Here is a 56,335-nt window from a genome sequence, read left to right as displayed (position 1 = left end):
CGCGGGCGGCGCACGAGCGCGCGGGCGATCGCAAGACGCTGCCGCTGGCCGCCGGACAGGTTGGCGCCGCGCTCGCCGAGCGGGGCGTCGAGGCCGCCGGGCAGGTCGGCGACGACCTCGTCGAGCCGGGCGAGGCGCAGGGCCTCCCAGACGGCGGCGTCGTCGTACGGGCCGTCGCCGTTCTCGGCGAGCGTAACGTTGCCGCGCACGGTGTCCTCGAAGACGAACGTGGACTGGGCGACGAGCGCGACGTTCCCGGGCACCTGCCCGGCGGCGAGGTCGCGCACGTCGACGCCGTCGAGCAGCACGCGGCCGCGCGTGGGGTCGGACAGGCGGGCGAGCAGCGAGACGAGCGTCGTCTTGCCGGCGCCGGTCGAGCCCACGACCGCGACGGTGGTGCCGGGGGCGACCTCGACGACGACGTCGTCGAGGAGCGTGACGACGCCGTGCCCGGCGGCCGGCACGTCGAGCCCGACGCCCTCGAAGCGCACGGCCAGGCCGCCCTCCGCGGACGGGAGGGTCGCGCTGCCGGGCTCGAGCGCCTCGCGCCGGTCGACGACGGCGGCGATGCGGTCGTAGCCGACGAGGCCGCGCGGCAGCTCACCCAGCACCCAGCCGAAGGAGCGCACCGGGATGGACATGATGGTCAGCAGGTACGCGGCGGTGACGACGTCGCCCGCGGCGACCGCGCCCGTGGTGGCCCGCCACGTGCCCACGCCGAGCACGAGGAGCGTGCCGAGGTTCGGCAGCAGGTCGATGACGGGGTCGAAGACCGCGCGCACCGCGCCGACGCGCGTGGCGGCGGCGCGGAGCTCGTCGGTGCGCTCGGCGAAGCGCTCCTCCTCGCGGTCCGCGGTGCCGAGCGCCTTGACGAGCAGGGCCGCCTCGAACGACTCGTGCGCGACGTCGGACACCTCGCCGCGCAGGCGCTGCGCCGTCATCACGGCCGGGGCCATGTGCCGCTGGAAGACGACGTTGACCAGCACGGCCAGCGGGATGATCACGAGCGCCGCGAGCGCCAGCAGCGGGTCGACAGCGAGGAGCATCACGGTGGCGACGAGGATCATGACGACGACGCCGAGCGCGAACGGCAGGGGGTTGAACACGCCGGTGGCGGCCTCGACGTCGGCGCCGGCGTGCGCGAGCAGCTGCCCGGCGGGGTGCGCGCGGTGCCAGGACAGCGGCAGGCGCAGGTAGGCGTCGGCGAGCTTGCGGCGGTGCGCGGCGCCGACGTCGACGTAGCCCCAGCCGGCCCACACGCGGCGGCACCACACGCCGACGGTGAGCGTGACCGCCACGCCCACGAGCACCAGGCCGGCGAGCCAGATGCGCCCGCGGGCGGTCTCGTCGCCGGCGATGGCGGGCACGACGACGGCGTCGGTAGCCCAGCCGACCGCGCGGGACACCGCGACGGTCGCGGCGCCGAAGAGCGCGGAGCCGAGCACGGCGAGGACGTAGATGCGCGGCGAGGACCTCATGCCCCGCCAGACGAGCTGGGCGGACCTGCGCGTGCGCGAGCCGGTCAGGCCGATGGGCGTGCCCACGCCTCAGCGCACCTCGAGCCCGGCGCCGCGCATGGCGTCCTTGACCTGCCCGACCGTGAGCTGGCCGAAGTGGAACACCGACGCGGCGAGCACGGCGTCGGCGCCCGCGCGGGCCGCCTCGACGAAGTCGTCGGGCTTGCCGGCGCCGCCCGAGGCGATGAGCGGCACGTGCACGCGCGAGCGGACCTCGCGCAGCATCTCCAGGTCGAACCCGTCCTTGGTGCCGTCGGCGTCCATCGAGTTGAGCAGGATCTCGCCGGCCCCCAGCGCGGCGGCCCGCTCGGCCCACGCGACGGCGTCGATGCCCGTGCCGCGGCGGCCGCCGTGCGTCGTGACCTCGAAGCCCGACTCGGTGCGCGTGTCCCCGGTGACACGGCGCGCGTCGACGGACAGCACGAGCACCTGGGAGCCGAAGCGGTCGGCGATCTCGGCGACCAGCTCCGGGCGGGCGATCGCGGCCGTGTTGACGCCCACCTTGTCGGCGCCGGCCCGCAGCAGCCGGTCGACGTCGTCGGTGCTGCGGACGCCGCCGCCCACGGTGAGGGGCACGAACACCTGCTCGGCCGTGCGGCGCACCACGTCGACCATGGTCTCGCGCCCGCCCGACGACGCCGAGACGTCCAGGAAGGTCAGCTCGTCGCAGCCCTCGGCGTCGTACCGGGCGGCGAGCTCGACCGGGTCGCCGGCGTCGCGCAGGCCCTGGAAGTTGACGCCCTTGACGACGCGTCCGGCGTCGACGTCGAGGCACGGGATGACGCGGACGGAGACCGTCACGATGCTCCTTCTCGGGGCTGGTCGGAGGGCGCCTCGGCGGGCGCCTCCGTGACCTGGTAGTGGGCGTCGAGGATGTCGACGACGTAGACCAGGGTCTGGTCGGCGAGGGGGTTCGAGGTCCCACCGTAGCCGAGCGACGGGGGCACCACGAGCAAGACCTGCGACCCGACGGTCTGCTCCAGCAGGCCCTCGTCCCAGCCGTCGATGACCTGGCCGATGCCGATCATCAGCGACTGCACGGCCTCGGGGCCGTCGGGGGTGTCCCACGTGGTGTCGAACACGCCGCCGTCGTCCCAGCGCACCCCGGTGAAGCGGACGGTGACGACCTCGCCGACCTCGACCTGCGGGCCTGTGCCACGCACGAGCGGCTGCACCACCAGGTCGGTCGGCGGGGCGGTGTCCGCGGGGACGTCGACCGTCGGGGCGCCGTCGTCGGCCAGCGTCACGCGGGGCAGGCCGTCGCGCCGGTCGACGGGCGTGCCCGACGCGCGCGTGGGCAGCACGTCGACGACCAGGACGAGGGGCATCCCGCCGTCCTCCTCCAGGAACAGCAGGCGGGCGCCCACCCGCGAGCCCTGGAGCGCCTCGTGCAGGTTCGCGCCGAGCGACGTCACGCTCATCGTGTGCCACGCGGGCGCGTCGGTGAAGGTCGACTGCACCACCGAGCCGTCCCGGCCGTCCTGCGCGTAGAGGTTCAGCAGCACCGGGCCGCCCTCGACGAGCGGCTCGCCCGTGCCCGGCCACACGGTGCGCGTGCCGGGCTGGGTGATCGCCAGCGGCTGCTCGTACGTGAGCACCGGCTCCTGGCCCGCCTCGCCCGTGACCTCGACGGGGGCCTGCGAGACCTGCGGCTGCGCGGCGGCCCCGACGGTGTCGCACCCCGTCAGGAGCAGCGCGAGCACGGCGAGCAGCGAGACCAGGGTGGAGCGTGACACGGCGTCGATGGTGTCACATGCTCTCGATGAGCCTGTCCACCCTCTCGTCGACCGAGCGGAACGGGTCCTTGCACAGCACGGTGCGCTGCGCCTGGTCGTTGAGCTTCAGGTGCACCCAGTCGACCGTGTAGTCGCGGCGGGCGTCCTGCGCGGCGCGCACGAAGTCGCCGCGCAGCTTGGCGCGCGTCGTGGGCGGCGGCACCGCCGTCGACTCGAGGATCTCCAGGTCGGTGGTGACCCGCTCGACCATGCCGCGCGCCGCGAGCAGGTTGTACAGCCCTTCCGTGCGCGAGATGTCGTGGTAGGCCAGGTCGAGCCGGGCGATGCGCGGGTCGTCGAGCGACAGGTCGTGCTTGGCCTGGTACCGCTCGATGAGCCGCAGCTTGATGACCCAGTCGAGCTCGCGCTCGACGGCGCTCAGGTTCCCGGTCTCCAGGGCGTGCAGGCCCCGCTCCCACAGGTCGAGCACGGCCTTCGTCGTCGGCGAGGGGTCCCCCTCGCCCACGCCATGCGCGTCGACGTGCTCGCGCACCCGGCGGAAGTACTCCGACTGGATGTCGACGGCGCTCATCGTGCGCCCGTCCGCGAGCTGCACGGGGTGGCGTCCGGTGCGGTCGTGGCTGATCTCGCGGATCGCCCGGATCGGGTTCTCCAGCGTGAGGTCGCGCATGATGACGCCCGCCTCGACGAGGCGCAGCACCAGGTCGGTGGACCCGACCTTGAGCATCGTCGTCGGCTCCGCCATCGACGAGTCGCCGACGATGACGTGCAGGCGGCGGTAGAACTCGGCGTCGGCGTGCGGCTCGTCGCGCGTGTTGATGATGGGCCGGCTGCGCGTCGTCGCCGACGAGACGGCCTCCCAGATGTGGTCGGCCCGCTGCGAGAGGCAGTAGACAGAGCCGCGCGGGGTCGCGAGCACCTTGCCGGCGCCCACGAGCACCTGCCGCGTGATGAGGAACGGCACCAGGATGTCGCTCAGCCGGGCGAAGTCGCCCTGCCGGCGCACCAGGTAGTTCTCGTGGCAGCCGTAGGAGTTGCCCGCGGAGTCGGTGTTGTTCTTGAACAGGTGCACCTTGCCGGGCAGGCCCTCGTGCTCCAGGCGCTGCTGCGCGTCCGCGACGAGCCCCTCGAGGATCCGCTCGCCGCCCTTGTCGTACGTGACGAGCTGGCGGACGTCGTCGCACTCCGCGGTCGCGTACTCGGGGTGCGAGCCGACGTCGAGGTAGAGCCGCGACCCGTTGCGCAGGAACACGTTGGACGACCGGCCCCACGCGACGACCTTGCGGAACAGGTAGCGGGCCACCTCGTCGGCGGACAGGCCGCGCCCGTCCGGGGCCGCGCACGTGACGCCGTACTCGGTCTCGAGGCCGAAGATCCTCCGGTCCATCAGGCCTCCACCTCCCGGACTGCCGCGAGCGCCGCGCCCTGGAGCCGGCGGAACGCCCGGCGCGGGCGCGCCCGGTCGAGCACGGCGACCTCGAGCTGCGCCCCGTCGATGTCCCGCTCCGCGCCCTCGGCCAGCAGCTGCCCGTCGGTGCCGACGGCGCCCAGCGTCGTCGTGGCGAGCGCGAGCGCCTCCGCGAGGGTCAGGCCCTCGCGCCACCCGTCGCCCAGCCGCTTGCCGAGCTGCTCGGCCTGCCCGCCCATGACGACGTGGCCGCGCTCGTCGGCCACCGACCCGTCGTAGGACAGGCGGTAGACCTGGTCGGCGTCGGGCGTGGCGCCCACCTCCGCGACCACGAGCTCGACCTCGAGCGGCTTCGACTCCGTGGTGAACACGGTGCCGAGCGTCTGCGCGTACGCGTTCGCCAGGCCGCGGGCCGTCACGTCGGCCCGGTCGTAGGAGTAGCCGCGCAGGTCGGCGTAGCGCACCCCGGCGACGCGCAGGTTCTCGAACTCGTTGTACTTGCCCACCGCGGCGAACGCGATGCGGTCGTAGATCTCCGAGATCTTGTGCAGCGCCCGGGACGGGTTCTCGGTGGCGAAGAGGATGCCGTCGTCGTACTGGAGCACGACGACGGAGCGGCCGCGCGCGATGCCCTTGCGCGCGAAGTCCGCCCGGTCCTTCATGAGCTGCTCGGGCGAGACGTAGAAGGGCATGGTCATGCGAGTCGCCTCCCCTCGGTGCGGGCCGTGACGAGAGCGCCCACGACGGCGGCGAGCTCGTCCTCCGCCACGCGCTGGTAGCCCAGGGCGGTCACCGTCGCGACGACGGGCCAGATGCGCCGCACGGGGTCGGGGCCGCCGGTCGCGGAGTCGTCGTCGGCGGCGTCGTAGAGCGCCTCGACGGCCACCCGCACGGCCTGCGCCTCGTCCATGCCGGGCGTCCAGAGCTTCTTGAGCGCGCCCCGCGCGAAGATCGAGCCGGATCCCGTGCCGTGGTGCTCGTGCTCCTCGTACCGGCCGCCCGTGGCGTCGTAGCTGAAGATGCGCCCCGTGCCGCGGTCCAGGTCGTAGCCCGCGAAGAGCGGCACGACGACGAACCCCTGGATGGCGAGCGGCAGGTTCGCGCGCAGCAGCGTCGCCAGGCGGTTCGCCTTGCCGTCGAGGCTGAGCAGCGAGCCCTCGATCTTCTCGTAGTGCTCGAGCTCGAGCTGGAACAGCTTGGCCAGGTCCACGCCGATGCCGGCCGCGCCCGAGATGCCGATCGCCGAGTAGTCGTCGGCCGGGAACACCTTCTCGATCTCCCGGCTGGCGATCATCGTGCCCGCCGTGGCCCGCCGGTCGCCTGCCATGACGACGCCGCCCTCGAACGTCAGCGCGACGATCGTCGTGGCGTGCGGGGCGAGCGCGGCGCCGCCCGCAGCGTCCACGCGCCCGGGCAGCAGCTCGGGCGCGTGGTCCTTCAGGAAGTCCAGGAACGACGACGACCCGGGGCGCAGGAAGGCATCCCCGAGCCGGCCCGCGTCGCTCACTGGCCGCCCTTCTGGACGAACCCGCGGACGAACTGCTCGGCGTTCGTCTCCAGCACGTCGTCGATCTCGTCGAGCAGGGCGTCGACCTCGGCGTCACGGTCCTGGGCCGCGGGCGCGGCCGGGGCCGGGACGTCGGCGTCGTCGTCGGGCGTGCGGTCCTCGTGCTGCGGGGTGATGCGTTCCTGGCCTGCCATGACAACCTCCTGGAGCGAACCTGCCGCTACCTTATGCCGCCCGCGCCGGTCCGTGGGGCGCGGGCGACGGGCGTTTCATTCCCCGCGTAGGCCCGCGAGCAGCGCGCCGACGTCGTCGCTCGCGTCGAGCAGGGCGCCGATGTGGGCGCGCGTGCCGCGCAGCGGGTCGAGCATCGGCACGCGCTGGAGGGCGGCCGCGCCGGGCACGTCGAAGATCACCGAGTCCCAGCTCGCGGCCGACACCTGGTCCGGGTAGCGGGCCATGACCTCGCCGCGGAAGTACGCGCGCGTGTCGGTGGGCGCGTGGTGGACGGCGTCGGCGACGGCGTCCTCGTCGACGAGCCGCTCGACCGCACCGCTCGCCACGAGCCGGTGGTACACCGACCGCTCCGGGCGCACGTCGGACCACTGCAGGTCCAGGGCGCCGAGGCGGGGGTGGTCCCACGCGAGCCCGTCGCGACGGCGCAGGCCCTCGAGCAGGCGCCGCTTGGCGATCCACTCGACCTCGCGCGCGCAGCCCTCCGGGTCCGTGCCGAGCCGCGCGACGAGCGAGCGCCAGCGGTCGAGCACCGCGTACGTCTCGCCGTCGGCCTCGCGCGCCGGGCCGAGGAGCTCGAGCGCCCGCCCGACGACGGTGGCGTACGCCTCCTGGACCTCGAGGGCCGACATGGTGCGCCCGTCGACGAGCTCGAGCTTGGCGACCAGGTCGATGTCGCGCGAGACGCGCCGCACGTCGGCGACCGGGTCGGCAAGGCGCAGCCCGGCGAGCTCCGCGCGGGCGGAGAACCCGCGCTCGGCGAGGTCGTCGAGGTGCTCGAGCACCCACAGCACCAGCGACGTCGTGCCGAGCTTGAGGTACGTGGCCACCTCGAAGAGGTTCGCGTCGCCGATGATCAGGTGCAGGCGCCGCCAGCGGGCACGGTCGGCGTGCGGCTCGTCGCGCGTGTTGACGATGGGGCGGCGCAGCGTCGTCTCGAGGCCGACCTCCGCCTCCATGTAGTCCGCGCGCTGCGCCATCTGGAAGCCGGGGCGGTCGCCCGACGGCCCGAGCCCGACGCGGCCCGAGCCGGTGAACACCTGCCGCGTCACGAGGAACGCCGTCAGCAGCTCGGTGATGACCGTGAAGGGCACCGCGCGGTCCACGAGGTAGTTCTCGTGGGTGCCGTAGCTCGCGCCCTTGCCGTCGACGTTGTTCTTGTAGAGCACCAGGTCGCCGCCGCCGGGCTGGCTCGACGCCGCCCGGCTCGCCGCGAGCATGACCCGCTCCCCGCGACGTCCCACAGCACGGCGTCGCGCGGGCCGGTGACCTCGGGCGAGGAGTACTCCGGGTGCGCGTGGTCGACGTAGAGCCGGGCGCCGTTGGTCAGGATGCAGTTCGCGGCGCTCGGGTCGTCGGCCTCGTCGAGGTCGTTGCGGGCGACGTCGTGCAGCGCCGGGCCAGCCGGCGCGAGCTGCGCCGGGTCGTCCGTGAGCATCGACGGGTGCGCCGCCGACCGCCGCACGTGGAACCCGCGCGCGTCCGCGAGCGGGTCCTCGTCGTCGTAGTCCCACCGTGCGGCCGGGCGGGCACCCGCCCGCGCCACGAGGGCGCGGTACGTGGTGACCACCTGGCTGGAGAGCAGCATCGGGTTCGCGGCGGGCCGCCCGGGGGCGAGCACGCCGTACTCGGTCTCGATGCCCATCACGCGACGCACGCTCACAGGTCCTGCACCTTGCTCATAGGTACTGCCCGGTGCTCGTGACCTGCTCGATCGTGCGCGGTGCCCCCTGCTCGCCCTTCTTCTGGACGATCGAGCGGATGAACACGATCCGCTCGCCCTTCTTGCCGCTGATGCGGGCCCAGTCGTCGGGGTTGGTGGTGTTGGGCAGGTCCTCGTTCTCCTTGAACTCGTCCACGCACGCGGTGAGCAGGTGGTCCACCCGGATGCCCCGCTGGCCCGTGGCCAGGAAGTCCTTGATGGCCGTCTTCTTCGCGCGGTCGACGACGTTCTGGATCATCGCGCCCGAGTTGAAGTCCTTGAAGTAGAGGATCTCCTTGTCGCCCGAGGCGTAGGTCACCTCGAGGAACTGGTTCTCCTCGTCCTCGGCGTACATGCGCTCGACCACCGAGCGGATCATCGCCTCGACGGCCTCCGCCTTGTCCTGCCCGTGCTCGGCCAGGTCGTCGGGGTGGATGGGCAGGTCGGGCGTGAGGTACTTGCCGAAGATCTCCTGGGCGCCCTCGGCGTCGGGCCGCTCGATCTTGATCTTCACGTCCAGGCGCCCGGGGCGCAGGATCGCCGGGTCGATCATGTCCTCGCGGTTCGAGGCGCCGATGACGATGACGTTGTCGAGGCGCTCGACGCCGTCGATCTCGGCGAGGAGCTGCGGCACGATCGTCGTCTCGACGTCGGACGACAGGCCCGTGCCGCGCGTGCGGAAGAGCGACTCCATCTCGTCGAAGAACACGACGACGGGCATGCCCTGGGAAGCCTTCTCGCGGGCGCGGGCGAAGATCAGGCGGATGTGCCGCTCCGTCTCGCCGACGTACTTGTTGAGCAGCTCGGGGCCCTTGACGTTGAGGAAGAACGACTTCGCGCCCTCGCTGCCGTCGGGGTCGACCATGGTCGCGAGCGACGCCGCGACGGCCTTGGCGATGAGCGTCTTGCCGCAGCCGGGCGGGCCGTAGAGCAGCACGCCCTTGGGCGGGCGCAGCCCGTGCTCGCGGAACAGGTCGGGGTGCGCGAAGGGCAGCTCGACGGCGTCGCGGATGGCCTCGATCTGCCTGCCCAGGCCGCCGATGTCCTCGTAGCTGATGTCCGGGACCTCCTCGAGGACGAGCTCCTCGACCTCGGACTTGGGCACCACCTCGAACACGAAGCCGGCCCGCACGTCCACGGTGAGCGAGTCGCCCACCCGCAGCGCGCGGTCGCGCACCGGCCCGGCCAGGCGCACCACGCGCTCCTCGTCCGCACGCCCGACGACGAGCACGCGCTCCTCGTCGAGGACCTCCTTGACCGTGACCAGCTCGCCGACGCGCTCGAAGCCGCCCGCCTCGACGACGGTCATGGCCTCGTTGAGCTTGACCTCCTGGCCGGGCTGGAGGCGCGAGACGTCGAGCGACGGGCTGGCCCCGACGTGCATCTTGCGCCCGGCCGACGAGATGTCGACGGAGCCGTCCTCGTGCGCGGCGAGGAACGTCGCGTACGTCCCGGGGGGCTTGGCGAGCTCGTCGATCTGGGAGCGGAGCTCCACGATCTGGTCGCGGGCGGCGCGCAGCGCCTCGGCGAGCCGCTCGTTCTTGGCTGCGAGCAGCGCGAGCTGTGCGTTCTGGCCAGGGTTCTCGGTCATGCGGGTCCCCTCCCGTGCAACCCGGAGGACCAGCCCCCCGGGAACAGCACCCTACGCGGGAACGCGTGGAGGATGCGCGTGGATTCCACGCGTTTCTCAGGAGGCGTCGGCGGGACCCTCGGCAGGCTGGTCGGCGGGCTCGAAGCCCCGCACGATCTTGCGGAGCTTCTTGTCCGAGACGGGGCGTCCGCCCAGGTCCTCCTCGGTCCACCCGGCCTCGTCCGTCGTCGGGTACGAGCCCTTGGCCGGGCGGCGCTTGCGCTCCGGGGGCACGACGCCGTCCGCCAGCCGGCGCGACGTGAGCAGGAAGCCGGTGTGCCCGATCATGCGGTGCTGCGGGCGCACCGCGAGACCCTCGAGGTGCCAGCCGCGCACCATCGACTCCCACGCGACGGGCTCGGCGAACCGGCCGTCGGTCCGCAGGTCCTCGGCGAGGCGCGACAGCTGCGTCGCCGTGGCCACGTAGGCGAGGAACACGCCGCCGGGCGCGAGCACGGTCGCGGCGGCGTCGAGGTTCTCCCACGGGGCGAGCATGTCGAGCACCACGCGGTCCACGCTGCCGGGGGCCGCGATCTTGACGACGACGTCGGCGAAGTCGCCCGAGTGCAGGTGCCACGCGGGGTGCTCGCCGCCGAAGAACGTCTCCACGTTCCCCTTGGCGATCGCCGCGAAGTCGTCGCGGCGCTCGATCGAGTGGAGCGTGCCGCCGTCGCCGACGGCGCGCAGCAGGGACATGGTCAGCGCGCCCGAGCCCACGCCGGCCTCGACCACCACGGCGCCCGGGTAGATGTCCGCCATCTGCACGATCTGCCCGGCGTCCTTCGGGTAGACGACGGCGGCGCCGCGCGGCATGGACAGCACGTAGTCGCTCAGCAGGGGGCGCAGGGCGAGGTACTCCACCTCGGCGGTGTTGGTGACCACCCAGCCCTCGGGCCTGCCGATGAGGTCCTCGTGCTTGAAGTAGCCCTTGTGGGTGTGGAACGTGCCACCCGGCTTGAGCTCGATGGTGTGCATGCGGCCGCGCGGGTCGGTCAGCTGCACCTTGTCGCCGATGCGGAACGGGCCTCGGCGGAGATCAGCGCCGGTGGGAGTGGTGGTCACGGCCGACGAGCCTACCCGGCGGGGCGGCGGGACGTTCAGGAGGGGCGCAGCGCCGCGGCCACGCGGGCGACGTCGAGCACCCCGGTCGCGCGGCCGCGCTCGACGACGGGCACGATGCGCGCCCCGGCCGACGTCGCGGCGAGGTGCTCGAGCAGCGCGGCGCCGCCCAGGCCGGCGTCGACGGCGGACCCCGGCGGGAACGGCACGACGACGGCGTCGACGGGCGTCGCCCCCGCGGCGGCGGGCGGCACCGTGGCGGCGGCCGCGGGGTCGACCCAGCCGAGCGGCGCCCCGGCGGCGTCGACGACGACGAGCGCGGCGTCGGGGACGCCCGTGACGGCGCGGGCCGCGTCGGCGACGCTCGTGCCGCTGGCGACGGGGACCGCGCGGCCCGCGAGCGCCCGGACGCTGAGCGTCTCGACGACCTCGCGCCGTCGGGCGTTGCGGATGGCGTCGCCGGCGCCCTGCCAGAGGAACGCGCCGACGATCGCAGCCCAGACGACGGTGGAGATGGTGGGCTGGGCGCCCCGCAGGCCCGGCAGGACGAGCGCCCAGGCGAGCACGCCGACGGCGACGACCCGGCCGATCCACCCGGCCGCGACGGTGCCGCGGCGGCGCGAGCCGGTGCCCTTCCACACGAGCGCCTCAAGGATCTGCCCGCCGTCCAGGGGCAGCCCGGGGAGCAGGTTGAAGAGGCCGACGAACACGTTCGAGAAGAAGGCCGCGTAGAGCAGCAGCGCGGGCACGGTCGCCGTGGGGATCGCCTGGAACCCGAGCCAGAACGCGCCCGCGAGCACCAGGTTGGTGACCGGCCCGACGACGGCGACGAGCGCCCCGTCGAGCGGGTGCTTCTGCGTGCCCGTGTACGCGGTGTGGCCGCCCCACAGGGTCATGGCCAGCTCGGTGACCCGGTGGCCGCGCGACCGGGCGACGAACGCGTGCGCGGCCTCGTGGCAGAAGACGCTGACGAAGAGCAGCAGCACGAACGAGAACGCGACGAGCATCACCCCGCCGTTCGCGAGGCCGGGCGCGAAGCCGCGCACGGTCGGGGCGAACAGGATCGTGAGCACGACCGCCGCCACGAACCAGGACGGGGTCACGATCACGGGTGCGCCGGCGAGCTTGCCGATCACCCAGCCGCGGGAGCGGGGCTGCGAGGAGGTCACCGGCGCAGCGTAACGGCGCGCGCTGGGGACAGCCTCGGCGGGGGTGTCGGTGCGCACGCCTAGGGTGGCGCCATGACGACGACGACCCCGGCGGTGCCGGTCGCGGACCCGCCCCGGTCCCCTGCGCTGTCCCCGTCGCGCGCGAACGACTTCATGCAGTGCCCGCTGCTGTTCCGGTTCCGGACGATCGACCGGCTGCCGGAGCCCCCGTCGTCGGCGGCGGCGCGCGGCACGCTGGTGCACTCGGTGCTGGAACGGCTCTACGACGCCCCCCGCGGCGAGCGCACGCCGCAGGCGGCGCTCTCGCTGCTGCCGGGCGAGTGGCAGCGGCTCCTGGACTCGGAGCCGCGCTACCAGGAGCTCGTCACGGACGACGGCTGGTTCGACGGCGCGGGCCGCCTGCTGAGCACGTACTTCACGCTCGAGGACCCGAACCGGCTGCAGCCGGAGGCGCGCGAGCTGCGCGTCGAGCACCGCCTCGCGGAGGGCCCGCTGCTGCGCGGGATCGTCGACCGGCTCGACGTCGCACCCGACGGCGCGCTGCGCGTCGTCGACTACAAGACCGGTCGGTCGCCGCGCCCCGGGTACGAGGGGAACGCGCTGTTCCAGATGCGGTTCTACGGGCTCGTGCTGTGGCGCGAGCGGGGCGTGCTGCCCAAGATGCTCCAGCTCGTCTACCTGGGCGACGGCCAGGTGCTGCGCGCGGAGCCGCGCGAGCGCGAGCTGGAGCTGACGGAGCAGAAGGTGCGCTCGCTGTGGGCGGCCATCGAGAAGGCCGGGCGGGCGGGCGACTTCCGGCCCCGGAGGTCCGCGCTGTGCGGCTGGTGCGCCCACCAGGCGGTGTGCCCGGAGTTCGAGGGCACGGCGCCGGACCTCGACCCCGCGCTGGCGGCGGAGCGGCTGGGCCTGAGCTGACCGGCCGCGCCGGCCGGTTCGTCAGTGCAGGTCGACGACGCGCCCCGCGCCGATCTGCGCGATCGTGCGCAGCGACACCTGCTCCAGCGAGCGCGCGCGGCTGAGGCCGGGCTGCGGCAGCACGGGCACCACGGCCTCGACGCCCAGCGTCCGCGCTCCCGAGGCCAGCGCGGACGCGATGCCCGTGGGCGAGTCCTCGATGGCGACGCACTCCGCGATCGGCACGCCCAGCCGCTCGGCGGCCGTCAGGTACGCCTCGGGGTGCGGCTTGCCGTGGACGACGTCGTCGCCGGCGACGACGACGCGCAGCGCACCGTCCGTCTGGGCCACGACCTCGGCCGCGAACCGCCGGTACGACATCGTGACGAGCGCGCACGGCACCCCGGCGGCGGCGAGCGCCGCGAGCAGCTCGCGGGCGCCGGGCCGCCAGGGGACGTGCCTCTGGACGGACGCGACGACGCGGTCGAGCAGGTACTCGACGATCTCCTCCTCGCCCCGGCGCACGCCGGCACCCTGGAGGATGCGCGCGGAGGCGACGAGGGAGTTGCCGACGAGCTGGAGCGCCTGCTCGTGCGACCAGGTGCCGCCGTGCTCGGCGACGAGCTCGTGCTCGGCGGCGATCCAGTACGGCTCCGTGTCGACGAGGGTGCCGTCCATGTCCCACAGGACGGCGGCGGGAAGGGTGTCGGACAGGGTCACGGGCAGGCTCCAGCGAGGCGACGCTTCGGGGACGGGAGCGAGCGTAACGCCCTAGGGTGAGTCAATGACCTCGACCTCCCCCACCGGGCGTCACTCCGCCCGCAACACGGTGCTCATCGCCGCCTTCGAGGGCTGGAACGACGCGGGCAGCGCCGCGACGAGCGCTCTGGAGCACCTGGGCGAGGTGTGGGACGCGCACAAGGTCGGCGAGCTCGACCCCGAGGAGTACCACGACTTCCAGGTGAACCGGCCGATGATCGGCCCCGGCCCGGACGGCACCCGTGAGATCACCTGGCCGACGACGTCGGTGTGGGTGGCGCAGCTGCCGCACCGCAAGGTGGTGCTGGTGCACGGCATCGAGCCGTCGATGCGGTGGCGGCGCTACTGCACGGAGCTGCTGGACCTCGCCGCGGAGCACGAGGTCCGCACGGTGGTGACGCTCGGCGCGCTGCTCGCGGACGTCCCGCACACGCGCCCCATCCCGCTGACCGCGACGAGCGACTCGGAGGGCCTGCGCGCCGTGCTGCCCGATGTGGAGCCGAACACGTACGAGGGGCCGACGGGCATCGTGGGCGTGCTCCAGCACGAGGCGTCCGCGCGCGGGCTCCAGTCGGTGTCGCTGTGGGCGGCGGTGCCGCACTACGTGGCGAACCCCCCGTCGCCCAAGGCGACGCTCGCGATCCTCACGCGCATCGAGGAGCTGCTGGGCGAGTCGATCCCGCTGGGCGAGCTGCCGGACGACGCGACGGCGTGGCAGCACGGCGTCGACGAGCTCGCGGGCGAGGACGCGGAGATCGCCGAGTACGTCAAGCAGCTCGAGGAGGCCAAGGACACCGCCGACCTGCCGGAGGCGTCCGGGGAGGCCATCGCCCGGGAGTTCGAGCGCTGGCTCAAGCGCCGCGACTCGGGCAAGGACCAGTAGGCGGCTACAGCTCGACGCCCAGCAGGGCGTCCACGGCGGCGACGACGACGTCCGCGTCCCCGCCGGGGTGCGCCGCCCAGCGGTCGACCGCGGCGAGCGCGCGCGGCGCGTCGAGGTCGGCGGCCAGGGCTGCCCGGACCTCGTCGAGCACCTCCGAGGCCGGCTCTCCGTCGTCCGACGGGGTGAGGATCGCCGCGGTCCACCGGTCGAGACGGCGCTGGGCGGTGCCCAGCTCCGCGTCGGTCCACTCCCACTCCTCGCGGTAGTGGTGGGCCAGCAGGGCGAGACGGATCGTCATCGGGTCGGTCCCGGCGGCGAGCAGGCGGGAGACGAACACCAGGTTGCCGCGCGACTTGCTCATCTTGTGGCCCTCGTACGCGAGCAGCCCGGCGTGGACGTGGACGCGCGCGGACCCGCCGCCGAGGAGGCGGGCGTGCGACGTCGACATCTCGTGGTGCGGGAAGAGCAGGTCCGCTCCCCCGCCCTGCACGTCGAACGGCAGGCCGAGCCCGTCGCGGGCGATGACCGCGCACTCGATGTGCCAGCCGGGGCGGCCCGGGCCGAGCCCGCCGCCGTCCCACGAGGGCTCGCCGGGCTGCTCGCCGCGCCACAGGGCGGGGTCGAGCGGGTGACGCTTGCCGGGGCGGTCGGGGTCGCCGCCGCGCTCGGCGAAGAGGCCGCGCATCGTCGCGGCGTCGAACCCGGCGACGGTCCCGAAGGCGGCGTCCGCGGACAGGTCCGCGTACACGTCCCGGTCCACCCGGTAGGCGGCCCCGGCGTCGAGCAGCGCCGTGACGGCCTCGACGACGGCGGGGATCGACTCCACCGCGCCCGTCCAGGTCGCGGGCGGCAGCATGCGCAGCGCCGTCATGTCCGTGCGGTACAGCTCGGTCTGCTCGAGCGCGAGGTCACGCCAGTCGACACCCGTGGCGGTCGCGCGCTCCAGCAGCGGGTCGTCGACGTCGGTGACGTTCGACGTGTAGACGACGGTCTTGCCCGCGTCGAGCCACGCCCGCTGGAGCAGGTCGAACGCCAGGTAGGTGTTGGCGTGGCCCAGGTGCGTGGCGTCGTACGGCGTGATGCCGCAGGCGTACAGGGTCGCCGCGGCGCCCGGTGCCGCCTCGACGAGGGCGCGCGTCGTCGAGTCGTGCACGAGCACCGGGGCCGCTGCCCCGGCCCGGGGCAGCGTCGGGACGTCCGGCGCGGTCCAGGCGCGCATCAGGCGAAGTACCCGGACAGCGGGGTGAGCACGCCCACGACCAGCAGGATCACGACGACGACGGCCAGGATCAGGCGGTAGACCACGAACCCGCGGTAGGAGTGCGTCGAGATCAGCTTGAGGAAGCCGATGATGACGACGTAGCCGACCGCGAACGCGATGATCGTGGCGATGAGCGTCTCGAGCCCGCCGGGCGCGTTGGGCGGCGGGTTGTCGCCGAGCGAGCGGAAGAGCTGGAAGAACCCGGAGCCCATGACGGCCGGGATCGCCAGCAGGAACGCGTAGTCCGCGGCCGCCTTGCGGGTGAAGCCCATGAGGAGGCCCGCCGTGATCGTGCCGCCCGAGCGCGAGACGCCCGGCACCAGCGCGAGCGACTGCGCGAGGCCGTAGGCGATCGCCCGCCGGGGCGTGAGCTCCTGCAGCGTGCGGCGCCGCTCGCCGATCTTGTCGGCCCAGCCGAGCAGCAGGCCGAACACGGCGAGCATGGTGGCCGTGATCCAGAGGTTGCGGAAGGACGTCTCGATCCAGTCCTGCAGCAGCAGGCCGAGGAACACGATCGGGATCGACCCCAGGACGATGTACCAGGCCATCCGCGCGTTCTGGCGGTGCGCGCCGAAGCGGGCGGCGCGGTCGGGGCCGTCGTCGCCGCGCAGCGCCTTCCACCAGTCGACGAGGATGTCGCGGATGGTGCGCCGGTAGTACAGGACGACGGCGGTCTCCGTGCCGATCTGGGTGATGGCGGTGAACGCCGCCCCAGGGTCGCCGGAGCCGATCAGGCTGCCGACGATGCGCAGGTGCGCGCTCGAGGAGATCGGCAGAAACTCGGTCAGGCCCTGCACCAGGCCAAGGACGATGGCTTCCCACGCACTCACGAGCGACGACCTTATCCGCTGTCACGCGGGGCGGATAACCTGCGCGGGTGATGGAGCGTCATGTCGGTGCGTCAGGTCTGCGTGCGTCCGTCGTCGGCCTGGGCACGATGACGTGGGGCCGTGACACCTCCCCTGACGACGCCTCCGAGCAGGTGCGCGACTTCCTGGACGCGGGCGGGACGCTCGTCGACACCGCCGCGACCTACGCCGGCGGCGACGCCGAGCGCGTGCTGGGCGCGCTGCTCGACGGCACCGTGCCGCGCGACGAGGTCGTGCTGTGCACCATGGGCGGTCGCGACGCGTCGCGCCGCGGCCTCCTCGCCGACCTCGACGGCTCGCTCGAGCGGCTGCGCACCGACCACGTCGACGTGTTCCTCGTGGCCCGCCCCGACCCCGCGACGCCGCTCGAGGAGACGGTCTCCGCGCTCCGGCTCGCGGTCACGAGCGGTCGCGCCCGCTACGTCGGCCTGTCCAACCACCCCGGCTGGGCGTCCGCGCGCGCCGCGTCGCTGCTCGACGACGTCGGGCTCACGGCGCTGGAGGTCGAGTACTCGCTGCTGGAACGCGGCGTCGAGCGGGAGGTGCAGCCCGCGGCGTCCGCGCTCGGGATGGGGCTGCTCGCGTGGTCGCCGCTCGGCCGCGGCGTGCTCACCGGCAAGTACCGGCGCACGGTGCCCGCGGACTCGCGCGCGGCGTCGCCGCACCTGGCGACGTTCGTCGACCCGTACCTGACGGACCGCTGCGCGACCGTCGTCGACGCGGTCGCGGTCGCCGCCCAGGGCCTGGGCCGCACGCCCGCCGAGATCGCGCTCGCGTGGGTGCTCGCGCGCGAGGGCGTCGCGTCGGCGATCGTGGGCGCACGCACGCCCGGCCAGCTCCGTCAGGCGCTCGCCGCGGCGGACCTCACGCTGCCCGACGAGGTGCACGCGGCGCTCGACGACGTGTCGTCGATCGAGCCCGGCTACCCGGCCCGCTGGTAACGGGTCCGGCCGGCCCGCGGGGCGGGGTCAGGAGCGGGAGTCCTCGAGCTCGCTGTCGAGCTCGTCGTCGTCCAGCTCCTCGTCGTCCTCGTCCTCGTCGTCGGGCTCGTCGTCCGACTCGTCGTCGTCCTCGTCGTCCTCGTCGTCGTCGTCCTCCTCGAGGACGAACGGGAGGACCTCACCGTGGACCTGCGCGAGGGCGTCCTCGTAGACGTCGAAGGCGTCGGCGACGACGTCGTACGCGTCGTCGACGCGCGGGTCGTCGTCGCTCCGCCGCGACACGATCGCGTCGAAGTGGGCCTCCAGGGCCGCGATCAGGCGGTCCAGCGCAGCACGCGGGTCAGCGGTCATGGTCCGACGCTACCGCTCGCGGGGCAGAATGGGCAGGCGAAGGCAGCCGACGACGCTCTTGGACGGTGAGATGAAGAAGACAACGGGGCACAGCCACTACGAGTACCGCGTGCTGACGATCGACCGCGCGACCAGCGTCCCCGACGCACGCCGGATGCTCACCGAGGAGGCCGAGTACGGCCGCTGGGAGCTGGCCCGCACGCGGCTGTACGTCGGTGGCCACCGCAAGGTGTGGCTGCGCCGCAAGGTGATGAAGGTCGAGGCGACCTTCTGAGGGACGAGGGGCCCGGGAACCCGGGCCCCTCGTCGATCCTCAGCAGGTCGCGAGCAGCCGGTCCAGGACGCGCGTGCCGAACCGGAGCGAGTCGACCGGCACGCGCTCGTCGACGCCGTGGAACATGCTCACGAAGTCGAGGTCGGCGGGCAGCCGCAGCGGTGCGAAGCCGTAGCCCGTGATGCCCAGGCGGGACAGCGACTTGTTGTCCGTGCCGCCCGAGAGCGTGTACGGCAGCACCACCGAGCCCGGGTCCTCCGCCGTGACGGCGTCGACCATCGCGTCGACGAGCGAGCCCGCGAAGGGCACCTCGAGGGCGACGTCCTGGTGGATGGGCTCGATGCGCACGTCCGGGCCGGCGAGCTCGCGCAGCGTGGCCAGGCCCTCGTCCTCGTAGCCGGGCAGCAGCCGCACGTCGACGGCCGCCCACGCCTGACCCGGGATGACGTTGGCCTTGTACCCTGCCGAGAGCTGGGTGGGGTTGGCCGTGTGCCGCACCGTCGCGCCGACGAACGGGGCGGCCGGGCCGAGCGCCCGCACGAGGGTGTCGACCGCGGCGGGGTCCTCGGCGTCGAACGGCAGGCCCGTCAGGTCGGCGACGCCGCGCAGGAGCTTCTCCACCGTCGGCGTGAGCGTGTACGGCCACGCGTACCGGCCGATGCGGGCGACGGCCTCCGCGAGCGCCGTGACGGCGTTGTCGTGGTTGACGGCCGAGCCGTGCCCGGCGCGCCCGTCGGCCACGAGCCGCAGCCAGGCGAGGCCCTTCTCCGCCGTCTGGAGCAGGTAGGCGCGCTTCCCGCCCACCTCGACGGAGAAGCCGCCCACCTCGCTGATGGCCTCGGTGGCGCCCTCGAACAACTCGGGGCGGTGGTTCACGGCCCACTGGGCGCCGTGCACCCCGCCGGCCTCCTCGTCGGCGAACATCGCGACGACGACGTCGCGGGCGGGCTTGCGGCCCTCGCGGACGTACTGCCGCACGACGGACAGGATCATCGCGTCCATGTCCTTCATGTCGACGGCGCCGCGGCCCCACAGGAGGCCGTCGATCTCCTCGCCGCCGAACGGGTCGACGCTCCAGTCGGCCGCCTGGGCGGGGACGACGTCGGTGTGCCCGTGCAGCACCAGTGCGGGCCGCGACGGGTCGGCGCCCTCCAGGCGCGTGACCACCGAGGTGCGCCCGGGCCGCGACTCGAACACCTCGACGTCGAGCCCGACGTCGGTGAGGAGCCCGGCCACGTGCTCGGCGGCGGCCCGCTCCCCCGGCCCGGAGTCGTCGCCGAAGTTCGACGTGTCGATGCGCAGGAGGTCCTGGCAGATGCGTGCGACCTCGTCGGACGCGGTGATGGGTGCGGTCATGCGGAAAGCCCCCGTCGCTCGAGCAGTGCGGTGATGTCCGAGTCGCGGCCCCGCAGCTCGCGGAAGGACTGCAACGGGTCCTGCGACCCGCCGCGCGCCAGGAGCGTGCGGCGGAACGCCTCGCCGTTCTCCCGCGTGAGGCCGCCGTGCTCTTCGTACCAGCGCACGGTGTCGGCGTCGAGCACCTCCGAAAAGATGTACGAGTAGTACGCGGCCGAGTACCCCGAGCCGAAGATGTGGTTGTAGTACGTGGTGCGGTAGCGCGGCGGCACGGGCGCGAAGTCCACGCCCGCGGCGGCCAGGGCGGCCTCCTCGAAGGGGACGACGTCGTCGACGGACGTCGGCACCTGCTCGGGCGCGAGACGGTGCCACGCCTGGTCGAGCAGCGCGGCGGCCAGGTACTCGGTGGTGGCGAACCCCTCGCCGAGCTGGCGGCTGGCGAGCATGGTGTCCACCCAGGTGCGCGGCATGGGCTCGCCCGTCTCGTGGTGCACGGCGTAGGACTCCAGGATCTCCGGCTCCCACGCCCACATCTCGTTGACCTGGCTGGGGTACTCGACGAAGTCGCGCGGCACCTCGGTGCCGGACTGCGACGGGTAGCGCACGTCCGAGAGCAGGCCGTGCAGGGCGTGGCCGAACTCGTGGAAGAGCGTGATGACCTCGTCCCACACGAGCAGCGTGGGGCGCCCGGCCGGCGGCTTGACGATGTTGAGGTTGTTGACCACCACGGGCTGCTGGCCGAGCAGGTGGTTCTGGTCGACCAGGTTGTTCATCCAGGCGCCGCCGCGCTTGGACTCGCGCGTGTAGAAGTCGCCGAGGAACAGGCCGAGGCCCGCCTCGCCGTCGAACACCTCCCAGACGCGCACGTCGGGGTGGTAGCCCCGCAGGTCCGGGCGCTCCTCGAACCGCAGCCCGAACAGCAGGTTCGCCGCCTTGAAGACGCCGTCGTGCAGCACCTTCTCCAGCTCGAGGTAGGGCCGCAGCGCGGCGTCGTCGAGGGCGTAGCGCTCCTTGCGGACGCGCTCGGCGTAGAAGGACCAGTCGGACGCGCGCAGCTCCTCGCCGGGGTGGTCGGCCTGGAGCGCGGCCGTCAGGTCGGCGGCCTCGGCCTTCGCGTTGGCGACGGCCGGCGGGGCGAGCCGGGCGAGCATGGCCGCGACCGCCTCCGGCGTCTTGGCCGTGCCGTCCTCCGCGACGTACGCCGCGTGGTGGGCGTAGCCGAGCAGGCGGGCCCGCTCCGCGCGCAGGCGCACGATCTCCAGCAGCACCTCGCGCGTGTCGTGCTCCGAGCCGTCGGCGCCGCGGGCCTCCGAGGCGCTCTGCACGCGCTCGCGCACGTCGCGGTCGGAGAGCGCGGCGACGACGTTCTGGTGCGTGGGCAGCTGCATCTCGAGCAGCCAGCCGTCCTGCCCGCGCGCCTCGGCGGCCGCCCGGGCGCCCTCGCGGGCGTCGTCGGCGAGCCCGTCGAGCTCGTCCTCGGACGTGACCAGCACGGACGCCGCGTTGGCCCCCGCGAGCAGCTTGCGCCCGAACTGCGACTCGAGCGTGGTCAGGCGCCCGTTGAGGTCGCGCAGCGTGGCCTGGTCGTCGTCGGACAGCGCGACGCCGGCGCGGCGCGCGTCGACGAGCCGGCGCCGCAGCAGCCACGCCTGGTCCGCCTCGAGGTCGGTGCCCTCGAGAGCGCTCAGGCGCGCGACCAGGGCGCGGTCCATGAGGATCGCGTCCTGGTGCGCGGCGAGCTGCGGCGCGAGCCGCTCGTCGAGGTCCTCCAGGAACGGCGTCGCGTCCGCCGACAGCTGGTTGTAGAACACCGTCAGCGCCCGGTGCAGCGCCCGGCCCGAGCGCTCGATCGCCTCCAGCGTGTTCGCCACCGTGGGCGCGGAAGGGTCCGCCACGACCGCGTCGATCTCGGCGCGGTGGGCGGCCATGCCCGCGAGGATCGCGGGCTCGAGGTCCTCCGGCCGGAGGGTCGCGTAGTCGGGTAGCTCGTAGGGCAGGGTCGAAGGCTCGTCGAAGCGCGTCACCCGGCCATCCAACACCGTCCGTCACCGGACGCGCCGTAGCACGCCCCGCTCGACCACCAGCTCGACGTCCAGGCCGAGCCGGTCGAGGAAGGCCCGGTCGTGGCTGACCACCAGCAGAGCACCGCGGTAGGCGGCCAGGGCCTCCACCAGCCGGTCGGCCGAGGCGAGGTCCAGGTTGTTGGTCGGCTCGTCGAGCACGAGGAGCTGCGCGGGCGGGTCCGCGAGCAGCAGCCGGGCCAGCGTCACCCGGAACCGTTCGCCGCCGCTCAGCGTGGCCACCGGCCGGTCGACGGCGTCCCCGCGCACGAGGAACCGGGCGAGGCGGCCGCGCAGCACGCCGGGGGCCACGTCGGGGGCGCCCGCACGCACGGCGTCGAGCACGGTGGCGTCGTCGTCGAGCAGGTCGAGGCGCTGCGGCAGGTACCCGAGCCGGTCGGTCAGCAGCCCGTCGCCGCCCACGAGCTTCTCGAGCAGCGTCGTCTTGCCGGCACCGTTGGCGCCCGTGAGCGCGACGCGCTCGGGGCCCTGGACGACGTGCTCGCCGCCTTCTGGGCCGCGCAGCACGGCCAGGCGACGGCCGGCGCCGACGCCGGGGTCGGGCAGGTCGACGGCGATGCGGTCGTCGTCCCGCACGGCCCGCTCGGCCGCGTCGACGGCCGCCCGTGCGGCCTCCTCCTTGGCGTTCGCCTGGCCGCGGCGGGCTGCCTGCGACTTCTCGGCGGAGTTGCGCCGGTCGTTGATCGCCGCCTTGACGTAGCGGGCGTCCGCGACGTCCTGGCGGCCGCGCCGCTCCGAGTGCGCGACGCGCTCCTGGAGCTTGATGCGCTCGGCCTTCTCGCGACGCAGGGTCGCCTCGGCGTCGCGCAGGGCCCGCCGCGCGGCCTCCTGCTGCGCCTCCAGGGACGCCTCGTACTGCCCGTACGTGCCGCCGAACGTCACGAGCGCGCCCGAGCGCAGCTCGGCCGTCTCGTCGACGAGCTCGAGCAGCGCACGGTCGTGCGAGACGACGACGAGCGCGCCCCGCCACGTCCGCACGAGCTCGTGCAGCCGCTCGCGCGCGGCGCCGTCGAGGTTGTTGGTGGGTTCGTCGAGCAGCGCCACGTCGGCGCCGCGCAGCCGCACGCCCGTGACGGCGGCCAGCACGGCCTCCCCGCCGGAGAGCGTGCCGACGACGCGGTCGACGTCGTCGGGCAGGCCGACCGCCGCGAGCGCCGCACGGGCGCGCTCCTCGGCGTCCCAGGCGTCGCCGACGACGTCGAAGAGCTGCTCGCGGACGTCGCCGGACTCGATCGCGCGGACGGCGTCGACCTGGGCGCGCACGCCGAGCAGGTCGGCGACGGTCAGGTGCGTGTCGAGCGTGAGGCGCTGCGGCAGGTAGTCGGCGACGCCCGTGACGGCAACCGACCCGGACGTGGGCGTGAGCCGTCCGGCGACGAGCCGCAGCAGCGTGGACTTGCCGGCGCCGTTGAGCCCGACGAGGCCCGTGCGGCCGGCGCCGAACGCGCCGGAGACGTGCTCGACGGGCGCGGAGCCGTCCGGCCAGGCGAAGGTGAGGTCGCGCAGGACGACAGAGGGGGAAGGCATGAAAAGGGGTCTCCGAAGGTCGGCTGGTGCGCCGACGTCCCCGCTCGCGCGTGCGAGCGCAGGGTGCGGCGCCGGTCAGGCGGCGGTCGGGAGACCCGTCATGTCACGTCCTCGAGGTCGGATGCCGTCCCCTCTCACGCGCGGGCACCGCCCGCGGGGACCCGTCGAGGTTCGCACGGCCGCGACGTGCCGCGCAACCGCGTTCCCGGTGTGAGGTCGCCCACGCGTCACGCCGTCGGCGCGCCCGCGGGCCAGGGCTCGTTCGGCTCGCGGCGGTCGCCGGGCAGCAGCGTGCCGACCCAGCCGTCGAGCCGGGCGCCGCGGTGCACCAGCAGCCCGCGGATCTCCCCCTCGACGCGCACCCCCACCTTCCAGGCGACGCGCCGCGAGGCCCAGTTGCCCACCACGGCCCGCCACTCCGCGCGGGCCAGCCCGAGCCCCTCGGGGTCGAGCCCGTGGTCGACGACGAGGCGTGCCGCCTCCGTCACCAGGCCGCGGCCGCGCGCCTCGGGCGCCATCCAGAACCCGAACTCGGCCGAGCGGTGCGGGGCCGGGGTGTCGTCGAGGTGCAGCCCCACCATGCCGAGCAGCTCCGGCTCGCGCTCCCCCGGCAGGACGTCGCCGGGCGGCCGGATCGCCCACGTGAGCACCCGCCCCGACTCCCAGCCGCGCGGCACGAACCCCGTGACGAACTCGTGCGCGTGCTCGCGCCGGTACGGGCTCGGCACGGTGGTCCAACGCTGGATCGCCTCGTCCTGGCACAGCGCGTAGACGCGGTCGACGTCGTCGGCGGTCGGGGTCGAGAGGCGGACGCGCTCGGTGGCGAGGACGAAGGGTTCCATCCCGGCAGCATGCCAGGACCGGCGCGGGCTCTTACCCGTCGGCGCCCGCGTCGTCCGCGGCCGGGTCGCCGGCGCTCGGCTCGTCAGCGGCCGTCCCGGGCCCGAGCAGCCCCACGGGCTCGCGACGCGGTCGCAGCCGCGCATAGACCGCCCAGGTCACCGCGACGACGGGCACGGCCACGACGGCGCCGAGGATGCCGGCGAGCACCGTGCCCGTCGCGATCGCGACGGCGACCACCACGGGGTGCAGCGCCACCTGCTTGCCCATGATGAGCGGCTGGAGCAGGTGCCCCTCGATCTGGCCGATGATCGCGACGCCGATGATCACGATGAGCGCCTTGAACGGCCCGTCCGCCGCGAGCGCGACCACGCCCGCGATGACCATCGCCGTCGGCGCGCCGATCAGCGGGATGAACGTGCCGATGAACACGAGCACGGCGAGGGGCGCCGCCAACGGGATGCCGAGGATGGCCAGGAAGATGCCCGACATCAGGCCGTTCGTGATGGCGATGAGCACCGTTCCGCGCGCATAGCCCGCGAAGGTGTACCAGCCGGCCTGCGCGGCGTCGTCCCAGCGGTTGCGGTGCCCGGCCGGCACCTGGCCGACGAACCAGCGCCACATCGCGCCGCCCTGGAGCAGGAAGAACACCGTGCAGAAGATCGCCAGGGCGATGACGGCGAACACCTCGACCACGGTGCCGACCGTCTGGGCGGTCTGCCCGGCGACGTCGGCGGCGTTCTCCGCCAACCACTTGCGGCCCGCCTCGAGCGCGTCGGTGATCGCGTCGGGCGACACGTCCAGGCGCAGCGGCCCGTGCGCGAGCCAGCCGATGATCTGGTCCACGCCCGTCGTGAACTGGTCGCCCAGGTTCTCCCACTGCCCGGCGACGGACGCCACGACGTACGTCACCAGACCCCCGACCACGACGAGCGCCGTGAGGAACGCGAGCCCGATGGCGAGCGGGCGCGGCATGACCCGCGCGAACCAGTCGGTGAGCGGCCGCAGCACCGACGTCAGCACCAGCGCCAGGAACACCGCCGTGAAGACGACCCGCACGTGCACGACGGCGAAGACCAGCAGCGAGACGGCCGCCACGAGGGCGACGAACCGCCAGGACCACCCGGCGCTCGTCCGCAACCACTGCGGCACGTTCTCGGGCTCGGCCACCCGCTCACCTCCACTGACGTCCCTGCCGACCAGTCTGCCCGCAGACGCCTGCGCTGGCGTGACGATGGCACGCGATTTCGGACCCCCGCCGACACCGTGCTATGTTTTCCACCGCACCGAGACGGCGGGAACGCCGGCTCTCGGGGTCACCTGTCCGGGTGGCGGAATGGCAGACGCGCTAGCTTGAGGTGCTAGTGCCCTTTATCGGGCGTGGGGGTTCAAGTCCCCCTCCGGACACCAGAACAGCTCCTGACCTTACGGATCAGGGGCTGTTTGCACGTTCGGAGGGGGACTTGAACCCCCATGTCACGTGCGCTCGCCAGCTTCCGGCAGGTCATACCTGTCGGCGGGATCCGAATGAGACAGCGGATCGAGAGGCCCGACGGATCCACACCGTCGGGCCTCTCGCTTTTTGAGCCCCTGCTCAGGTCGCCCTGACCGTCCGTCAGCCGAGCGTGAGGGTGACGGTCACGTAGGAGTGCGCGGGCAGGTCGACCTCGAGCCCGCGCGGGTGGGACCGCACGCCGGCGTGGTCCACGGGGGCGACGTCCCGTGGCCGGTCGGGCGTGTTGTGCGCGTCGAGCGCGGGCGCGGTCAGCACGCGCGCCCGGTGCCCGACGACGTCACGCCCGCGCAGGTCGAGCACGACCGTGCGGGCGGTGTCGGCGTCCAGGTTCGACAACGAGACCAGCGCGGCGTCGTCCTTGACCGACGCGGACGCCGAGACCAGCGGGAGCTCGCCGCCGTCGACCGTGCGGGTCTCGACGTCGCGCAGGTGCACGGCCAGCGCGGCGGCGTCGTGGTGCCCGGTGTTCATCGCGAACACGTGGTACGTCGGCGTGAGCACCAGCGCCCCCGTGTCCGGGTCTGTCAGGATCATCGCCTGGAGCACGTTGACGGTCTGGGCGATGTTCGCCATGACCACACGCTCCGCGTGCCGGTGGAAGGCGTCGAAGTGCACCGCCGCGACGAGCGCGTCCCGCAGGGTGTTCTGCTGGTACAGGAACCCCGGGTTCGTGCCCGGCTCCACGTTCCACCAGGTGCCCCACTCGTCGACGACGAGCCCCACCTTGCGGTACGGGTCGTGCCGGTCCATGACGGTCGAGTGCCGGGTGAGCAGCTCGTCCATGTGGCGGGCGCGGGCGAGCGCGACGTACCAGCCGTCGGTGCCGAAGCCGGTGGCGGACCCCTTGTCGGACCACGGCCCGGTCATCGTGTAGTAGTGCAGCGACACAGCCTGGAAGGGCGCGGCCGGGGTCGCCGGGTCCGCCGCGAGATCGTCGAACGACCGCAGGAGCGTCTCGGTCCAGTGGTAGTCCGCGTCGGACGCGCCGGCGGCGACGCGGCACGTCCGGTGGCCGCCCTGGTCGCGCACGTAGGTGGCGTACTGGCGAGCCAGCGACGCGAACTGCTCGGCACGCAGGTTCCCGCCACAGCCCCACGCCTCGTTCCCCAGACCCCAGAACGGCACGCGCCAGGGCTCGTCGCGCCCGTTCGCACGCCGCAGCGCCGCCATCGGCGAGTCGTCCGCACGCGTCAGGTACTCCACCCACGCCGACATCTCCGCCACCGTGCCCGACCCGACGTTGCCCGACACGTACGGGTCCGCGCCGAGCAGCTCGCACAGGTCCATGAACTCGTGCGTGCCGAACGCGTTGTCCTCCACGACGTCGCCCCAGTGCGAGTTGACCATCCGGGGCCGCTGGTCGCGCGGGCCGATGCCGTCCCGCCAGTGGTAGTCGTCCGCGAAGCAGCCGCCCGGCCAGCGCAGGTTCGGGATCGCGATGGCGCGCAGCGCCTCGACCACGTCGGAGCGGATGCCCCGCACGTTCGGCACCGACGAGTCCTCCCCCACCCAGAACCCGCCATAGATGCACCGGCCCAGGTGCTCGGCGAAGTGGCCGTACACGTGACGGCTGATGGTGGCGCCGGGCAGGTCCAGGTCGATGACAGCGGTCGTGGTGGTCGTCATGGCGTTCCCATTCGGTCGGAAGGTCAGTCGTCGGAGGGCTCAGCACGGGGCAACCGGGAGCCAGACCCGCATCGGTCCGGGCTCCCCGTTGCCCCAGGGGGAGAACGGGATCGCGGTCACGGTGTGCTCGGCGCCGAGCTCCGGTCCGGCGTCCGTGCCGGAGAGGTGGTCCGCGGCGCGGGTCACCCGGCACCGCACGGTCAGCGTGCCGCCCTCACCCGCCGTGATCAGCGCGTCGGGCACCAGCGCGATGCCGTCGACGTCGATCCCGGGTGCAAGGCCGGCGTGCTCGACGCAGTAGACGATCGGCCCACGCTCGACGGCTGCAACCCCTCGCAGCGCGTCGACGCGATGGTGCGCGGTCGTGCGGCGGGGCGTCCGGTCGACCTCCAGGACGTAGGTGGCACCGGGCGTCAGCGGAGCCGGGCGTAGCCGTCGTCCTCGCGCTCGTGGCCGCCGACCGGGCCGAGCACGCTGCTGCGCGACGCCCTGGATCCAGGTGTGCACGAAGCCGCGATGCGCCGCCGCCGACTCGCCCACAAGGCGACGGAAGTCGTCGAGCACCCCCGAGGCCTCGAGCTGGTCGACGCAGTGCGGGATGGTGGCGGTGCCGTTGCGCTCCTGCCAGGACCCGAGCGGCCCGCCGACCAGGCGGACGGCAGGGACGGGCAGCGGGCGGTGCCGCGTCGCGGCGATCGGCGACGCGGGCAGGGCGCGCTGGACGGGCACGGGGCTGCTCACGGTGGTCTCCTTCGACCGGTGGGGTGCGGGGTCGCGCGGCGCAGGCGCGCATCGACGAGCCGGGCTACGCGCCGCCGCGGGTGGAGCCACGCACCACGAGCCGGACGGGCACGACGGCGTGCTCGGCCGGACCGGTCCAGCCCGACATCTGCCGGTGCAGCAGCCCGACGGCCTTCTCGGCGAGACCCTCGTGGTTGGCGTCGACCGAGGTGAGACCGGGCGGGATGAACCGCACCATGTCGAGGTTGTCGAAGCCCGCGATCTGGACGTCCGCGGGGATGCGCAGCCCGCGGTCCGCCATCGCCGAGACGGCTCCCAGCGCGATGATGTCGGTGATCGCGAAGACCCCGTCGAAGGGCAGACCTGAGTCGATGACGTCGAGCATCGCGTCGCGCGCCGCGGCCGAGCTGTACTCGGAGATCGGCACCACGTACCGCGGGTCAACGCCCAGGCCGGCATCGAGACAGGCACGCTCCCACCCGAGCCGGCGGTCCGACGACATCATGTGCCCGGGGTCGAACGTGCAGCCGAGCGCCAGGATGCGCCGGGAGCCGCCCTCGATCATGTGCGCCGTGGCGAGCCGGGCGCCCTCCTCGTTCGCGAGCCGGACGTGGTTGAACCGCTCGGGCACGTCGCGCTCGCCGAGCAGGACGATGGGCGTCGGGATACGAACCCGCTCCAGCCGGTCGATGTCGAGGCCGGCCACGGACAGCAGCACACCGTCGTACAGGCGGAGGCGCGCGACGCTCAGCGCCTCCATCTCCTGCTCCGGGCTGGCGCTCGTGCGCTCGAGGACGAGGTGGCGCCCTCCCGCCTCGATGAGCAGCGCGATCTTGTCGGAGACCTCGCCGAAGTAGTCGTGGAACGACGGGGCGATGAAGGCGACGGTGTCTGTCCGTCCGGCCCGCAGGTGGCGCGCCGTCAGGTTGACCTCGTACCCGAGCGCCTCGACGGCCGCCATGACGCGGGCGCGCGTCGGCTCGCCGACCGGGAGGCGCTCGTTGAGGACGTTCGACACCGTCATGACCGAGACGCCTGCCTCGCGGGCGACGTCCGCCATCCTCACCATGAACACCCTCCCTTCCACAACATTGTGCCAGCCCAGCGCGGGCCCGCTCATCCGGACGCCGGCCGACGAGGCCGCCCGAGCGCGCCCAATATATCGATACAACACCGCACGGCAAGGTTCCGGTGACAGCGGGGGCGTCGCTCTCCAGGGCGTGGTCCTCGCGGCGCGGGACGGCATCGTCTCAGCGCGTGCGCCGGGCTTGACGACTCGCGGGAACGTCCCTATTTTATCGCTACAATCCTGCCGGGATGAGGGCGCCAGGCCGATCTGGCGCCCTCGGCGCATCGAGTGTTCGTGACTGTCTTCCAAGCACGACGTTCCATGCCACACCTCCCCTCAGGGAAGTCGCGTTCGCTCAACGAAGAGAGAATTTGGTGCGTACCACGAGCAAGAAGCTGTCAACTCTGGTCCTGGCTGCAGCAGTCTCAGCGGGACTGGTCGGATGTACCTCTCAGGGCGCTCCCGAGGAGGCCCCTTCGAAGGATGTCGTCATCCCCGCGGGCGACCTCGCGGACCAGTCGGGCACGCTGACCCCCAGCAACCCCACGACGCTCACGACCTGGATCACGTCCGCGGAGCAGGCCCCGGCCCCGGACAACAAGATCACCAAGCTCCTCAAGGAGAAGCTCGGCGTCACCCTGGACTACGAGATCGTGTCCCCGGACAACGTGGACCAGAAGATCGGCGTGATGCTCGCGGGCGGCGAGTACCCCGACCTCATCGGCACCACCGACCTGAAGCTGCGCCTCCTGGAGGGCGGTGCACTTCGTCCCCTGGACGACATGCTGGCCACGGGGGACTACCCGAACATCTCGACGCACGTCGAGCCGTACATCAAGAAGATGAGCTACTCGGGCACCGAGGTGGACCCGGGCCTGTACATCATCCCGAACTACAACCGCTTCTACGGCGACGTCACGGGCGGCACCTACTACGGTCCGGCGTTCTGGATCCAGAAGCGCGTGCTCGAGGACGCCGGCTATCCGGACCTGAGCAACATGACGCTCGACCGCTACTTCCAGCTCATCGCTGACTACAAGGCGAAGCACCCTGAGACCGACGGCGCGCCGACGGTCGGCTTCGAGCTGCTGGCCTCGACGGGTCGCGAGTGGGGCATGACCAACCCGCCGGCGCTGCTGGCTGGCTCCCCGAACAACGGTGGCGTCATCGTCGACGACAACAACAAGGCGGAGATCTACGCCAACAAGGACATCGCGAAGGACTTCTACAAGGTCGTCAACGAGAAGTACAGCGAGGGTCTCGTCGACCCCGAGTCCTTCACCCTCACGTACGACCAGTACACCGCGAAGCTGGCCACCGGCGCCGTCCTCGGCATGCACGACCAGGGCTGGGACTTCGGCACCGCCACCCAGTCGCTGCAGAGCGCGGGCAAGGACGAGTACACCTACGTCCCCCTCATGCCCGTCTACGACGGTGTGCAGCCGTGGTACGCCGACCGTGACGTCATGAACACCAACCAGGGCTTCGGTTTGTCTGTCTCCAGCAAGCAGCCGGAGAAGGCACTGAAGTTCATCGACATGATGCTCAGCGAGCCCTGGCAGAAGGTGCTCTCCTGGGGCATCGAAGGCGAGGACTACCAGGTCGGCGCCGACGGCGTCTTCTCCCGCACGGACGAGCAGCGGGCCAACTACCGCGACCTCACGTGGCGTGCCTCCAACCGTCTCACGGCGCTGCTCGACATGCTGCCCAAGCACAACGGACAGTTCTCCGACGGCAACGCCTACAGCCCCGACGACCAGCCCGCCGAGTTCCTCGCGACGCTGACCGGCTACGACCGCGCCTTCATCCAGAAGTACGACAAGAAGACCTGGCGCGAGTTCGTGAACACGCCGAAGGAGAACCCGAAGTACTACCCGGCGTGGAACATCGGGCTCGACGACGAGGCCAACCAGGTCAACCAGCAGCTGACCGACGCCGCTGTGCAGAACCTGCCGAAGATCATCGCGGGCAAGCCTGCCGACTTCGAGAAGAACTGGAAGTCCTACACCGACGCCGTCGGCCAGATCGACGTGAAGGTCTACGAGGATGCCATCAACAAGGGCATCAAGGACCGCCTGACCAACTGGTAGCAGCCGGCGAGCTCTCGTGGTGGGGGGCGCGAGTCCCCCACCACGAGACGTTCGCGATCACCACCCACTGCTCCTGACGATGAGGTTGGACAGATGACGGACGCCACGGTCAGCACCCGTGTGACCGCTACCGGGCCGGAGACGGCCCTCCCGCTCGCGACCAGCTCGCGTGCCCGGAGGCGCAAGCCCCGGAAGAAGGCAGCGATGGGCCCCCGACGCAAGATCACCTGGGACCGGATCTGGGCGCAGCGAGCCCTGCTCGCCATGGCAGTCCCGCTGCTGCTCTACCAGATCCTGTTCAAGTACGTCCCGGCCTACGGCTGGGCGATCGCCTTCCAGCACTACAAGCCGGGGCGCGGCAGCATCTGGAACCAGAAGTGGGTCGGCTTCGAGAACTTCGTCAACCTGTTCACCGGTGTCAACGGTGAACGGTTCCGCCGGGTCGTGGTCAACACCCTGGGACAGTCGGTCCTGTCCCTGGTCGTCGGGACCCTCGGGGCCATCGTCCTGGCGCTGCTGCTGAACGAGGTCAAGAGCCTGCCGTTCAAGCGCGTCATGCAGAACATCACCTACATGCCGCACTTCCTCAGCTGGGTGATCGTGGCAAGCCTGGCGGCGGTAGCCCTGTCGCTGCCCTCCTCCGGCGGGTTCATCAACCAGGCCCTCATGAACCTGCACATCGTCGACCAACCGGTGCTGTTCTTGACCCAGCCGAACTACTTCTGGGGGATCGTCGCGGGGACGAACTTATGGAAGGAACTGGGCTGGAACACGATCCTGTACCTGACGGCCATCACCGCCATCGACCCTGCCCTGTACGAGGCCGCCGAGGTCGACGGCGCAGGCCGCTATCGCAAGATGTTCAACATCACGCTCCCGGGGATCAGGCCCACGATCGTCGTGCTGCTCATCATCAACAGCGGCTGGATCCTGTCCACGAACTTCGAGCTGCCGTACTTCCTCGGCAACGGCCTGGTGTCCGAGAGGGCCGAGACCATCGACGTCTTCGTGCTGCGTTACGGCTACCAGCTGGGCAACTACAGCCTCGCCGTCGTCGCGGGCATCTTCAAGACCGTCGTCGCCATCATCCTGGTGGGCTCGGCGAACCTAGCGGCCAAGCGCCTCAACCAAGAGTCGCTGGTCTAGGAGGACCTCATGTCAAGCACCCTTGTCGCGAAGCCTCTGACGCGGCGCGCATCACGAGGCAGGTCGCCCCGTCGGCAGTGGACGGTCGAGCGGGTCGTCTTCACGACGCTCAACACGACCTTCCTGGTGTTCCTCTCGGCGCTCATGGTCTACCCGCTGCTCAACACGCTCGCCATCTCCTTCAACGACGGCATGGACGCTGTCCGTGGTGGGATCGGCATCTGGCCTCGGGTATTCTCGCTGCAGAACTACCAGGTCGTGTTCAACATGCAGACGCTCTATCAGGCGTTCTTCATGAGCGTCCTGAAGACGGTCGTGGTGGTGGCGACAAACCTGCTGTTCACCTCGATGCTCGCCTACGCGCTCAGCCGTAACGAGTTCATCTTCCGCCGCTCGATCACCCTGCTCTTCGTGCTGACGATGTACTTCGACGCCGGGCTGATCCCCAACTACCTGCTCATCAAGGACCTGGGCCTGCTGAACAGCTTCCAGGCCTACTGGGTGCCGACGATCATCAGCGCGTTCAACCTGATCCTGCTGCGCACGTACATGAAGTCGATCCCCGAAGAGGTCATCGAGTCGGCACGCATCGACGGCGCGGGCGAGTTCCGCACGTGGTGGCAGATCGTGATGCCGCTGTGCAAGCCCACGCTGGCCGTGGTGGGTCTGTTCGTGGCGGTGGGCAGCTGGAACTCCTGGCTGGACACCCTGCTGTACAACTCGGGCGAGCAGTGGTTGTCCACCCTGCAGTACGAGCTGCAGAAGCTGCTGTCGAGCTCGATGAACGCCGGCGTGAACTCTGGGGGTCAGGCGGGCAGCGCGGCGGCCGCGGCGGCAGGCGGGCAGGTCACCACTCCGATCGCCCTGCGGTCGGCGATCACCATGGTGGCCGCCGTCCCGATCCTGTTCGTGTACCCGTTCCTGCAGAAGCACTTCGTGTCCGGTCTCATGATCGGCTCCGTGAAGGGCTGATGGAGTCGGCTCCCCGCACGCGCGGGGGCCGATCCGTCGTCTGGACCCGTAACGCTTCACACTGAGAGGCCCGATCATCTTCCGCTTCAATCCCGCGTCGCGACTGTGGCGCAGCATGGACTCCCTCGGCTCCGTCATCGTGGTCAACCTGCTCTGGCTCGTGAGCCTTGCCCTGGTCGTGACGGCGGGAGCGGGAACGGTGGTCGCCTACGAGGTCTGCCGTCGGTACGTCCTGGGCAAGGACGCGGGCCTCTGGGACGTCGCCGCCAAGGCCTGGCGGCAGAGCTGGAGGCAGGCGACCCTCGTCGGCCTGCTGGCCGTCCCCGTCGCGGCCGCCGGTGTCTTCGCGCTCTCCTCCCTGCCCACCCTCGGAACGGGTCAGGTGCTGGTGCCGCTCGTCGTCGTCGCACTGTTCCTCGTGCTCCTGCTCTTCTGGTGCCTCCCCCTCGCAGCCCGCTTCACCAACCCCACCTGGCGCCAGGTGCGCAACGGGTTCACGTTGGGGCTGACGACGCCCAGCCTGACGTTCCTGCTCGGGATCGCCCTGGTCCTCGGGGGCGTCGCCGTGTGGAACTTCATGCCAGCGGTGTTCGTCGCACCAGGCCTGATCCTCCTGTGGTGGTGCTCCCTGCTCGAGCGGTTCTTCGTCGCCCGGGGGTACGTGCAGCCGGAACCGGAGGAGGCGGAGGTCTGACGTTCTCCGCCATGGACCCGAGTTGCGCCACAGGTGCGAGCACCCGCCCGCGGTACCGTCGTCAGCGATCGACCAGGAGCAGTGCATGGACAAGACCTTCGTTCCCGAGATGGAGGAGCGCCGGCATCTCGTCGCGCCCTACCCGACGTACGGGGACATCCCCGCGGACCTCGAGGCCCGCTGGAAGGCGCCGTACGGGCCGGCCGAGCCATGGGACCTGGAGGTCTTCGACAGCACCGTCCCCGGACCGCACGGGGCCGTGCCGGTGCGCGTCTACCTGCCCCGCACGCCGCCGCCGGCCGGCGGCCGTCCGGGCCTGGTGTGGGTCCACGGCGGTGCGTTCTCGTTCGGTGGCCTCGACATGGCCGAGGCCGACGCGACGGCTCGCGGCGTCGCGGGGCGCGCGGACGCCGTGGTCGTCTCCGTGGACTACCGACTGTGCCCCGTGCCCGCCGAGCTCGGCGGCGGCGGTGACGACCGCATCGACGAGCGCGGCGAGCCGGTGTGCTTCCCCGTCCCGCACGACGACTGCCATGCCGCCTACACGGCGGTGCGTGAGCTGGCCGCCGACCTGCACCTCGACCCCGAGCGCCTGGCGATCGGTGGCGCGAGCGCCGGTGGCTGCCTCTCCGCGGGCGTGGCGCTGCGCCTGGCCGACGAGGGCCACGCACCGTGGCAGCTCCTGCTCGTGTACCCCGTCCTGCACGGCACCCTCCCGGCGCTGACGACGGAGCTGACCGCCACCCTGGCCACGGTGCCGCCGGCGCTGCTGTTCCCGCCCGACGCGCGCGGAGCGATCGACCGCACGTACCTCGGAGGCGGCCCCGCGACGCCGTACGCGTACGCCGGACTGGCGGAGAACCTGTCGGTGCTCCCGCCCACCTACGTGGAGAACGCCGAGCTCGACGTCCTGCGCGCCAGCGGCGAGCAGTTCGTCGAACAGCTCGAGGCCGCCGGCGTCAAGGTCGAGAGCCACCTGCGCCGGGGCGTGCCGCACGGGCACCTCGACAGCGTCGGGCTGGACGCGGCCGCCGCGACCTTCGACGTCCTGGCAGCGCGGCTGACGCACCGTGGGCGTTGACGGGCCGAGCGCAGCCGTCGGCTGCGTCGTCGGTGACGCGGCTCGCGCTCAGCCGGCGGCCGACGCGACCGACATCACGGCCCAGGGCGGGAGGTCGACGTCGATCGTCAGGACGCCGTCCGCGTCGGCGGTGAGGGTCCGGCGGTCGAGGTCGTCGGCGACCAACCTGAGGTCGACGACGTCCTGACGCGAGAGGTTGAGCGGCGCGCCCATCTGGTACCAGGCCTCCGCGACGTTCCCGTGCTCCCCGTCGAGGATCTCGACGGCGAACGTGGCACCCGGGGTCAGGCCCGCGACGGTGTGCCGGACGCGCCTCGCGGGTCCCACCGAGGCGAGCTCGCGCGTGTCCGCGTAGGAGTTCCGCGAGGCCAGTCCGGTCTTGCCCATGTCGGCCGGGTAGTTGTAGAAGATCGCCGAGACGTCGCCCGTCGCGGACGAGCGGGTGATGGCTCCGTGCTCCAGCTCGACGAGCAGCCGGTCGCCGAGGCGACCCAGCATCGCCATCGCGTGGAAGGTCGGCTTGTGCAGGCCCTGCTCGTTGACGAAGCCGAAGCCGCCGTGGAACGGGCCGATGCCGCCGCCGCCCTCCTCGAACACGTCGGTGAAGGTCCAGTACGAGATCGACTCGGCGAGCGGGGCGCCCTTGAGGAAGGCGCGCACGATGTAGGACGCCGCGAAGAGCGTGTCGTGGATCGCGTCGCGGCTCGACGGCGACGTCGACCACTCGGTGATGTGCAGCTCGGCGTCGGGGTACGGGCTGTTCTCGATGATCGTGCGCATGAGCTGGAGGTCGAGATAGGTGGCGTCGCGCCGGCGCGTGATCGCGTTGAGATTGCCGAGCGAGTCGGCGGCGAAGTCCGTCGGGTACAGGTGCGTCGACAGGAAGTCGACCGGCAGCCCGCGCTGCGCGCAGTACGCGAGGAACTCGTGGATCCAGACCGGCTGCCAGTCGAGGTCGTCGGGGTCGGCGGCGACGGCCGTCCCGACCTCGAGCGACGGGTCGTGCCACTCCCCCGCGTAGCGGGCGTCGGGGACGAACACGCTCGTCGACGGCCCGCCGACCTTCAGCTGCGGGTCGATCGCCTTGATGGCCGTGGCGGTCGCCCCGTAGAGCTCGAAGTACTGGGTGCGGGTGCCGGTCCAGAAGTGCGGGACGAGGTTCGGCTCGTTCCAGACCTCGAACGGCCACCGACGGACCTCGTCGATCCCGTAGCGGTCGACCCAGTGCCGCACGGTGGTGGTGACGAGCTCGACCCACGCCCCCATGTCCTTGGGCGGGCTGCAGTGCGCCTTCCACCAGAATAGCGTCTCGGTCTGCGTCGCCAGCTGTCGCGGCATGAAGCCGAGCTCGACGAACGGACGCGCGCCGGCGTCGAGGATCGCGTCGAACACCTTGTCCACGTAGGCGAAGGTGTAGACGGGCTCGGCGAGCGGCGTGCTCGGGCCGAAGCCGCCGCCGTTGTCGGTCCGGTACACGAACATGTCGTCGTGGAACAGGCCGTGGAAGCGGACGTAGCGCACCCCCAGGACGTCGACGGCCTCGCGGAAGTGCGCCTGCCAGTCGGCCCGCAACGCCTCGTTCGCGCGGCCCGCACCGACGCACTCGTTCCAGACGTGGCGCAGCGCGACGTCGGCCGGCTCGAGACCGTCGATCAGCAGGGTCGATGGCAGTGTCTGGTGCGGCATCGAAGAGCTCCTTTGAGTCCCACGCGGCGGGTCACGCGATCAGGGAACATGGCCGAAACTTTTTCGCACTACCCGATCGCTCGTTCAGCGTAGCGAACTCGACAGATGACACCAACGCGCCGCAGTGCATAGAGTGACGCCGGGGAGCGCCGGCTCCATAGTCAAAACAGTTTCGCGGTCGGAGGTCTCGTGAGCGCCGAGGAGGCAGCGGCAAGACGGGCGACCCTGGACGACGTCGCGGCCGCAGCAGGGGTCTCGAAGGCGACCGTCTCCAAGACCCTCAACGGGAGGGACGACGTCGCGGCGGCGACCCGTGAGCGCGTCCTCGCAGCCGTGACAGCCCTCGGCTACCGGTCGACGACCGCGATCGGGCACGGCGCGGCACGGCGAGCGCTCGTCGTCGTCTTCGACATCCCCGCGTCGCCCTACATCCTCAACGTCCTCCAGGGCGTGCTGGCCTCGGCCACCGACGGGAAGCTGGACCTGCTGACGCGTCTCGCCCCGGACAGAACCGCCCGGGCACAGCGCGCGGTCGCGCGCGAGTGGGTCGCCGAGCAGCGCGCCTGCGGAGCGGTCGGCATCGTCGGGCTGACGCTGTCCGAGCCCGACGCCCTCATCGACGCGGCCGCGGACGCGGAGCTGCCCTTCGTGATGGTCGACCCCGTGGACACGCTCCACCAGCGGATGGTGAGCATCGGCTCGAGCAACTGGTCCGGTGCGCGCGCGGCCGCCGACCACCTCATCGCCCTGGGCCACCGACGTATCGCCTGGATCGGCGGACCCGAGGCCTCCAACGCGGCACGAGACCGCTTCTACGGCTACCAGGCAGCCCTCGACGCTGCCAGCATCGACCTCGACCAGGACCTCGTGAGAGCCGACCAGTTCGACGTCGCCGCCGGCGCGCGGCACGCACGGGACCTCCTGGCGCTACCAGATCCGCCGACGGCGATCATGGCCGCCGACGACGAGCTCGCGGTCGGCGTCCTGGCGTCGGCACGCGAGCTGCGGGTGCGGGTCCCGGAGAGCCTCAGCGTCGTCGGGTTCGACGACACGCCCCAGGCCGCGTGGACGACGCCTCCGCTCACGACGGTCCACCAGCACCTCGACGGGATGGGGCGGATGGCCGTCCAGACCGTCGTGGCGATGGCCGGCGGTCAACGCCCCGCGTCAAGCCACGTCGAGCTGGCGACATCGCTGACCGTGCGCGGGACCACCGCGAGACGAGGTCTTTGCGGCACTGACCGAACTGACCGAACAGGCGCCCTCGCGCCTGTTCCTGCCCCCAACAAGGACACCGGGAGAGCGAATGCCCAAGGCTGAGGTTCCAGGCGCGGAGATCCACGTCGCGAAGCACGGTTCCGACGGCGCCGCCGGAACCGCCGCGGACCCCCTGCTCACCATCGGCGCGGCCGCGGCGCTCGCCCACCCCGGCGACACGGTCGTCGTGCACGAAGGCGTGTACCGCGAGTGGGTGAACCCGCCGCGCGGCGGCACGGCCGGCGCGCCGATCACCTACCAGGCCGCGCGGGGCGCAGACGGCCTGTACGAGCCGGTCACGATCTCCGGCGCCGAGGTGGTCACCGGCTGGCACCCCCACCCCGGGCCCACGGGTGGGGTATGGGTGGCGACGGTGCCGAACGCCGTGTTCGGGGCACGCAACCCGTACACCGAACGCATCGGCGGCGACTGGTTCTTCGACCAGGTCAACACCTGGCACACGGGCGAGGTCTACCTCGACGGGAAATCGATGTACGAGTCGCTGACCTTGGGCGGCGTCGAGCGCCCCGAGGTCACCACCGACTCGTTCGACCGGGACGGCTCCCTGCTGACCTGGTACTGCGAGGTCGGCGACGACGTCACGACGATCTGGGCGAACTTCGGGGGTGCCGACCCGGCGGAGCACGAGATCGAGGTCAACGCACGCACGTTCGTGTTCTGGCCCGCGGCCACGGGCATCGACCACCTCACGGTGCGGGGCTTCACCCTGACGAAGGCCGCCACGCAGTGGGCCCCGCCCACCGCGCTGCAGGAGGGCCTGATCGGCCCGCACTGGTCCAAGGGCTGGGTGATCGAGGACAACACGATCACCGACTCGAAGAACGTCGGCATCTCCCTGGGCAAGGAAGCCAGCACCGGCCAGAACGAGGCGGCCGCGGGGCCGAAGGGCGCCAAGGGCGGCACGCAGCGCGAGCGCGAGGTGATCCAGCGGGCGCTCGCGCTGCGCGGGCCCGACGCCGGCGAGCCGCACCCGTGGAGCCCGGACCACGTCGGCTCCCACACGGTGCGCCGCAACACGATCCGCGACTGCGAGCAGGCCGGCGTCGTCGGGCACCTGGGGGCGGCGTTCTCGACCATCGCCGACAACCACATCTCCCGCATCCACGTGAAGCGCCAGTGGCACGGCGCCGAGGTGGCGGGCATCAAGCTGCACGCCGCCATCGATACCGTGATCAGCGGAAACACCATCCACCACACGCACCGAGCGCTCTGGCTCGACTGGCAGGCCCAGGGCACCCTGGTGCGGCGCAACGTCTTCTACGCCTCCACCGCGGAGGACTTCATGGTCGAGGTCTGCCACGGCCCGTACCTCGTGGACTCGAACCTGTTCCTGTCGCCGTGGGCGGTCAAGGACATGTCCACCGGCGGCGCGTACGTGCACAACTACATCGCGGGCCGCCTCGCGAACTGCACCGAGCACCAGCGGTACACCCCGTACCACCTGCCGCACTCGACGGCCGTCTACGGCGTCTCGAACATCCTCGGCGGCGACGACCGGTTCTACAACAACGTCTTCGTCGGCGACGGCACCGCACCGCAGGCCCAGGCGGAGCCGACGCTCGCCAGCTTCTGGTCCGGGGCGATCGACATGGACGGCGTGCCCGGCCAGGCCACCTTCGTGCCCACGCCCGTGGGCACCTCGCAGTACGACGCCTACCCGACGGCGCAGGAGTACCCGAACGAGGACGGCAGCGCCCTGGCCGGAGCACGCCTCCCCGTCTGGGTCGAGGGCAACCTCTACGCGGAGGGCGCCGAGCCGTTCCGCGCGGAACCCACGGCCCACGTCGTCGGCACGACGCCGGTGCGCGTCGAGGTGCTCGACGCTGCGGCCGGCACCGTCCGCGTCACCCACACGGCACGCGCCGACGTCGTCGCTCCCGTGACGACCGCGCGTCTCGGGACCACCTACCAGGCCGAGATGGCCTTCACCCACCCCGACGGGTCCGACCTGGACCTCAGCACAGACTTCACCGGCACCCCCCGGGACGACGTCGTGCCCGGGCCGTTCGCCGCATCGGCACCCGCCACCCTGGTCCTCGCTGCGCCGGGCCCGGAGGGTCGGCGCTAGGCCGGGCCGCCCTGCCCGCGCGGCGACCGCCGCGGAGCCGTCGCGCGGGACGGGCGTCGGCCCTAGGGTCCCAGCCATGACCTCCGACGACGGCGTGCCCACCCCCGACCTGACCGCGTTCCTGGCCGCGTTCCAGCGGGTGTCCGCTGCGGCGGCGAGACTCGAGCAGCAGAACGAGACCGAGGACGGTCTGTCGGTCTCCGACCTGCTCCGCGAGCACCTCGGCGTCGACCCCCGCACCCTCGCCGTCGTGACCGAGGCGGTGTCGAGCTTTCGCGAGGTCGACGCCGACGTGGCGCTCGAGGCCGTGATCGCTGGGCACGGCGGGGGCCGGCTGGTCGGTGTCGGCGGCGGCGAGCAGCGCATGCACACGTCGTTCTCCGAGATCGTCGAGCACTCCGGGCGGTTCCGGCAGTTCCCGGTCGGCGCGGTCGACTACGCGCGCGCGGCCACCGGGCCGGACTCGGAGCGGCGCACGGTCGCGTTCGGCCTGCACCTGTTCGCCGTCGACGGCGTCCCGGTCGCGCTGCTGCAGCGCACCGGCTCACCACGCCACGGGATGCAGAGCGCCCTGGAGGTGCTGTGCGCGAGCGAGACCACCACGCTCGCGCTGCTGGCCGAGCTGCGTGCGGCGATGGTCACCCACTCGGTGTTCCGCGGGCAGGTCGTGTCGTTCACGGGCAACCCGTACGAGCCCTCGGCGTCGGGCATCACGTTCCTGCGGCGGACGCCGGTCCCCGCCGAGGACGTGATCCTGCCGCCCGGGACGCTCGTGCGGATCGAGCGGCAGGTGCTCGGCGTCGCGCAGCACAAGGAGGCGCTGCGCGCCGCGGGCCAGCACCTCAAGCGCGGCGTGCTCCTGTACGGCCCGCCGGGCACGGGCAAGACGCACACCGTGCGGCACCTGGTCGGGGCCAGCGAGGGCACCACCGTGGTCGTGCTCGCCGGCGCCACCCTGCGGCTCGTCGGGCTGGCCGCCGAGACCGCGCGCGCCATGCAGCCGGCGATCGTCGTGCTGGAGGACTGTGACCTGATCGCCGAGGACCGCTCGTTCCGGGACGGGCCGCAGCCCCTGCTGTTCGAGGTGCTCGACGCGATGGACGGCCTGGCCCCGGACGCCGACGTCGCGTTCGTGCTCACCACCAACCGGGCCGACCTGCTCGAGCGGGCCCTCGCCCAGCGCCCGGGGCGCGTGGACCTGGCGGTCGAGGTGCCGCTGCCCGACGCCGAGGCGCTCCGCCGGCTGTTCGAGCTCTACCGCGGGCCGCTCCCGCTGTCGCCCGAGGCGCTCGACGACGCCGCCGCGCGCACCCTGGGCGTCACCGCCTCGTTCGTGAAGGAGGTCATCCGCCGCGCGGTGCTCCTCGCCTCCGAGGACGGCCGCGAGGTCACGGACGACGACCTCGCCGGCGCCGTCACCGAGATGACGGCCGACGCCGAGAGCATCACGCGTTCGCTGCTGGGCGTGTCGTCCGAGGGCCGCGACGACGGGGGCGCGGCCCGCCGCGACGGGCAGGGGCCGCGCGGCGGCCGACCGGCAGCGTTCGCCTCGACCTTCACCTTCGTCCCGCGAGGGTAGCCGGCCGGTCCGCCTACCTCGTCCCTCGCGGGCACGCCGCCCGCACGCCCACCCGTTCGCTGTGAGCGAACAGTGTCCGCGAGACGCGGTCTCCGCCTCTGTCTTCCCCGTGACCATCATGACCACCGCCGCAGAGCGCGCCGCGCTCGCTGCCGCGACCACCGTCCACCTTCCCTCCGACCTCGGGTACGACGACGCCCGGACCCCCTGGAACCTCGCCGTCGACCAGCGCCCCGCCGCGGTCGCCGAGCCCGCCGACGCCGCGGAGGTCGCCGCCGTCGTGCGGACCGCCCGGGCCGCCGGCCTGCGCGTCGCCCCGCAGTCCACCGGCCACAGCGCCGCCGCGCTCGCCGCGCACGGCCTCGACGACGTCCTGCTGCTGCGCCTGCACCGGCTGCGCGGCGTCGAGGTCGACCCGGTCCGACGCGTCGCCCGGGTGCTCGGCGGCACGCCGGCCATCGACGTCGTCGAGGCCGCCGCGGCCCACGGCCTGGCCGTGCTGCACGGCTCCGCGCCCGACGTCGGCTTCGTCGGCCTCGCCCTCGCCGGCGGGCTGTTCCTCTACGGCCGCAAGCGCGGCCTGACCACGAACAGCGTGGTGGCCGTCGAGCTCGTGACGGCAGACGGCGAGATCGTGCGCGCGAGCGCGACCGAGCACCGCGACCTGTTCTGGGCCGTGCGCGGCGGGGGCGGCAGCTTCGGCGTCGTCACCGCGCTCGAGGTGTCGCTGTTCCCGCTGCCCGACGTGCACGCCGGGCTCATGATCTGGGACGCGTCCCGGGCGCGCGACGTGCTGCGCACCTGGGCGCGCTGGGCACCTGACGCCCCCGACGAGATCACCACGACGGTCCGCCTGCTGCGCGTCCCGCCGATCCCCGACGTGCCGGACGTCCTGCGCGGCCGCGACGTCGTGCTGCTCGACGGGGCGGTGCTCGACTCCGACGAGCGCGCCGCCGAGCTCCTCGCCCCGCTGCGGGCGCTCGAGCCCGAGCTCGACACGTTCGCGCGCGTCCCGGCCGCCGCCGTCGCCCGGCTGCACCTGGACCCGGAGGGCCCGTCGCCGTCCGTGTCGGCGTCCGGGTCGCTGGCGGCGCTGCCCGAGGCCGCCGTCGACGCGCTGCTCGCGGCATGGGACCGCGAGCCCGGGCTGCTCGCTGCCGAGCTGCGCCAGCTCGGCGGGGCGCTCGGCCGCGTCGTCGAGGGCGCGGGGGCGCTGTCCCACCTGCCCGGGCAGTTCCTGCTCTTCACCGTGGGGATCGCCCCGTCGCACGACGACGCGGTGCGGCTGCGGGCTCAGGCGGAGGGCCTCGTCACCGCGATGGCCCCGTGGCTCACCGGGCGCCAGTACCTCGGGTTCGCGGAGTCGGCCGTCGACGCCCGCGTCGGCTACGACGCCGACGCGTGGGCGCTCCTGTCGGCCGTGCGGGCCGCCGCCGACCCGGACCGGCTGTTCGCCGCCAACCACCCGGTCAGGTGACGGGCCGGACGCTCGCCAGCACCACCCGGTCCGCGACCCACGCCGCCACGAGCGCCGCCCCGAGGACCGGGTGGCCGAGCCCCCACAGCGCAGCACCGCACCCGGCGAAGAGGAGCACCTCGAGAAGCAGCCTGACGGGCTCGGCCGGCCGGTGCGTGGCCCGCCGGGAGAGCCACACGCTCCACACGGCGCCGACGGCGACCACCGCGGCCCCGGCCGCGATCCCCCGCAGCGACCCGCGGCCAGACACCGTGTACACGACGTAGGCGACGGTCACGTAGAGGGCGAGCTCGAGCAGGAACCGCGCCAGGAGGGCGACCCCGCGCACGATCGCCGCGGGCCCCTCCTGGACAGGCCCGAGGTCGGGATCAGGCTGCCCCGTCGCAGTCATGGACGCGACGGTACCGCGTCCCTGACCTGCGTAGAAGTACCGGTACGGTCGTGCCCCATGATGGGCGGACACCATGCAGCGTCAGGGGCGGCGGCCTGGGTCGCCGTCACCGCGACCACACCGATCGCGCTCGGCCTCTACCCCGTCTCCGACGTCGGGATCATCACCGGGGCGCTGGTGTGCGCGGGCGCGGCGCTGCTGCCCGACGCCGACCACCACGCGGGCACCATCGCCCACTCCCTGCCGCCCGTGTCGGAGGGCGTGGCGCGCGGCATCGCGGCCGTCTCGGGCGGCCACCGCGGCGGCACGCACTCCCTGCTCGGCGTCGCCGTCTTCACGGCGCTGGCCTGGTTGGCGGGCCACGTCACGTTCAGCACGTCGACGTTCGGCGAGGTGCTCATCGGCCCGGGCATCGTCGCGGTGCTGCTCGTCTCGTTCGCCCTGCGCGCCCTGCGGATCACGCGCACCGGCACCGCCTGGTCGTGGCTCGCGTCTGTCGCGCTCGCCACGATCATCGCGGTCTACGCCCCTGAGGAATGGTTCTGGATGCCGTTCTGCGTGGGCCTCGGCGGCCTCGTGCACCTGCTCGGCGACCTGCTCACCACGAACGGCGTGCCGCTGCTGTGGCCGATCCGTATCCGCTCGCCGCGCTGGGTGCGCCGCCACCCCGTGCTCCCGTTCGACAACGTGTGGCGCCGCGGCGGCAACGTGTCCGTCCCCCTGCTCGGCGACGCCGGGTCGTGGCGCGAGTGGCTCGTCATGACGCCGGTGAGCATCTATGCCGTCGTGGGCGTCGGCTGGGCCGCGCTCGACCTGCTCGGCGTCGACACGCTCGCGCTGTGGGACGCCTCCGCCGCCTGGTTCACGACGACGACGGCGGCCCTGCTCGGCGCCTGAGACGCCCGAGACACCTGAGACACCTGAGACGCAGACCGCGCGCGCCACGGCTTGCGCACCGCGGCGCCCTGGGTGCACCCTGGACACATGCCAACCAACTAGTTGGTTGGCATGACCTCACAAACCAGGGAGCCACGCCATGTACACCGTCCCCCGCCAGACCGGCCGCACCGTCGTCGTCACCGGAGCCAGCTCCGGGACCGGACGCGAGGCCGCCGTACGCCTCGCCGGCGCGGGCGCCCGCGTCGTCCTCGCCGTGCGCGACCAGGGACGCGGCGACGCCGCGCTCGCGGCGCTGCACGCGACGCACCCGAGGGCCCAGGCCGAGGTGCGGATCGTCGACCTCGCCGACCTCACGTCCGTCCGCGCGTTCGCGGACGGGCTCCACCGCGACCTCGACCACCTCGACACGCTCGTCAACAACGCGGGCGTCATGGCCGTACCGACCCGGCACGAGACCGTCGACGGGCACGAGCTCCAGTGGGGCACCAACTTCCTCGGCCCGTTGGCCCTGACGAACCTCCTGCTCCCGCTGCTGCTCGCCTCCCCCGCCCCGCGCGTCGCGACCATGAGCTCGGGCACGGCGAACTGGGGCCGCATCGACCTCGCCGACCCCGACCGGACCCGCCGCTACTCGGCGTCGGGCGCCTACGCGGCCTCCAAGCTCGCCGACCTGTACCTGGCCCGGCACCTCGCCCACGTCTCCGACCGGCGGGGCTGGGGCCTCGTCTCGACCGCCGCGCACCCCGGCTTCACCCGCACCAACCTCCAGAGCGCGGGCCCGAACCTCGGCCGCGCGAAGCCGCGCTGGAGCCCCCTGCAGGGCATGCGCATCCTGCCGTCCATGCTGCCGCCCGAGGGCGCGGGCCCGATCCTGTTCGCCGCCGCCGACCCCGCCGCGGCGAACGGGGCGTACTACGGGCCGACGGGACGGTTCACGCTCGTGGGCGAGCCCGGCCCCGCCCGCCTCAACCGGCGCATGCGCGACGACGCCGCGGCCGCCCGGGTCTGGGCCGCCGCCGAGCAGATCACCGGGACCGCGCTCCCCCTCGCCTAGGGTGGGCCCATGCCGAGCAGCCAGCGCACCACCCCGGAGCGCATCCTGGCCGCCGCCGGGGACGAGTTCGCCGAGCACGGCCTGGCCGGCGCGCGCGTCGACCGCATCGCCGCCCGCGCCGGGGCCAACAAAGAGCGGATCTACGCCAACTTCGGCGGCAAGGACGCCCTGTTCGACCGCGTGCTCGCCGACCGCATCGCCGAGCTCCTCGACACCGTGCCCTTCGACGCCGACGACCTGCCCGGCTACGCCGAGCGCCTGTTCCGCTTCACGGTCGAGCGCTCCGACCTGACCCGCCTGCTGCTCTGGCACACGCTCGAGCGCCCCGGGCGGCTCGCCACGATCGAGCCCGGGGCGTCGTCGCAGGTTGCCAAGATGGCGGCGCTCGCCGCAGCCCTGGAGCAGCGCACCGACCTCGACCGGTCGCAGACCCCCGACCGGCTCCTCGGCCAGGTGCTCGGCGTCGTCTACGGGGCCGCGCTCGGCGTGCTCGCGAGCGGCACCACCGCCGACGAGGCCGCCGCAGACGTGCGGCGGTCCGTGGAGCGCGTCATCGCCCCCTGAGCCGCGCGGGCTTGCCGCGCCGCCCGGCGGTTGGCACGGTAGGCCCATGGCCGCCGACGCCGAGGTCGCGCGCACTGCCCGCTGGCGGTGGGCGCTCGCGGGCGCCGTCGCGGCCGGGATCGCCGTCTCCGGTGCGCTGGCCGGCTACGCCGACGCCCACCCCGGGGACGGGGCCCCGCTGTTCACCCTCTGGTTCGGCTCGATGGTCGCGGCGAAGACCGCCCTCGCGACCGCCGCGGCCGCCCTCGTCGTGGTCCAGCTCGCCTCCGCCGTCGCGATGTACCGCGGCGGCCCCGGCTGGGTCGCCTGGGTCCACCGGTGGAGCGGGGTCGCCGCGTTCGGGCTCGCGCTGCCCGTCGCGTTCGCGTGCGTGTGGTCGCTCGGGTTCGAGGACCGCTCCACGCGCGTGCTGGTGCACTCCGTGCTCGGCTGCGCGTTCTTCGGCGTCTTCACCGTGAAGATGCTCGCGCTACGCGTGCGCGGCCTGCCCGGGTGGGTGCTGCCCGTGCTCGGCGGGCTCGTGGTCGCGCTGCTCGGCGTCGTCTGGGCGACGTCCGGGCTCTGGTACCTGCTGACGGTGGGCCCGTGAACGCGCCGGACCCCGACGGGGTCGACCGCCGGCCGGTCCTGGTCGGCCTGGCCGTCGCGGTCGTCGCCGGGCTCGGCGGGTTCGCCGGCTTCACCGCCGTCGGCCCGACGCCGGGCGACGACGGCGGACGCGACGGCGACGACGGACACGACGACGACGGAGGCCGGGAGGACGACGACAGGCGCGACGAGCGGGGCGACGACCGGTCCGGCCCGGACAGGGGCAAGGGCTGATGCGCCGCCCCTGGTGGCACCACCTGCCCACGTGGGTGCTGGTCGCGCTGGCCGCCGCGACCGCCGGGGCGATGGTCGCGGGGCTGCGGCCGTAAATGCCTGGCGCCCCGCGACGGGACGGTGCGAGCATCGGGTCCGATCACGCACGTGCTCGGTGCACCGCCGGAAGGGAGGCAAGGCCATGACTGTCGTCGTTCCCGCCTGCCTCCCGCACCGCCCCTGAGCACGCGCGCAACCCCTGGGTCGCCGGGAGGCAGGGCAGCGAAGCCCGCCACCTTCCCCTGAGGAGACCCCCACCATGTCCGCTCCGGACACGTACGACCTGCCCGCGCCCGGCACCCGCTGGTCCACCTGGACCTCCGTGGCCAAGGGTCAGCGCGGCCCCCAGCCCCACCCCTCCTGGATCGTCACCGCGTCCGCCGCGCTCGACACCGAGCTCGGCATCCTCAAGACGGGCAAGGAGGCCGACGTGTTCCTCGTCGAGCGCGCCGTGCCCGACGACCCCGACCAGTGGTCCCTGCTCGCCGCCAAGCGGTACCGCGGCCACGAGCACCGCCAGTTCACCCGCGACGACTCGTACTCCGAGGGCCGCAAGGTGAAGAAGTCGCGCGACCAGCGCGCGGCCGACAACCGCAAGTCCGAGTACGGCCGGGCCGTGCGCGCCGGCCACTGGGCGCAGGTCGAGTTCGACGCCCTGTGCACCCTGTACGACGCGGGCGCGCCCGTCCCGTACCCGGTGCAGATCGACGGCACCGAGATCCTCATGGAGTTCGTCGGCACGCAGTCCGACGACGGCGCCTGGGCCGCGGCACCGCGCCTCGCCCAGGCCCGGCCGGACCGCGACGTCGTCGCCGGCTACCTCGAGCAGCTGCGCGACGCCATGGGCACGATCGCCCGGCTCGGCTGGGCGCACGGCGACCTGTCGCCGTACAACGTGCTGGCCGACGGCGAGCGGCTCGTCATCATCGACGTGCCGCAGGTGGTCGACCTGGCCGCCAGCCCGTTCGCGGTGGAGTTCCTGCACCGCGACTGCGTGAACATGTGCGCGTGGTTCACGGCGCGCGGCCTGGAGACCGACCCCGACGAGCTCTTCGCCGAGGTCTACGCGCAGGCCTGGTAGCGCCCCGGGGGACCGTCCCACCACGCTCGCGCGTGGCGGGACGGCCCCGCCTACCCTGGACCGCATGGGCGCGACGACGGCGTACGACCGCGAGGACCTGCTGGCGTTCTTCGTGGGCTACGGCCTGGCGCTCGGCGCAGGCGACCTCGAGGGCATCGCCGCCAGGGTCGCGTTCCCGGCCCTCCTGGTGGGTGCCGACGGGTCGCTTCCCGCGCCCGACGCCGGCACCGTCCACGCGGCGCTGCGGCCGCGGCTCGAGGCGCACCGCGCCCGCGACGTCGTCGCCGCGGTGCCGCAGGTCGAGGACGCCGACGCCCTGAGCGACGCGCTCGTGTGGGCCCAGGTGCGCTGGAGCTACCGCGACCAGTACGCGGGCGAGCAGGCGGTGGAGCGGGTGCGCTACCTGCTGCGGCGCGAGCACGACGGCTTCGAGATCTGCGTGCTGGTACCCCTGCCGGGGTAGGCCGCGCGGTGCCGGAAAAGTCGCCCCGAAACCCCGACGCAGCAGGTCGCGCGGTGTGGCACCATATGCCGGATCCGGCGGGCGACCTCCGGACACGAAAGTCTTGTCAGACAGCCTCTTCAGCGCAGAAGGTGTGCACCATGGCCATCACCTCCCGTTCCCGCCTGCGCGCAGTGGGGGGCGTCGCGCTGCTCAGCGCGACCTCCCTCGTGCTCGCAGCCTGCTCCTCGTCCACGCCCTCGTCGGACGAGGGCACGTCCCCCGCCGCCGACGCCCAGTCGTCGGCCCCTCTCACGCTCGAGCTCGGCTCGCTGCTGCCCCAGACCGGTTCGCTCTCGTTCCTCGACGCCCCCATGGAGGGCGGCGTCGGCCTCGCCGTGCAGGAGGTGAACGAGGCGAACGCCGGCATCACGATCAACTACACCGCGACCGACGAGGGCGACACGGACACCAAGGCGTTCGAGACGTCGATCGAGCGCCTCCGCAGCGCCGGCGTCACCGCGATGGTCGGCGCCGCGTCGTCGGGCGTCTCGAAGATCATCCTCGACGGCAACATCGCGGCCGGGATCCTCACGGTCTCGCCGTCGAACACGTCGCCGGACTTCACCACCTGGGACGACCAGGGCCTCTACTTCCGCACCGCGCCGAGCGACTTCCTCCAGGGCGAGGTGCTGGGCAACCTCATCGCCGAGGACGGGCACAAGACCCTCGGCATCATCTACCAGAACGACGCCTACGGCACCGGCCTCGACGCCCAGATCAAGGAGACCTTCGAGGCCGCGGGCGGCCAGGTCGTCGCCCAGGCGTCCTTCAACGTCGGCGACACGACGTTCGACGCGCAGGTCGCCCAGGTCACCGCGGCGAACCCCGACGCCGTCGTCGTCGTCTCGTTCGCGCAGTTCGTGACCATCGCCCCGCTGCTGGTCAACGCGGGCGTCACCGGCGACCAGCTCTACATGGTCGACGGCAACACGACCGACTACAGCGCGTCGAGCAAGACGCCCATCACCGTCTCGCTCGAGGGCGCCCAGGGCACGATCCCCGGCCCGGCGCTCGAGGACGACTTCCAGAGCCGTCTCCAGGACTTCTGGACCGGCAAGGGCAACGACAAGATCGCCACGTTCACCTATGCGGGCGAGTCGTACGACGCGGTCACCCTCATCGCGCTCTCGGCGCTCGCCGCGAAGTCGGTCAAGGGCGCCGACATCGCGGGCAAGATGCAGGAGGTCTCGGGCGGCTCGGGCGACGGCACCCCGTGCACGAGCTTCGCCGACTGCGCCAAGATCATCAACGACGGCGGCGTCGCCGACTACGACGGCTACTCCGGCAAGGTCACCTTCGACGAGAACGGCGACCCGCAGGGCGCCTCGATCGGCATCTACAAGTACGGCGCGGACAACACCATCACGCGCACCAACTAGTCACGGGCCACGCCGGCGTGGCCGTCCTGGTCACGGGCCACGCCGGCGGGGCCGTCTGCCGGGGCCTCGTCGACCGTCGACCTCCCGGTCCCCGCGCCGGACGTGTCGACGTCGTGCCCCTCGCAGCCGAGCCACGCGAGGTCGCTGACCAGGACGAGCTCGTCGCCGTCGTCGGTGACGGCCCGGACCTCCTGGGTGCGGGGCAGCCAGGTCACCCGGTCGACGAGGTACTCGACGCGGGTGACCCGGCCGCCCCGCACGGGCGGCCCCGGCGTCGTCGCGCGGACACGCTCGGCCTGCGTGCCGTCAGTCTGCTCGACGCCGAGGGAGACCACGGTGCCCCAGACGTCCGCCCGGCCCGCACGCAGGTCGCGCAGCGCGGCGAGCCCCGCCTCCCGCAGAGCCAGGAGAGGCTGCCGTGCCAGGTCGACCGTCGGCGTGGCGGGCGAGCCAGCCAGCCGGTCGACCTGGGTGACCGGCGCGTCGTCGCCCAGCCTCGCCCGGGTGCGCACGTAGCAGAGGCCGTCGGCGGACGTCGCCGCCGCGATCCGCTGAGCGGCGCCCTGCGGCGGCGTCGTCGGGACCGGCGACGCCGCCGGGGCACCGGCGGTGGCCGACGGGGACACCGCAGACTCGTCGCCGGGGAGCCCGAAGGCGACGGCGGCGACCACGGCCGCGGCGAGCGCGAGCGACGTCACGAGCGCCCGCCGGGCGAACGGACGGCGCGGCGCGCGGACGGACGCGGGGCCCGCCTCCGGCACGTCCAGCGGGATCGTGACCACACCCCCGCGGTCGCGGTGAGCGCCCCCACGCAACGGCCTCCGGCGGCGGCGCGTACGCTCCCGCGCCGTCACGCCCGTGAGCGCGCGGTCCCGGGACTCGGCGAAGACCCGGGCCAGGTCCAGCTCCCGGTCCGCGTCCCGCAGGGCACGCCGGAGGCGTGCGAGCTCGTCCTCCACGTCAGGCTCCTTCCTCGGTCGAGGGGCGGTAGACCGCCCGCAGGCGGCGGCGCGCACGGTGCACCCGGGTCGCGGCGCCGGCCGGTGAGCACCCGAGGGCCTCGGCCACCTCCGCCGTCGTGAGCTCGGCGCTCGCGAGCAGGGCGATCACCTCGCGGTCCGCGGGGCGCAGCCGGGCCAGCGCCCGGCGGAGCTCGTCGACCTCGCGCACCAGGCCCGTGCCGTCGGGCACGGGCGGGGCCGGCGCGGCGCGCAGGCGCTCGGTCAGCGCGGCCCGCCGGCCCTGGGCCCGCACCTGGTTCGCCAGGACCCGCCGTGCCACCCCCAGCAGCCACGCCCGCGAGTCGACCAGCACCGCGTCCCGCTTGCGCCAGGCGATCGCGAAGACCTCCGCCACGACGTCCTCGGCGTCGGCCGCCGACACCCGCGTGCGCGCATACCGGTAGACGGTGCGGGCGTGCGCGGCGAAGAGCGCCTCCGCCTCGCTCGCGCTGAGCTCCCCGGAGGGGTCGGAGACGACGGGGCCGGAGACGACAGGGGCGGAGACGACGTCGACGGACTGCGGCTCGTCAGGGATCGGCAGGGGTACCTCCAGGGGCGAGAGCACTGCGCTCGCCCCGGTCAGTGTCCGGGAGCGCCAGGTCCATGACACACCCTCGCCCATGGCCTCCGTCACAGGTCCGCGATGGCATCGGACGATCCCCGCCGGACACTGACCGTGGCGTGAACCCCACCCGATCCGCTCGCTCTGCCACCCGGCCGCTCGCCGCCGCCGTCCTCGCCTTCGTATGCCTCGTAGGCCTCGCGGGCCTGGTCGCCGCGTGCGCCCCCGTCCCCGCCGCAGCCCCACCCGGTCCTGGCATCGGCGGCGTGGCGGCGGCCGGCCGGGCGGCCCCCGACCGCGCGCCGACGCCGCCCACACCGGCGCCGGTCGACGAGACCGCACACCCGGGCCCGACCGACCTCGACCTGACGGCGCACTCCCCGACCGATCCCGCGAGCCCCTGGGTCGTGGTCAACAGGCGGACGCCGCTCGACCCCGCCGACTACGTGCCGGACCTGACCACGGTGCGCGGCTACCTCGTCCAGCCGGTCGTGGCCGCGGACCTGACCGCCATGCTGGCCGCCGCGGAGCAGGACGGCGTGCACCTGACGCTGCGCAGCGCCTACCGCTCCTACGGTTACCAGGTCTCCACCTACGACGGCTGGGTGCGCAAGCTCGGGCGCGCCGCGGCGGACAAGGTCTCCGCCCCGCCCGGGCACAGCGAGCACCAGACCGGCCTGGCCGTCGACCTGGGCAGCTCGACCCAGCCCGCGTGCGACTTCAGCCCCTGCTTCGCCGGCACCGTGGAGGGCCGGTGGATCGCGGCGCACGTCACGGAGTTCGGCTTCCTGCTGCGGTACACGCCCGACGTCGTCGACATCACCGGGTACGCCCCCGAGGGCTGGCACGTCCGCTACGTCGGGCGCGACCTCGCTTCATCCATGGCGCGGCACGCGGTCCGGACGCTGGAGGAGATCTTCGACGTGCCGGGCGGCAACCCCGGCGAGTAGCGCGGGCGAGAAGGCGCCCTGCCCTGCCCAGCCGCTCCGTCAGGCACTACGCCTCCGCGCGGGCCGCGTCCGGCGCGCCCCGCCAGGCGCGGAAGCTGGCGCCGAGCGTCGGGACGGCCAGCTCGAGCGCCACGCGCCGGAACGCGGCGATCTCGGGCGCGGTCCGGTGCGCCGCCGAGGCGAGGGCGACGCGCGCGTCGGGGACGCCGTCGAGCTCCCGGTACACGACCTCGGGCCGCGGGTACAGCCCCGCGACCGACGCCCCGACGATCGCGATGCCGCGCCGGGCCGCGACGTGCTCGAGCTTCTCCTCCATCGACCGCGACGTCACCCCCGGGCGCGTGGTCGGCAGGAAGTCCCCGGCCCACCCGGGCACGAGGTCGGGCGAGTCGAGCAGCGGCTCGTCCTCCAGCGCGCGCACGTCGATGCGCTCGCGTCCCGCGAGCGGGTGGTCGTGCCGCAGCGCGACCACCCGGGGTTCCTCGGCCAGCGGGGTGACCGCCAGCCCGGTCTCGTCGAACGGGTAGCGGACGAACGCGACGTCGGCGGTGCCGTCGTGCAGCACCGTGACCTGGTCGGCGAACGACGTGCGCACGACGTCGGTGTCCCAGCCCGGGTGGGTGTCGGAGAACCGGGACGCCATCGCAGTGACCACCAGGCCGGGCATGAACGCGACGGTGAACAGCCGCCGATCGTCGGCCGCCCGCCCCGCCCGGCGGGCGAGCGCGTCGGCGGCCTGCAGGAGTGGCAGCGCGTCCTCGAGCACCTGCTCGCCCGCGGGGGTGAGCGTGGTGCCCAGGTGCGACCGGTCGAGCAGCCGCACGCCGAGCTCCTGCTCCAGGGCGCGCAGCTGGCGGGTGAGCACCGGCTGGGCGACGAAGAGCCGGTCGGCGGCCGCCCGCATCGACGTCGTCCGGGCGACGGCGACGAAGTAGCGCAGCTTGCGCAGGTCGACGTCCATGCTGCTCCCCGCTGCCTTCGCCGCGTCGGTCGCTCGTCACGGCGGCGCGTCCGCCGCCGTGACGACCATCATGGCCTCGCCGGCGTCGTCCCGCGCGGCCCGGGCCCGCCGGTCTTCACGGCTCGGCCCGCCGGGGCCGCGTGCTCAGACGAGCACCGTGCCGCCGTCGACGACGCTGACCACGCCCGTGGCGTAGCCCTGCTCGATGAGGTGGACGTACTCGCGGGCCACGTCCTCGGGCTCGCCCACCCGCCCGAGCGGCAGCGACTTGCCGGTCACCTCGTACATGAGCTCGCGGTCGGCCTCGGGCATGCCGTCCCACAGGGGGCTGCGGACGACGCCAGGGGCCACGACGTTGACGCGCAGCGGTGCGAGCTCGACGGCCAGGGACCGGGCCGCCGAGATGACGGCGCCCGAGACGGCCGCGCCGAGGAACCAGCCGGGGCCGCCCTTGAACGCCGCGGTGCCCGCGGTGAGGGTGATCGAACCGCCCTCGCGCAGGTGCGGTACCGCCTGGCGCACGACGTCGAGCATGTGCACGAGGCGCAGGCCGAGGAAGCGTGCCCCGGCGTCGGCGGTGTAGCCGTCGAGCGTGGTGGCGGCGAAGTTCTCGCCCGCCGTGTAGACGAGGTGGTCGAACGGGCCGACCTCGTCGAAGAACGCGGCGACGGCGGCCGGGTCGGCGGCGTCGACGGCGTGCCCGGTGGCGGTGGGCGGCAGCGCGCGCAGCGCGGCCGCCACGGTGGCGGGGTTGCGCGACGCGACGACGACCGCCGCGCCCTTCGCGGCGACGGACTGCGCGGTGGCGAGGCCGAGCCCGCTCGTGCCGCCGATGACGACGACCTTGTGGCTGGTGCTCAGGGACATGGTGTGCTCCTCGGTCGAGGCGGCCCCGGGTGGGCCGCCGAGACCAGGGTCGGCACGGGCCCCGGGCGTGGCTACTACCTTCGGCGCCGTAGCGATACCGGCCGGGCATCACCGCACGCCGGCGGGCGTCTCACCCCAGGGCAACCGCCTCGTGACCGGCGACCGAGAACGCCTGTCCCGGGTAGCGCAGGCCCGCGAAGTACCTGTTGGTGTGCGCCACGATCTGTTCCGCCGTGACCACGACGTCGCCGCAGCGGGCGTCCGTCGTCGTGTGCGCGTCACCCACCAGGGTCACGTCGTAGCCGCGCGCGGCGGCGGACTGGGTGGTGGTCCGCACGCAGTAGTCGGACTGCGCCCCGGCGACCACGAGGCGCGAGACGTCGAGCCGGTCGAGCACCTCCCGCAGGTCGGTCCCGGCGAACGCGTCGCGGTACTCCTTGCGGACCAGCGGCTCGCCGGCGTCCCGGCCCAGCGGGCCGTACAGGTCCCAGTCGTTGCTGCCGACGGCGAACCCGCCGTGGTCCTGCACCCAGACGACGGGGACTCCTTCGTCGCGCGCGCGGACGACCAGGGCGTGCGCCCGGCGGGCCACGCCGTCGAAGTCCAGGCAGCCGGGTGCGACGCCGTTCTGCAGGTCGATGATCACGACGGCCGATCGGGCCACTCGCGCTCTCCTCTCGGTCCGGGCTGCCATGCCGTACGACGCCGCGGCACGAACGGAGCGTAGCCGCTGCCGGACGCGCGCCCGGGTGCCGACCCGGCCGTCAGGCGCCGAGCGTGCCCAGGTAGAGCGCGATGACCTTCGGGTCGTTGAGCAGCTCGCGCCCCGAGCCCTCGTACGCGTCGCGGCCCTGGTCGAGCACGTAGCCGCGGTCGCAGATCTGCAGGCACCGGCGGGCGTTCTGCTCGACCATGATCGTGGTGACGCCCGCCTTGTTGATCTCCGAGACGCGGATGAACGCGTCGTCCTGCCGTACGGGCGACAGGCCCGCCGACGGCTCGTCGAGGAGCAGCACCGAGGGCTCCATCATGAGCGCCCGGCACATGGCCACCATCTGGCGCTCGCCCCCGGACAGCGAGCCGGCCCGCTGCCCGAGCCGCCCGCCGAGCTCGCCGAAGATCGACGAGACGAACTCCAGCCGCTCCGCGTACTTCCTGGGCTTCTGGTAGATCCCCATCTGGAGGTTCTCGGCCACGGTGAGCGACGGGAACACGTTGTTGGTCTGCGGGACGAACGCGACGCCCCGCCCGACGAGCCGGTCGGCGTCCAGCCCGAGGATGCTCTCGCCGTCGACGGTGATGTCGCCCGAGCGCACCTGCACCATGCCGAAGATCGCCTTGAGCAGCGTCGACTTCCCGGCACCGTTCGGGCCGATGATGCCGATGAGCTCGCCGGCGCGGGCGACGAGGTTCGTGCCGTTGAGGATGTTGACGCCCGGCAGGTACCCCGCATGGACGTCCTTGATCTCGACGACGACCCGTTCCTCACTCATCGCCGGCCTCCGTCCGCTCGCGCTCGATCTCCTCGATGAGCTCCTGCTCGTGCCTGGCCGTCTCGGGGTCCGTCGGGGCCGCGACCCGGCCCGTGACGACGCCGAGGTCGACCTCCTGGTGCGCCCCGAGGTACGCGTCGATGACGGCCTGGTCGGCCATGACCGTGTCCGGCGGCCCCTCGGCGACGACGCGCCCCTCCGCCATGACGACCACCCAGTCGGCGATGTGGCGGACCATGTGCATGTCGTGCTCGACGAAGAGCACCGTCACACCGTCCTCCCGCAGGCTCACGATGTGGTCGAGCAGCGACTGCGTGAGGGCGGGGTTGACGCCCGCCATGGGCTCGTCGAGGAGGACGAGGCTCGGCAGGTTCATGAGCGCCCGGGCCATCTCGAGCAGCTTGCGCTGCCCTCCCGACAGCGACGCCGCGTAGTCGCCCGCCTTGTCGGCGAGCTTGAAGCGGGCGAGCAGCTCGCGGGCGCGCACGTCGATCTCGCTCTCCTGCGTGCGCCAGAGCGGCCTGAGCAGGCTCGGCCAGAACCGTTCGCCGCGCTGGTTCGGCGCCCCGAGCTTCATGTTCTCCAGCACCGTCAGCAGGGAGAGCGCCTTGGTGAGCTGGAAGGTGCGCACCTGGCCCATGCGGGCCACCTTGAACGACGGCACGCCCGACAGGTTCTTCCCGTCGTACGACCAGGTGCCCGCGTTGGCCTTGTCGAAACCGCACAGGATGTTGAACAGCGTCGTCTT

General features: G+C 73.1%; 53 protein-coding genes, 1 tRNA gene and 1 pseudogene (2 of these 55 cut by a window edge). 23 read left to right on the top strand and 32 right to left on the bottom strand.

The annotated features are described in order from the left end of the window. The 11 genes and pseudogenes from ET471_RS13235 to ET471_RS13185 all read right to left on the bottom strand — a co-directional run. On the bottom strand, positions 1 to 1,478 hold the 5' portion of the coding sequence (locus tag ET471_RS13235) for an ABC transporter ATP-binding protein (RefSeq protein WP_129190998.1). The gene continues 268 nt to the left of window position 1, outside the view; 1,478 of the gene's 1,746 nt are visible here — the first part of the coding sequence; the start codon lies at positions 1,476 to 1,478; its stop codon lies beyond the left edge, outside the window. A 69-nt stretch (positions 1,479 to 1,547) separates the two neighbouring features. Further along, positions 1,548 to 2,318, bottom strand: coding sequence for an imidazole glycerol phosphate synthase subunit HisF (gene hisF / locus ET471_RS13230; protein ID WP_129189035.1), 771 nt, complete (start codon positions 2,316 to 2,318; stop codon positions 1,548 to 1,550). Further along, on the bottom strand, positions 2,315 to 3,253 hold the full coding sequence (locus ET471_RS13225) for an FKBP-type peptidyl-prolyl cis-trans isomerase (protein WP_129189033.1): 939 nt from the start codon (positions 3,251 to 3,253) through the stop codon (positions 2,315 to 2,317). Before ET471_RS13225 ends, hisF begins: the two co-directional genes overlap by 4 nt. 13 nt (positions 3,254 to 3,266) lie before the next feature. Beyond that, positions 3,267 to 4,640, bottom strand: coding sequence for a Pup--protein ligase (pafA, locus tag ET471_RS13220; protein ID WP_129189031.1), 1,374 nt, complete (start codon positions 4,638 to 4,640; stop codon positions 3,267 to 3,269). Then, positions 4,640 to 5,359: a proteasome subunit alpha gene (gene prcA / locus ET471_RS13215; RefSeq protein ID WP_129189029.1), complete on the bottom strand. Its 720-nt coding sequence runs from the start codon at positions 5,357 to 5,359 to the stop codon at positions 4,640 to 4,642. The genes pafA and prcA overlap by 1 nt, the downstream gene beginning before the upstream one ends. Further along, a complete protein-coding gene (gene prcB / locus ET471_RS13210) occupies positions 5,356 to 6,168 on the bottom strand; it encodes a proteasome subunit beta (RefSeq protein ID WP_129189027.1) in 813 nt (270 codons plus the stop codon). Before prcB ends, prcA begins: the two co-directional genes overlap by 4 nt. Then, on the bottom strand, positions 6,165 to 6,362 hold the full coding sequence (locus tag ET471_RS13205) for a ubiquitin-like protein Pup (RefSeq protein ID WP_129189025.1): 198 nt from the start codon (positions 6,360 to 6,362) through the stop codon (positions 6,165 to 6,167). Before ET471_RS13205 ends, prcB begins: the two co-directional genes overlap by 4 nt. A 75-nt stretch (positions 6,363 to 6,437) precedes the next feature. Then, a pseudogene (dop, locus tag ET471_RS13200) lies at positions 6,438 to 8,044 on the bottom strand (depupylase/deamidase Dop). Between the two features lie 34 nt (positions 8,045 to 8,078). Then, complete coding sequence (gene arc, locus ET471_RS13195) at positions 8,079 to 9,692, bottom strand: proteasome ATPase (RefSeq protein ID WP_129189022.1); 1,614 nt, start codon at positions 9,690 to 9,692, stop codon at positions 8,079 to 8,081. A 96-nt stretch (positions 9,693 to 9,788) separates the two neighbouring features. Next, entirely contained in the window at positions 9,789 to 10,793 is a 1,005-nt protein-coding gene (locus tag ET471_RS13190; RefSeq protein ID WP_129189020.1) for a tRNA (adenine-N1)-methyltransferase, read from the bottom strand. A 35-nt stretch (positions 10,794 to 10,828) separates the two neighbouring features. Further along, positions 10,829 to 11,959 carry a site-2 protease family protein gene (locus ET471_RS13185; RefSeq protein ID WP_242496290.1) on the bottom strand — a complete coding sequence of 377 codons (1,131 nt, stop codon included), beginning with the start codon at positions 11,957 to 11,959 and terminating at the stop codon, positions 10,829 to 10,831. A 72-nt stretch (positions 11,960 to 12,031) separates the two neighbouring features. Between ET471_RS13185 and ET471_RS13180 the strand changes: the two genes are divergently transcribed. Beyond that, on the top strand, positions 12,032 to 12,874 hold the full coding sequence (locus ET471_RS13180; RefSeq protein ID WP_129189018.1) for a RecB family exonuclease: 843 nt from the start codon (positions 12,032 to 12,034) through the stop codon (positions 12,872 to 12,874). Between the two features lie 21 nt (positions 12,875 to 12,895). Here ET471_RS13180 and ET471_RS13175 read toward each other — a convergent pair whose 3' ends face one another. Beyond that, entirely contained in the window at positions 12,896 to 13,573 is a 678-nt protein-coding gene (locus ET471_RS13175; protein ID WP_280949871.1) for an HAD family hydrolase, read from the bottom strand. A 64-nt stretch (positions 13,574 to 13,637) separates the two neighbouring features. On the opposite strand from ET471_RS13175, the gene ET471_RS13170 reads away from it, so the two are divergent. Continuing rightward, positions 13,638 to 14,495, top strand: a complete 858-nt coding sequence (locus ET471_RS13170; RefSeq protein ID WP_129189016.1) for a PAC2 family protein — start codon at positions 13,638 to 13,640, stop codon at positions 14,493 to 14,495. A 4-nt stretch (positions 14,496 to 14,499) separates the two neighbouring features. Here the strand turns inward: ET471_RS13170 and mshC are convergent, their stop codons facing one another. Further along, a complete protein-coding gene (mshC, locus tag ET471_RS13165; protein WP_129189014.1) occupies positions 14,500 to 15,714 on the bottom strand; it encodes a cysteine--1-D-myo-inosityl 2-amino-2-deoxy-alpha-D-glucopyranoside ligase in 1,215 nt (404 codons plus the stop codon). After that, on the bottom strand, positions 15,714 to 16,586 hold the full coding sequence (locus ET471_RS13160; RefSeq protein WP_129189012.1) for an undecaprenyl-diphosphate phosphatase: 873 nt from the start codon (positions 16,584 to 16,586) through the stop codon (positions 15,714 to 15,716). The genes mshC and ET471_RS13160 overlap by 1 nt, the downstream gene beginning before the upstream one ends. Positions 16,587 to 16,636: 50 nt before the next feature. On the opposite strand from ET471_RS13160, the gene ET471_RS13155 reads away from it, so the two are divergent. Beyond that, positions 16,637 to 17,566 (top strand): aldo/keto reductase, encoded by a 930-nt coding sequence (locus ET471_RS13155; protein ID WP_425356583.1) that lies wholly within the window; start codon positions 16,637 to 16,639, stop codon positions 17,564 to 17,566. Positions 17,567 to 17,593: 27 nt separating this feature from the next. Here the strand turns inward: ET471_RS13155 and ET471_RS13150 are convergent, their stop codons facing one another. After that, positions 17,594 to 17,917 (bottom strand): primosomal protein, encoded by a 324-nt coding sequence (locus ET471_RS13150; protein WP_129189008.1) that lies wholly within the window; start codon positions 17,915 to 17,917, stop codon positions 17,594 to 17,596. Positions 17,918 to 17,987: 70 nt separating this feature from the next. Here ET471_RS13150 and ET471_RS13145 point away from each other — a divergent pair, with 70 nt between their 5' ends. Next, positions 17,988 to 18,191: a DUF5703 family protein gene (locus ET471_RS13145; protein WP_129189006.1), complete on the top strand. Its 204-nt coding sequence runs from the start codon at positions 17,988 to 17,990 to the stop codon at positions 18,189 to 18,191. 39 nt (positions 18,192 to 18,230) lie between these two features. Here ET471_RS13145 and ET471_RS13140 read toward each other — a convergent pair whose 3' ends face one another. From ET471_RS13140 to ET471_RS13120, 5 genes are all read right to left on the bottom strand, one after another. Then, complete coding sequence (locus tag ET471_RS13140) at positions 18,231 to 19,547, bottom strand: M20/M25/M40 family metallo-hydrolase (protein ID WP_129189004.1); 1,317 nt, start codon at positions 19,545 to 19,547, stop codon at positions 18,231 to 18,233. Next, positions 19,544 to 21,571: a M3 family metallopeptidase gene (locus ET471_RS13135; protein WP_129189002.1), complete on the bottom strand. Its 2,028-nt coding sequence runs from the start codon at positions 21,569 to 21,571 to the stop codon at positions 19,544 to 19,546. The genes ET471_RS13140 and ET471_RS13135 overlap by 4 nt, the downstream gene beginning before the upstream one ends. 21 nt (positions 21,572 to 21,592) lie before the next feature. After that, entirely contained in the window at positions 21,593 to 23,155 is a 1,563-nt protein-coding gene (locus ET471_RS13130; RefSeq protein WP_129189000.1) for an ABC-F family ATP-binding cassette domain-containing protein, read from the bottom strand. A 227-nt stretch (positions 23,156 to 23,382) separates the two neighbouring features. After that, positions 23,383 to 23,997, bottom strand: a complete 615-nt coding sequence (locus tag ET471_RS13125) for a GNAT family N-acetyltransferase (RefSeq protein ID WP_129188998.1) — start codon at positions 23,995 to 23,997, stop codon at positions 23,383 to 23,385. A 31-nt stretch (positions 23,998 to 24,028) separates the two neighbouring features. Next, positions 24,029 to 25,165 (bottom strand): AI-2E family transporter, encoded by a 1,137-nt coding sequence (locus ET471_RS13120; RefSeq protein WP_129188996.1) that lies wholly within the window; start codon positions 25,163 to 25,165, stop codon positions 24,029 to 24,031. 152 nt (positions 25,166 to 25,317) lie between these two features. Between ET471_RS13120 and ET471_RS13115 the strand changes: the two genes are divergently transcribed. Next, positions 25,318 to 25,405 (top strand) — tRNA-Leu (locus ET471_RS13115). Positions 25,406 to 25,610: 205 nt separating this feature from the next. Here the strand turns inward: ET471_RS13115 and ET471_RS13110 are convergent. From ET471_RS13110 to ET471_RS13100, 3 genes are all read right to left on the bottom strand, one after another. Continuing rightward, positions 25,611 to 27,137, bottom strand: coding sequence for an alpha-N-arabinofuranosidase (locus ET471_RS13110; RefSeq protein WP_129188994.1), 1,527 nt, complete (start codon positions 27,135 to 27,137; stop codon positions 25,611 to 25,613). 39 nt (positions 27,138 to 27,176) lie between these two features. Further along, positions 27,177 to 27,878, bottom strand: coding sequence for a hypothetical protein (locus ET471_RS13105; RefSeq protein WP_129188992.1), 702 nt, complete (start codon positions 27,876 to 27,878; stop codon positions 27,177 to 27,179). 64 nt (positions 27,879 to 27,942) lie between these two features. Then, the gene (locus ET471_RS13100) at positions 27,943 to 28,947 is read right to left on the bottom strand and encodes a LacI family DNA-binding transcriptional regulator (protein ID WP_129188990.1); all 1,005 of its coding nucleotides are present in this window, start codon (positions 28,945 to 28,947) and stop codon (positions 27,943 to 27,945) included. 374 nt (positions 28,948 to 29,321) lie between these two features. Between ET471_RS13100 and ET471_RS13095 the strand changes: the two genes are divergently transcribed. The 5 genes from ET471_RS13095 to ET471_RS13075 all read left to right on the top strand — a co-directional run bounded on the left by ET471_RS13095 (position 29,322) and on the right by ET471_RS13075 (position 34,930). After that, entirely contained in the window at positions 29,322 to 31,037 is a 1,716-nt protein-coding gene (locus ET471_RS13095; protein WP_129188988.1) for an extracellular solute-binding protein, read from the top strand. 93 nt (positions 31,038 to 31,130) lie between these two features. Next, complete coding sequence (locus tag ET471_RS13090; protein WP_129188986.1) at positions 31,131 to 32,183, top strand: ABC transporter permease; 1,053 nt, start codon at positions 31,131 to 31,133, stop codon at positions 32,181 to 32,183. 9 nt (positions 32,184 to 32,192) lie between these two features. Further along, positions 32,193 to 33,155, top strand: coding sequence for a carbohydrate ABC transporter permease (locus tag ET471_RS13085; RefSeq protein WP_129188984.1), 963 nt, complete (start codon positions 32,193 to 32,195; stop codon positions 33,153 to 33,155). Positions 33,156 to 33,270: 115 nt separating this feature from the next. After that, on the top strand, positions 33,271 to 33,849 hold the full coding sequence (locus ET471_RS13080; RefSeq protein WP_242496289.1) for a DUF624 domain-containing protein: 579 nt from the start codon (positions 33,271 to 33,273) through the stop codon (positions 33,847 to 33,849). A gap of 85 nt (positions 33,850 to 33,934) precedes the next feature. Further along, the gene (locus tag ET471_RS13075) at positions 33,935 to 34,930 is read left to right on the top strand and encodes an alpha/beta hydrolase fold domain-containing protein (protein WP_129188982.1); all 996 of its coding nucleotides are present in this window, start codon (positions 33,935 to 33,937) and stop codon (positions 34,928 to 34,930) included. A gap of 48 nt (positions 34,931 to 34,978) precedes the next feature. On the opposite strand, the gene ET471_RS13070 is transcribed toward ET471_RS13075, so the two are convergent. After that, positions 34,979 to 36,616: a GH39 family glycosyl hydrolase gene (locus ET471_RS13070; RefSeq protein ID WP_129188980.1), complete on the bottom strand. Its 1,638-nt coding sequence runs from the start codon at positions 36,614 to 36,616 to the stop codon at positions 34,979 to 34,981. 189 nt (positions 36,617 to 36,805) lie between these two features. Here ET471_RS13070 and ET471_RS13065 point away from each other — a divergent pair, with 189 nt between their 5' ends. The 4 genes from ET471_RS13065 to ET471_RS13050 all read left to right on the top strand — a co-directional run bounded on the left by ET471_RS13065 (position 36,806) and on the right by ET471_RS13050 (position 43,018). Further along, the gene (locus tag ET471_RS13065; protein ID WP_129188978.1) at positions 36,806 to 37,936 is read left to right on the top strand and encodes a substrate-binding domain-containing protein; all 1,131 of its coding nucleotides are present in this window, start codon (positions 36,806 to 36,808) and stop codon (positions 37,934 to 37,936) included. Further along, positions 37,923 to 39,962, top strand: a complete 2,040-nt coding sequence (locus ET471_RS13060; RefSeq protein WP_129188976.1) for a right-handed parallel beta-helix repeat-containing protein — start codon at positions 37,923 to 37,925, stop codon at positions 39,960 to 39,962. The genes ET471_RS13065 and ET471_RS13060 overlap by 14 nt, the downstream gene beginning before the upstream one ends. A 76-nt stretch (positions 39,963 to 40,038) precedes the next feature. Next, a complete protein-coding gene (locus ET471_RS13055; protein WP_129188974.1) occupies positions 40,039 to 41,541 on the top strand; it encodes an AAA family ATPase in 1,503 nt (500 codons plus the stop codon). A 118-nt stretch (positions 41,542 to 41,659) separates the two neighbouring features. After that, positions 41,660 to 43,018 (top strand): FAD-binding oxidoreductase, encoded by a 1,359-nt coding sequence (locus ET471_RS13050; protein WP_129188972.1) that lies wholly within the window; start codon positions 41,660 to 41,662, stop codon positions 43,016 to 43,018. Here the strand turns inward: ET471_RS13050 and ET471_RS13045 are convergent. After that, positions 43,011 to 43,409 carry a YrdB family protein gene (locus tag ET471_RS13045; protein ID WP_165350492.1) on the bottom strand — a complete coding sequence of 133 codons (399 nt, stop codon included), beginning with the start codon at positions 43,407 to 43,409 and terminating at the stop codon, positions 43,011 to 43,013. The genes ET471_RS13050 and ET471_RS13045 overlap by 8 nt on opposite strands. A gap of 57 nt (positions 43,410 to 43,466) precedes the next feature. On the opposite strand from ET471_RS13045, the gene ET471_RS13040 reads away from it, so the two are divergent. The 8 genes from ET471_RS13040 to ET471_RS13005 all read left to right on the top strand — a co-directional run bounded on the left by ET471_RS13040 (position 43,467) and on the right by ET471_RS13005 (position 49,753). After that, positions 43,467 to 44,306, top strand: coding sequence for a metal-dependent hydrolase (locus ET471_RS13040; protein WP_129188968.1), 840 nt, complete (start codon positions 43,467 to 43,469; stop codon positions 44,304 to 44,306). Positions 44,307 to 44,445: 139 nt separating this feature from the next. After that, on the top strand, positions 44,446 to 45,363 hold the full coding sequence (locus ET471_RS13035; RefSeq protein ID WP_129188966.1) for an SDR family oxidoreductase: 918 nt from the start codon (positions 44,446 to 44,448) through the stop codon (positions 45,361 to 45,363). 9 nt (positions 45,364 to 45,372) lie between these two features. Then, positions 45,373 to 45,927 carry a TetR/AcrR family transcriptional regulator gene (locus ET471_RS13030; RefSeq protein ID WP_129188964.1) on the top strand — a complete coding sequence of 185 codons (555 nt, stop codon included), beginning with the start codon at positions 45,373 to 45,375 and terminating at the stop codon, positions 45,925 to 45,927. 46 nt (positions 45,928 to 45,973) lie between these two features. Continuing rightward, positions 45,974 to 46,516, top strand: coding sequence for a DUF6529 family protein (locus ET471_RS13025; protein ID WP_129188962.1), 543 nt, complete (start codon positions 45,974 to 45,976; stop codon positions 46,514 to 46,516). Further along, positions 46,513 to 46,749, top strand: a complete 237-nt coding sequence (locus ET471_RS13020) for a hypothetical protein (RefSeq protein WP_129188960.1) — start codon at positions 46,513 to 46,515, stop codon at positions 46,747 to 46,749. Before ET471_RS13025 ends, ET471_RS13020 begins: the two co-directional genes overlap by 4 nt. Positions 46,750 to 47,047: 298 nt before the next feature. Next, positions 47,048 to 47,869: a serine protein kinase RIO gene (locus ET471_RS13015; RefSeq protein WP_129188958.1), complete on the top strand. Its 822-nt coding sequence runs from the start codon at positions 47,048 to 47,050 to the stop codon at positions 47,867 to 47,869. Positions 47,870 to 47,933: 64 nt separating this feature from the next. Beyond that, positions 47,934 to 48,332, top strand: coding sequence for a hypothetical protein (locus ET471_RS13010; RefSeq protein ID WP_129188956.1), 399 nt, complete (start codon positions 47,934 to 47,936; stop codon positions 48,330 to 48,332). A 140-nt stretch (positions 48,333 to 48,472) separates the two neighbouring features. Continuing rightward, the gene (locus ET471_RS13005; protein ID WP_129188954.1) at positions 48,473 to 49,753 is read left to right on the top strand and encodes an ABC transporter substrate-binding protein; all 1,281 of its coding nucleotides are present in this window, start codon (positions 48,473 to 48,475) and stop codon (positions 49,751 to 49,753) included. On the opposite strand, the gene ET471_RS13000 is transcribed toward ET471_RS13005, so the two are convergent. After that, positions 49,750 to 50,712, bottom strand: a complete 963-nt coding sequence (locus ET471_RS13000) for a hypothetical protein (RefSeq protein ID WP_129188952.1) — start codon at positions 50,710 to 50,712, stop codon at positions 49,750 to 49,752. The two genes, ET471_RS13005 and ET471_RS13000, sit on opposite strands and share 4 nt — an antisense overlap. Before the next feature lies 1 nt (position 50,713). Beyond that, positions 50,714 to 51,319, bottom strand: a complete 606-nt coding sequence (locus ET471_RS12995) for an RNA polymerase sigma factor (RefSeq protein ID WP_242496288.1) — start codon at positions 51,317 to 51,319, stop codon at positions 50,714 to 50,716. Between the two features lie 116 nt (positions 51,320 to 51,435). Between ET471_RS12995 and ET471_RS12990 the strand changes: the two genes are divergently transcribed. Further along, on the top strand, positions 51,436 to 52,266 hold the full coding sequence (locus tag ET471_RS12990; RefSeq protein WP_129188950.1) for a M15 family metallopeptidase: 831 nt from the start codon (positions 51,436 to 51,438) through the stop codon (positions 52,264 to 52,266). 46 nt (positions 52,267 to 52,312) lie between these two features. On the opposite strand, the gene ET471_RS12985 is transcribed toward ET471_RS12990, so the two are convergent. The 5 genes from ET471_RS12985 to ET471_RS12965 all read right to left on the bottom strand — a co-directional run. Continuing rightward, positions 52,313 to 53,227 (bottom strand): LysR family transcriptional regulator, encoded by a 915-nt coding sequence (locus ET471_RS12985; RefSeq protein WP_129188948.1) that lies wholly within the window; start codon positions 53,225 to 53,227, stop codon positions 52,313 to 52,315. Positions 53,228 to 53,371: 144 nt separating this feature from the next. After that, complete coding sequence (locus ET471_RS12980) at positions 53,372 to 54,094, bottom strand: SDR family oxidoreductase (RefSeq protein ID WP_129188946.1); 723 nt, start codon at positions 54,092 to 54,094, stop codon at positions 53,372 to 53,374. Between the two features lie 130 nt (positions 54,095 to 54,224). Next, positions 54,225 to 54,758 (bottom strand): isochorismatase family protein, encoded by a 534-nt coding sequence (locus tag ET471_RS12975; protein ID WP_242496287.1) that lies wholly within the window; start codon positions 54,756 to 54,758, stop codon positions 54,225 to 54,227. Positions 54,759 to 54,858: 100 nt separating this feature from the next. Further along, a complete protein-coding gene (locus tag ET471_RS12970; RefSeq protein ID WP_129188942.1) occupies positions 54,859 to 55,587 on the bottom strand; it encodes an ABC transporter ATP-binding protein in 729 nt (242 codons plus the stop codon). After that, on the bottom strand, positions 55,580 to 56,335 hold the 3' portion of the coding sequence (locus ET471_RS12965) for an ABC transporter ATP-binding protein (protein ID WP_129190988.1). 162 nt of this gene lie beyond the right edge of the window; only the last 756 of its 918 coding nucleotides appear in the window; its start codon lies off the right edge, out of view; its stop codon occupies positions 55,580 to 55,582. Before ET471_RS12965 ends, ET471_RS12970 begins: the two co-directional genes overlap by 8 nt.

This window comes from Xylanimonas protaetiae, assembly GCF_004135385.1.
GTDB classification, from domain to species: Bacteria; Actinomycetota; Actinomycetes; order Actinomycetales; family Cellulomonadaceae; genus Xylanimonas; species Xylanimonas protaetiae.
This window is presented reverse-complemented; position numbering and strand designations above follow the sequence as displayed.

Excerpts from the sequence above, each read along its gene's own strand:
- ET471_RS13100 (WP_129188990.1), bottom strand. The coding sequence starts at position 28,947 with ATGGTGAGGATGGCGGACGTCGCCCGCGAGGCAGGCGTCTCGGTCATG.
- ET471_RS13050 (WP_129188972.1), top strand. The coding sequence starts at position 41,660 with ATGACCACCGCCGCAGAGCGCGCCGCGCTCGCTGCCGCGACCACCGTC.
- ET471_RS13025 (WP_129188962.1), top strand. The coding sequence starts at position 45,974 with ATGGCCGCCGACGCCGAGGTCGCGCGCACTGCCCGCTGGCGGTGGGCG.
- ET471_RS12970 (WP_129188942.1), bottom strand. The coding sequence starts at position 55,587 with ATGAGTGAGGAACGGGTCGTCGTCGAGATCAAGGACGTCCATGCGGGG.
- ET471_RS13140 (WP_129189004.1), bottom strand. The coding sequence starts at position 19,547 with ATGACCGCACCCATCACCGCGTCCGACGAGGTCGCACGCATCTGCCAG.
- ET471_RS13005 (WP_129188954.1), top strand. The coding sequence starts at position 48,473 with ATGGCCATCACCTCCCGTTCCCGCCTGCGCGCAGTGGGGGGCGTCGCG.
- ET471_RS13035 (WP_129188966.1), top strand. The coding sequence starts at position 44,446 with ATGTACACCGTCCCCCGCCAGACCGGCCGCACCGTCGTCGTCACCGGA.
- arc (WP_129189022.1), bottom strand. The coding sequence starts at position 9,692 with ATGACCGAGAACCCTGGCCAGAACGCACAGCTCGCGCTGCTCGCAGCC.
- ET471_RS13075 (WP_129188982.1), top strand. The coding sequence starts at position 33,935 with ATGGACAAGACCTTCGTTCCCGAGATGGAGGAGCGCCGGCATCTCGTC.
- pafA (WP_129189031.1), bottom strand. The coding sequence starts at position 4,640 with ATGGACCGGAGGATCTTCGGCCTCGAGACCGAGTACGGCGTCACGTGC.
- ET471_RS13155 (WP_425356583.1), top strand. The coding sequence starts at position 16,637 with ATGGAGCGTCATGTCGGTGCGTCAGGTCTGCGTGCGTCCGTCGTCGGC.
- ET471_RS13015 (WP_129188958.1), top strand. The coding sequence starts at position 47,048 with ATGTCCGCTCCGGACACGTACGACCTGCCCGCGCCCGGCACCCGCTGG.
- ET471_RS13010 (WP_129188956.1), top strand. The coding sequence starts at position 47,934 with ATGGGCGCGACGACGGCGTACGACCGCGAGGACCTGCTGGCGTTCTTC.
- ET471_RS13030 (WP_129188964.1), top strand. The coding sequence starts at position 45,373 with ATGCCGAGCAGCCAGCGCACCACCCCGGAGCGCATCCTGGCCGCCGCC.
- ET471_RS13150 (WP_129189008.1), bottom strand. The coding sequence starts at position 17,917 with ATGACCGCTGACCCGCGTGCTGCGCTGGACCGCCTGATCGCGGCCCTG.
- ET471_RS13060 (WP_129188976.1), top strand. The coding sequence starts at position 37,923 with ATGCCCAAGGCTGAGGTTCCAGGCGCGGAGATCCACGTCGCGAAGCAC.
- ET471_RS13205 (WP_129189025.1), bottom strand. The coding sequence starts at position 6,362 with ATGGCAGGCCAGGAACGCATCACCCCGCAGCACGAGGACCGCACGCCC.
- ET471_RS13045 (WP_165350492.1), bottom strand. The coding sequence starts at position 43,409 with ATGACTGCGACGGGGCAGCCTGATCCCGACCTCGGGCCTGTCCAGGAG.
- ET471_RS13130 (WP_129189000.1), bottom strand. The coding sequence starts at position 23,155 with ATGCCTTCCCCCTCTGTCGTCCTGCGCGACCTCACCTTCGCCTGGCCG.
- prcA (WP_129189029.1), bottom strand. The coding sequence starts at position 5,359 with ATGACCATGCCCTTCTACGTCTCGCCCGAGCAGCTCATGAAGGACCGG.
- ET471_RS13170 (WP_129189016.1), top strand. The coding sequence starts at position 13,638 with ATGACCTCGACCTCCCCCACCGGGCGTCACTCCGCCCGCAACACGGTG.
- ET471_RS13090 (WP_129188986.1), top strand. The coding sequence starts at position 31,131 with ATGACGGACGCCACGGTCAGCACCCGTGTGACCGCTACCGGGCCGGAG.
- mshC (WP_129189014.1), bottom strand. The coding sequence starts at position 15,714 with ATGCGCGCCTGGACCGCGCCGGACGTCCCGACGCTGCCCCGGGCCGGG.
- ET471_RS13040 (WP_129188968.1), top strand. The coding sequence starts at position 43,467 with ATGATGGGCGGACACCATGCAGCGTCAGGGGCGGCGGCCTGGGTCGCC.
- ET471_RS13070 (WP_129188980.1), bottom strand. The coding sequence starts at position 36,616 with ATGCCGCACCAGACACTGCCATCGACCCTGCTGATCGACGGTCTCGAG.
- ET471_RS13085 (WP_129188984.1), top strand. The coding sequence starts at position 32,193 with ATGTCAAGCACCCTTGTCGCGAAGCCTCTGACGCGGCGCGCATCACGA.
- ET471_RS12980 (WP_129188946.1), bottom strand. The coding sequence starts at position 54,094 with ATGTCCCTGAGCACCAGCCACAAGGTCGTCGTCATCGGCGGCACGAGC.
- ET471_RS13145 (WP_129189006.1), top strand. The coding sequence starts at position 17,988 with ATGAAGAAGACAACGGGGCACAGCCACTACGAGTACCGCGTGCTGACG.
- ET471_RS12985 (WP_129188948.1), bottom strand. The coding sequence starts at position 53,227 with ATGGACGTCGACCTGCGCAAGCTGCGCTACTTCGTCGCCGTCGCCCGG.
- ET471_RS13180 (WP_129189018.1), top strand. The coding sequence starts at position 12,032 with ATGACGACGACGACCCCGGCGGTGCCGGTCGCGGACCCGCCCCGGTCC.
- ET471_RS13125 (WP_129188998.1), bottom strand. The coding sequence starts at position 23,997 with ATGGAACCCTTCGTCCTCGCCACCGAGCGCGTCCGCCTCTCGACCCCG.
- ET471_RS13055 (WP_129188974.1), top strand. The coding sequence starts at position 40,039 with ATGACCTCCGACGACGGCGTGCCCACCCCCGACCTGACCGCGTTCCTG.
- ET471_RS13080 (WP_242496289.1), top strand. The coding sequence starts at position 33,271 with ATGGACTCCCTCGGCTCCGTCATCGTGGTCAACCTGCTCTGGCTCGTG.
- ET471_RS13110 (WP_129188994.1), bottom strand. The coding sequence starts at position 27,137 with ATGACGACCACCACGACCGCTGTCATCGACCTGGACCTGCCCGGCGCC.